Genomic DNA, 57,182 nt, shown 5'->3' on the forward strand with positions numbered 1-57,182 from the left:
GGGCGGGGTGCTGGCCGGCACCCCGATCGTGCTGGGCCCCGGCTACTTCTTCATGCTGGGCGAGCAGCCCGGTGCCTTCGTTGCCGAGGCGGCGCTGGGCTCGCTGCACGCGATGTTCGCGACCCTGGCGTTCTGTCTGGCGTATGTGCTGCTGGCGGGGCGACAGGGCGCGCTGGCGGCTGTCGCCCTGGCCGCCGTGCTATGGCTGCCGGTGGCGGCGCTGGCTGCCGTCTTGCCAGGCGGCACGGGTCTCGCGCTGGTACTGTTCATCGCTTGCCTGCCCCTGGCGATGCGGCTGATGCGCGCGCTGGGCTTGTCGCGGACGGCGGTGTCGGCGCCGCTAGTCTGGGCCGACCTGCTGATACGCGGCACCCTGGCCGGGGGCATCGTATGTCTGGCGACCGTGGTGCTGGCGGATATCGCCCCGGCGCTGTCCGGCGTCGCCCTGAGCTTTCCCATCGGCATGCTGACCATCGCCCTGACCCTGCACCAGCGCTACGGCGCCGAGGTCGCCCGGGCCACCCTGGCCGACACCCAGCTTGGCATGCTCAGCCTGGTGGCCTTCAGCGCCGTCCTTGCGGCAACCGCCGCCCATCTTTCCCCCGTGCTGTCCTTTGGCCTCGCCCTGGCTGCCTCGCTGGGCACCAGTAGCGCCCTGTGGGCGTGGCAGAGGCGTCTGCACAGCCCGCGTCACTCGTGAGACCGGAAGGGGGGCGCGCGCCCCGCCCGGGCTCTTGTCGGGCCTTGCTCCAGGCAAGGTGCGATGAACCAAAAAAAGCCCCGCCGTAGCGGGGAAATGCCTCACGAATATCGCTACTGCGCTACTGCGGCCCAGCCGCCGCTGTCGACCGAGGCGAAGATGGCGTCGATCACCCTGAGATTGGCGATGGAATCCTCCAGCCCATAGAGCCCGACCTCCTCACCGCGCAGGGCGCGGCAGAAACGACTGACCTCCTGTTCGTACTGGTCCATGGGCGGGAAGGTTTCCGTCCTGGGGTCGCTCTGATAGAGGTCGAAGACGTTGTCGTGAACCACCCGGGTCGGGCGCTCGACCGGAGCGATAAAGGGCTCTGGCAGATCGATGGCACCTTGGCTGCCGACGATGTGCAGGTGCTGGGCGGCACTGGTGGCGGTGGAGACCATCAGGCTGGCGTGGCGCCCCTCGCCGTAGTCGAGCAGCACGCTGGCGACGACGTCCACGCCATGTTCCGGGTCGCGGCTGGCGTGGGCCATCACCCGCCGGGGTTCGCAGCCAAAGGCGAAGCGAGTCGCCATGGCCGCGTAGCAGCCGACATCATAGAGCGCGCCACCGCCGAACTCCGGGCGCATGCGGTAGTTGCTGGGGTCGTCGAGACCGAAGGTGAGCATGGCCTGAACCATGCGGATGTCGCCATAGTCGCCGGCCTTGATGCGCTCCTTGACCGCCAGCCAGCGCGGCTGGTGGCGCACCATGAAGGCCTCGCAGAACAACAGTCCCGGCGGCACCCTGAGGCTCGCCGCCTGTTCGGCGGTAAGCGCCAGGGGCTTTTCGCACAGAACGTGCTTGCCCTTGTCCAGCGCCTTCTGGGCCAGCTCGATATGCAGATGGTTGGGCAGCGGGATGTAGACCGCCTCCACCTCCGGGTCGTCGATCACCGCTTCGTAGCTTGCGTAGGCGCGCGGAATATCCATCTCGTCGGCGAACGCCTGGGCAGATTCCTGGTTGCGTGAGCCCACCGCCAGAACCTCGGCGTGGGCGCTCGCCCGCATCGCCGGTATCAGCTTGATGCGCGCAATATTGGCGGTGGAGAGGATGCCCCAGCGTACCGGTGCGTCGATCATGGTCGGGTTCCTTGCGGTCAGGGTGTGAGTTGTGCGGATGAGCGCTGCTGGGGGGCGGGCACCGATACCCAGCGACGCTGCTGGCAGGAGACGTCGATGGCGGTGAGGATATTCTGGTTGTGGCGGCCGAAGGCGAAGTCGGGGAAGCAGCCGGCAGATGAGGCGATGCCCTGGACCAGGTCGTGGACCTCGATCACCTTGACGTCGAAGTAGCCGATGCCGCCACCGCCGTAGTCGAACGGAAAGAAGGCGCGGAACTGCGGCACCTGGGAGCCCGCCAGCAGGGTCTTGAAGCCGCGATCCTCACGCCGGTCGGCGTAGCGGAAGAGCTTGAGCTCGTTGAAGCGCTCGCCGTCCATCACCAGGGTGCCCTCGCTGCCGCTGACCTCCCAGCCGATGCCGAAGACCTTGCCGGCGGCCACCCGAGAGCTTTCGATCACGCCGCCGGCACCACTGGCGAAACGCACCAGCGCCTGGGTCTGGTCGTCGTTCTCGACCTCGCGACGCTCGGCGCCTGCGGTCGCCTTGCTGGCGTAGCCGGCACCCTCGCCGGCTCCATCCACCACGGGCCGGGTCGCAAACAGGATCTGGCTCTGGGCGCAGACCTCCTCGATATCGCCCATCAGGAACTGGGCGACGCTGATGGTGTGGGCGCCCAGATCGCCCAGCGACCCGGTGCCGGCCTGCTGGCGCGAACAGCGCCAGGACCAGGGCAGCTCGGGATCGTTGAAGAAGCCCTGGTCGAAGGTGCCGCGAAAGCGTATCGGTGTGCCGATGGCACCCTCGTCGATCAGCCGCCTGGCGAGCAGGGCCGCCGGCGTCTTGATGTTGTTGAAGGCGACCATGGTCTTGACCCCGCGGGCGCGGGCCGCCTCGGCCATCTTCGCCGCCTGGTCATCGTTCATGGCCAGGGGCTTTTCGCAGTAGACGTGCTTGCCATGGTCGATGGCGGCCATTGCCATGTCGAAGTGCAGGGCGTTGGGCGAGGTGATGTCCACCACCTCCACCTCCGGGTCGGCGACCAGCTCTCGCCAGTCGCCGTAGGCGCGCTCCACGTCCAGCCGTTCGGCGGCGGCCCTGGCGGCCTGATCGCCCTGGTCGGCGATGGCGACCAGGCGAGGACGCAGCGGCAGATCATGGTAGAGCGTACGGGCACGGCGATAGGCATCGGCGTGGGCCTGACCCATGAAGCCGCTACCGATCAGGCCAATGTTGAGCGCCTTGGGCATTCGCTTGTCTCCGCTGGTGGGCCACGTCGGTCACGTCGCCCGGGGATGGTGAGGCTGGTCGAGCCGGGCGATCACCGGCGTGGCCTAGTTGGCGTTGGGCAGCTCGTAGTCGGGCTTTTCGCTGGGCATGCAGGCGCGCAGCAGTTCCACCGAGCGCACCACGCCCTCCCGGCGCGACAGGTTGATATCCTCGTGCTCGATGCTCAGCACGCCGTCCTGGTAGCCCCCGGCCTGCAGCCAGTAGCAGAAGTCCTTCCACCACTCGAGTTTCTGGCCGTACCCTAGGGTCACGTAGGACCAGCCGCGATCACGGAAATCGCCCATTGGCTGATTGTCCAGACGGGAGGTCAGGCCCACCGCCGCCGGGTTGAGCGCGGTGTCCTTGGCGTGAACATGGTAGATGTGGCGGGCGTAGCGCTGGACCACCTCGATGGGATCGGCGCCCATCCACAGAAGGTGGCTGGGATCGAAGTTGAGGCCGACGATGTCGCCGATCTCGCCATGCAGGCGCAGGAAGCCCGGCAGGTTGTAGACCAGCTGGTTGCCATGCATCTCCAGGCATAGTTCACGAATGCCTTCGCCGCGGGCGTGGTCGGCCAGCTTGCGCCAGTAGGGCAGTGCGACCTCGTTCCACTGGTAGTCGAGCATCTGGGCGGTTTCCGGTGGCCAGGCGGCGGTCACCCAGTTGGGGAAACGGTCATCCGGGCCACCGCCAGGCAGGCCTGACATCAGATTGACCCGGGGCACCTCGAAGTGACGGGACAGCGCGATGGCCTGCTCGACCACCCTGTGCTGGCGCTCACCATCGGTGGGATGCAGCGAGTTGCCGTTGGCGTTGAAGGCGGAAATCGTGACGCCATGGTGGGCGAGCCTGGCCTTGAGGTCCTGGCGTGCGGCTTCGCTGTCGAGCAGTGCTGCGGCGTCGAGGTGGGGCGAGTCCGACCAGTTGCCGATGGAAAATTCCACGCACTCGATGCCCTGTTCGGCGCAGAAGGCGAGCAGGTCGTCCAGTGACATATTGGCCAGGCTGTCGGTGACGAGGCCGATTTTCATGTGATGCTCCTGTCAAGCGAACCCGCCCATGAAGGGCGGGCGAGGTGTGGATGATCAGTACCGACAAGGCCTGCTCGGTGAGTCGCCGGCCTTGCCATGGTGGCGGATGGCCATTGGGTGAGGTGGCCGCTTAGCGATAGCCCTGCTGAGTCAGCTCGATGACCTGTTCGGCGTTTTCCTGGGTGATGAAGTTTGGCCCGGTCTGGATATTGTTGGTGGGCTTGAGGCCGTAGCGGTTGTACAGCGCCAGCGAGATGATCGGCAGGTAGCCCTGAAGGTACTGCTGCTGATCCATGGCGAACAGCATCTCGCCATCGCGAACCGCTTCCAGCGTCTCGGCGGACAGGTCGAAGGTGGCGAAGGCGATCTGGCCCATGGCGCCCTGGCTACGGAATTCGTTGATCAGCGGGTCGGTGGCCAGCGATCCCAGGCTCAGCACGCCGTCGGTGTCCGGGCTCGAGTTGAGGTGGGCGAGCACGGCATTGGTGATGGCGGTGGGATCCTGGGTGGTGGATATCTGTTCGGCACTGCCGTCGAAGGCGTCGGTGAAGCCCTTGCAGCGGGCGTCAAGCTGCGACTGGCCGGGGGCGAAGTTGATACAGATGGGGCTCTCGACGCCGGCTTCCTTCATGCGCTCACCGGCCATCTTGCCCGCGCGGTACTCGCTCTGACCGACATAGTTGAGTGCGCCGATCTCACCGGCGATCTCTTCGCCGGTGTTGAGCACCACCACCGGAATGCCGGCGGCGATGGCCTCGCGCACCGGCTCGGCGAAGGCGCTGGCATCGGGCATGGTCAGCGCCAGGCCATCGGGTTGGGTGGCAATCGCCTGCTCGATCATCCTCAGCATCTGGGAGGTGTCGTACTGGGCCGGAGAGTTGTAGAGAAGCTCCACTCCCATCTCCTCGGCGGCATCCTCGAAACCGCGCTTGAGAACGTTGCCGAAGGGGTCCGCCGCGACGATATGGGTGATCGCCACGAACTTCAGCGGGTCGGCGTCCTGGGCAACGGCCGCCTGGCTCGCCGACAGCGCCATGGCGCCAGCGACCAGGGCGCCGGTGATGGCCCTGGAGAACGGAATGGGGCGCTTGACCCCGGCGTGTGTTGCGCTGGTCTTGTCGGTGATCTTGCTCATGGCTGTACTCCGATTGTTGTTGGTGTTGCGGGTGATCGTGCTCAGGGGTGTCACGTTGATGCAGCGATTCAGGCGCGTCGGTCCTGCGCCATCCGGTCGAGTGCCAGGTCCAGGCGGTCGGCGTCCCAGTCTTCGTCCAGGGCTTGAGTCAGCAACTCGCATTGGCTCTGGGGAGCCAACCCGCCCTGGGGCGGGGTGCGATCAAGATTGGCCGGGAACGGGTAGGCCTCGGCCAGGGCGGTCACACCTGCGCGGATCGCCGCTGTCCAGCCATCGCGCTGAAAGCGGGCCTTTAGCGCGGGAAAGCCGGCGCGCACCAGGCGTGTGTTGTCGACGCTCTCCATGGCACGGCCAAAGGCCGAGGAGATCTGCAGCAGGTTGGCCATGCGCCGCAGGTCCTGGCTGTCGTTGTCGCCCGCGGCGTGAAACAGCGCCGGGTTGAAGAACAGGCCGTCGCCCCTGGTCAGCGGTAGCTGAACGCGATGGCGGGCGAACACCTGCTGGAAGGCCGGGTCGCGGTAGGCCAGATAGCCTTCTGGGTAGCGCTGGGAGTGAGGCAACAACTGGGTTGGTCCGCTTTCCAGCGGCATGTCGTCGTGGGCCACGGCGCCCTGCAGCGTCAGGTGTTGTGAGGCGACCTGCAATGACAGGGGGTAGCCCAGCGCCTGTGCCTCGCTCAGAAAACCCAGGTGATAGTCGCGATGAGGCAACTGAGCGCGCCCGCCCGGTTTAACCACATTGACCTGGGAGGTGATCTGGTAGCCCGGGCCAAGCCAGGCCTCGGCTACAAGTGCCAGCACCGGGTTGGCGTAGTAGTCGACGAAACCGTCCGGGTCGGCCTCGCCATGTTTCTGGAAGGCATTCCACAGGCGATCATTGGCACCCGGCGCAGCAAAATGGTCGCCCTGCTGGCCGTGTCCCCGTTCAGCTTCGATCAGCGCAAGAAAGCTCTCGCTGGCGCGGTCCACCGTGGTCCGCTCCATCATTCCGGTGATCGCCAGCACCCCGGGACCGTCCAGCAGGCAGTGATGCCACTCGTCAAGCAGCGTGCGCCGCCGCTGCGGGTCGGCGAGACAGTCAAGGGCATGGCTTGCGCGGTAGAGTGGGATGCCGGAGACGATGCGCTCGGCCTGGGGCAGTTCTTCGGCATTGGTCGTCGATTGGACCAGGGCCTCGAAGGCGGCCACATCAAGCTGGGTTTGATCGATGAAATGCTCCATCGTCTGTCCTCCTCAGTCAGGCCAGCGCATGGCGGCGGGCGGCTGCGGCGCGCTGTCGTGACAGCCCAGCACGCTCTGGTCCATGTCGACGATGGTCCCGGTCATCATTCCCGAGGCGTCGCTGGCCAGGAAGGCCACCGCGCTGGCGACCTCCTCAGGTTCCAGCAGGCGCCCCATGGGCTGCGCACGGGCGGCGGCTTCCAGCCAGTTATCCTCGGCACCGTGGGTATCCGTCTGGATGCGGTGTTCGCCCGGGGTGTTCATCCAGCCGATGTTGAGGCCGTTGACGCGGATGCGATTGCGCAGCAGCGAGTAGGCGGCGTTGCGGGTCAGGGTGGCCAGCGCCCCCTTGCTGCCGCTGTAGGCGCAGATGAAGGGCTGGCCGCCGTGGCCGGACATGCTGAGGATATTGACCACGCGGCCTTCGATACCATCGCGGATCATTCGCCGCGCAGCTTCCTGCATCAGGAAGAAGGGCGCCTTGGTGTTGACCGCGAACAGTCTGTCGTAGGCGGCCTCGTCGGTGTCGAGCAGGGTGCCGCGCTCGGTGTTGCCGGCGCAGTTGATCAGCATGTCGATGCGCCCGAAGGCCTCGTCGGCTTGGGCCACCAGCCGGCGGCAGTCGTCGACCCGGGTCATGTCGGTGGGCACGAACAGCACCTTGGCGTCCTCACCCAGACCCTCAAGCTCGCGAGCCAGGGCTTCACCCTTGTCCCGCTGGCGCCCGCAGATGACCAGGCCGGACAGGCCACGACCCAGCAGGTGGCGAGCCACCGCCTCGCCCAGTCCCTGGGTGGAACCGGTGACGATGGCCACCTGACCTTTGAATGAACGATCTTGCATGGAAACTCTCCCTGTTCAGGCAGCCTGGCCGTTGCCGCTCGCGTTGCCATCGGCGCGCTGAAATTCGGCAAGCTCGGCGTCCAGGCTCTCGAGCTCGGCGCCACCGGCCATCATGTTGAGCACTTCCTCACGGCTGACCTCATCCTTGCGGAAGGTGCCGAAGCTGGAGCCGCGCTTGAGGATGGTGAAGGCGTCACCCACCGGATAGGCGTGGTGCACGTTGTGGGTGATGAAGATGACCGCCAGACCATCGGCGCGGGCCTTGGCGATGTAGCGCAGCACCACCGAGGCCTGCTTGACCCCGAGCGCCGAGGTGGGCTCGTCGAGGATCAGCACCTTGGCGCCGAAGTACACCGCCCGGGCGATGGCTACGCACTGGCGCTCGCCACCGGAAAGGGTGCCGACCGGCTGAGCCGGATCGCGCACATCGATACCGATCTTGGCCATCTCTTCCTTGGCGACGCGGTCAGCGAACGTCCAGTCGACGCGACGGGTCGGTCCCCAGCCCCTGGTAGGTTCGCGGCCCATGAAGAAGTTTCGGGTGATCGACATCAGCGGGATCATCGCCAGATCCTGGAAGACCGTGGCGATGCCGGCGTCGAGGGCATCCGAGGGCGAGCTGAAGTGGGCCTCCTTGCCGTCGACCAGGAACTCGCCGTGGGTCGGTACGTGGACCCCCGAGAGGGTCTTGATCAGGGTCGACTTGCCGGCGCCGTTGTCACCCAGCAGGCACATGACCTCGCCGGAGTGAACCTTCATGGAGATGCCGCTCAGGGCGATCACGCTGCCGAAGTGCTTGGCTACGTCGCGCATTTCGATCATCGGGACGGGAGCGTTCATTACTTGGCCTCCAGCGCCTTGCGACGCACGTAGTTGTTGAACAGCACCGCGATCAGCAGCATCGCGCCGAGGAATACCTGGAACCAGTCGGTGTTGACGCCGGTATAGAAGATACCCATCTGCACCATGCCGAAGATCAGCGCACCGAAGCTGGCGCCGATGGCGGAGCCATAGCCACCGGTGAGCAGGGCGCCGCCGATGACCACCGCGATGATCGCCTCGAGCTCCTTGAGGATGCCGCGGATGGAGTCGGCCGAGCCGGTGTCCATCACCTGCAGGGCGGCGAACACGCAGGCGGCGAAGGCGGTGAACATGAACAGCACGATCTTGACCAGATTGACCGGGACACCGACGTTGCGTGCCGCTTCCTTGTCGCCGCCGCAGGCGAAGATCCAGTTGCCGAAGCGGGTGAACAGCAACACCCAGGTGGCCAGCGCGGTCAGGCCGAGCCACCACACGATGGAGACCGGGATGCCGCTGACGGTGGGATTGCCGGCGAAGTTGGTACCGATCACGCCGATCTCGGATAGCCAGAGGAAGAAGCCCTCGCCGACCTCTCCGCTGAACAGCGCCGCGAACCAGTCGTTGCCGATGACGTCATGGACCCCGCCGATCTGGGTGCGATCCGCCATCAGACGGGGAATGCCGATAGCCACCCCGCGCAGGATGAACAGAAAGCCCAGGGTGACGATAAAGGATGGCAGTCCGGTCTTGACCACCAGCCAGCCGTTCAGGGCGCCGATCGCCAGGGCGCAGCCGAAGGCGAAGGACAGCGCCGCCCAGATGGGCCAGCCGTACTGCACCGCGGGGATGGCGATCAACATGCCGGCGAAGCCGATCATCGAACCGATCGACAGGTCGAACTCGCCACCGATCATCAACAGCGCCGCCGCCACGGCCAGGATGCCGAGCTGGGCAGAGACTTCGAGGAAGTTGATCACCCCGGCGCCGGAGAACATGCCGGTGCCCGAGGCCACCAGGGCGAAGAACACGATGACCAGCAGGGCGCCGGCGACGGAGCCGAACTCCGGTCGGTGCAGGGCTTTCTTCAGCGGACTGACGTGGGCAAGACGCTCGTCCTTATCTTGGCTGGTGGGAGAGGCGGTGGTGCTCATGGTGACTCCTTGTGAGGGTCGTCTTGTTGTAGGGGCGGAGACGTCCGCAGTGTTGATTGACGTGTTTCGAACTCGCGGACGGATGTTTCGATTCGTCGTGTTATGAAATGTAGATTCCAAGGGAGAAATTAACAATTCAAAAATTCTATACTTTGGTCTATGCGGAATGTTTGTTCCTTTTTGCGTAGGCTGGGCAACAGGCTTGGGGTCTCGCTGTCGATCGACGATGGATCGTGGTAATCCCGTTCGCCTGAAAGCCACCAAGGCATACCCCTTCGCGGCAATGCACATGGATACAAGGAGCAGACGATGAAACTGGCATTGATCGGAGCAGGAAGGATCGGCAGGGTGCACGCACTGTCCATCGCCGCCCATCCCGAGGTCACGTTGGCGGCGGTAGTGGATGCCTACCCCGAGGCCGCCGAGACCCTGGCGCGGGACTTCGGCTCCCGGGCTCGGGACATCGATGACGTGTTCGAGGACCCTGAGATCGACGCCGTGCTGATCGCTTCCAGCACCGCGACCCATATCGACTACCTGGAGCGCGCCGCATCGGCGGGCAAGGCAATGCTGTGCGAGAAGCCCATCGCCCTGGACCTGGCGGCTTCACGGGCGACCGCCGAGCGTGTGGCGCAAAGCCTCTGCGCCTTGGCCTTCAATCGTCGCCATGACCCGCAGTTCTCGGCGCTCAAGGATCAATTGGGGCAGGGCCGCATCGGCAAGCTGGAGACGCTGGCGATCACCAGTCGCGATCCCGAGCCGCCACCCCTCGAGTACGTCAAAGGGTCAGGTGGGCTGTTCCGCGACATGATGATCCACGACTTTGATATGGCCCGCTGGCTGCTCGATGAGCCCATCGTCAGCGTCCACGCCAGCGGCAGTTGTCTGGTGGACCCGGCCATCGGCGAGGCCGGCGACGTGGACAGCGCGGTGGTGGTGATGAAGACGGCCTCGGGGCGCTTGTGCACCATCAGCAATTCTCGGCGTGCGGTATACGGCTACGACCAGCGCATCGAGGCCTTCGGCAGTGACGGCATGTTGCAGGCCCAGAACGAGTGCGACACCCGACTCAAGTTCGTCGGCAAGCAGGGCCAACTGGAGGAAGCGCCGCGCTGGTTCTTCCTCGAGCGCTACGCCGAGGCCTATCGCCGCGAGCTTGACGACTTCTACCAGAGCTGGCGGGAAGGCCGCGCGCCCCGCGCCGGTATCACCGATGGCGTCGAGGCGTTGCGGTTGGCCGAGGCGGCGGATATCTCACGTCGCGAGGGGCGCACGGTCTACGTCGAGGAGGTGTAAAGAGATAGAGGGGAGGCGCGAATCCATGTTTGGGTGTTGGTTATGTTTCCCCGCGATAGCGTCGAATCTCCGGCCCGTACTGGGCGAGTGCCCAGTCGGGCAAGTCCTCGCTGAGCCGCGTCACTAGCCCGTGGCTCAGGCTCAACAGGTGGCGATGGGTCTTCCCGATACGTGAGTTGTCGAAGACCAGCGCGCGCTCGGCGAGCCTGACCGCCTCGCGAAGGTAGGTCAGCGTCCTTGGAAAGCGCGAGTAGAGCTTGTCGACGGGGACATCGTGTCCACCTAGCTGCCGGCGCGTCTCTACGCGCATGGCGGCGAGCTCAGGGGTGGCCACATGGATATGGTAGAGCGCCACCATGAACCCCTGGTGTTGCGCCTGGCGAATCAGTTCGAGTTTGGAAGGGTGCGAAAAGACCGTCTCGGTGGCGAAGGATCTGCCTTGGCGGATCATGGTTTCGCGCTGTGTGGCGGCAATAGTCGCGGCTTCGTAGGATCGCTGGGGATTGTCGATTTCGTCAGGCCAGCGGTGTCGCTGAATTTCGTCGGCGTTGATGAAGGGCACGTCCGCACGGGGCTTGATCTGGCGGTAGAAAAGGTGGCCTTGCCGGCGCCATTGATCCCGGCCAGCAGGTGCAGAATAGGGGGCGGGTGGCCCCTCATGAGTTATCGCGTGCCCCGCGACCACGATGGCTGGTCAATTGCTGTTGGTCATCCAGCCCATGGATGTCCGCTCCGGCACCTTCGATATCCTTGAGCAAGGTGTCGTCTGTACCATCGAGAGTCTCCAGGGCGTGCCACAACATCTGGGCGTGAGCATGCTGCTCGGGAAGCGATAGTTCATCCACCGCCAGCTTGCCCTGAAGCGCCAGGTTCACCCGCTGCAGGTCGAACAGGCCGGACTCTTCGACGAAGCGACCAAGCCGAGCCCAGTACTCTATCTGGCCGTTAAGGGAGCGGGAAAACAGATCCTTGCTCTCCTTGGCGGCCGCCAGTAGTTCGTCGTCATTGAGCTTTATCGTCTGTGCCATTCGAGTTCCTGCCGTTGCGCCGCGTCGCTAGTCCGCCCTTTATGGCTTGTGCGGCTGGGGCCGAGGACTGCTATTGCCTTCAATCTAGTATAGCGGGTTCCAGTATGGATCCTTGTTCATGCACGAGCACGTCAGCGCGGTTTATCGTGACGGGCCTGCGGGAGGAGGCTCTGGGTTGGCGCGATGAGAGTCACGCACCACCAGCCGGCCTGGGAGCAGCGTTGGGTCACCTGGGATACGTCGATCTAGCAGGTGTGTGATGGCGCTGTCCACCACCGCATCGAGGTTCGGCTGGTAGCTTGTCAGACGGTAGCGCGGTGAGGCGGCCAGCTCGATATCGTCGAAGCCGACGATCGCCAGCTGTCCGTCGAGGCCGGCCTGGTGCAGGGCATCGAGGGCGCCGATGGCAAGGATGTCGTTTTCGCAGAACAGCGCATCCAGGCGCTGTGCCGCCGGTGTCCTTTGCAGGTAGTCGTGCATCGCCTGATACCCCAGGGCGTGGCGATAATCCGTGGCAGCCAGCGTGGCTGCCAGGGTCAGGCCGTGATCCTCAAGCGTCTGGCGATAGCCGTCGAGACGGGGCAGTCGTGATCTGCCGCTGTCGGGGCCGGCCAGATAGCCCAGCCGACGATGACCTTCGCCGAGCAGCAGCCGGGCGATTTCGGCGCCAGCCGCATGCTCCTGAATTGCCACGATCTGCACCCCGTCCACCTCGGTGGTACGAAACAGCTGCACCAGTGGCACGTGCTGGCGCTCTGTGGCAAAGCGCACGATGTCCTCGCTCAGCACCGTGCCGAGAAACAACAGCCCGTCGACCTGGAAGCGCTCGGCGATATCGAGCAGCTCACCGGAGCGCACCGGTGGTGAAATATTCAAGAGTATCGACAGCTGGCCCCGCTGTTGCAGCGCCAGGGTGGCGGCATTCAGCATCGCCTGGGTATGCGGGTTGGCGAATTGATCGACGACGACGCCGATCAGTTGAGTGCGTCTTGTGGTCAGGCTTCGTGCCAGCAGGTTGGGGCGATAGCCCAGGGCTTCGGCGGCCTCCATCACGCGCTGTCGGGCATTCTCTGAGATCGAGGCGCCGGGAGTGAAGGCCCGCGACACCGTCCACTTGGAGACACCGGCCCGTTCGGCCACCTGGGCGGAGGTCACCTTGCGACCTTGGTCGCGATCGGAACGAATATTCATCGATGCTCCTTGACGGAATTTTTCATTCCATACTAGGCTCGTGCTGGCCTATTTGCAACCGGTTGCATCGGGTCGGATGACGGTGTTGACCCTCTTGAGGTGTTGGCATAGGTCGCCGTCGGAAGAGCCCTTTGTGCCCGCGCCGCCGCCGATGCGTCCACCCAAGCAACGGCGAAACCACACAGCCATATGACAAGGACAATGCCATGAAGCTCTCCATCTGTACCGATGTGATGGCGGACCTCAGCTTTACCGAGATGCTCGACAAGTGCGTGGCGCTCGGGGTGGAAGGTATCGAGATGACCGGTGGTGGCTGGTCGCCGGCGCCACATTTTCGTGCCGACGAACTGCTCGCCGATAGAAGCCTGCTGGCCTCACGCCTGAAGGAGATCGACGCCCGGGGACTGAAGATCGCCGCCTTGAACTGTTCCGGCAATCCGCTCGACCCGGGGGAACTCGGCGAGCGCCACCGAGGTGAGATCGAAAAGACCATCCGGCTCGCCGGTGAGATCGGGGTCGAGCGCATCGTCACCATGTCGGGCCTGCCGGCGGCGGCGCCGGGGGACAGCGTGCCCAATTGGCTGGTCTACACCAGGAGCTGGCCCGATGAGATGCCCGAGCGCGATCGGTACCAGTGGGAAGACTGCGCCTTTCCCTACTGGCACGGCCTGGTGAGGCTGGCCGATGAGGTCGGTGTCGAGCGATTCGCGCTGGAAAATTTTTCGGCGATGCTGGTGTGGAACCCCCAGACCCTGTTTCGCCTGCGTGACGAGGTCGGGCCCAAGGTCGGCATGAACCTGGACCCTTCGCACCTGTTCTGGATGGGGGCCTGCCCGATCGCCGCGGCCAGGGCACTGGGCGATGCCATCCACCACTGCCACGGCAAGGATACCCGCATCGAGCGGGGGCTGGCCGATGTCAACGGTCTGCTCGAGCTCGCCGAGGTCACCGACGTCGCCAATCGCGCCTGGAACTATGTGGCGGTGGGGGCGGGACATGATCTTCAGTGGTGGAAGGAGTTCTTCTCGGTGGTGCGGATGCAGGGCTACAACGACTGGGTCAGCCTCGAGATGGAGGACTTCACCATGTCCACCGAGGCCGGTATCCAGTCGTCGATCGATGCGCTTAAGCAGACCATCAGTCGTTAGCGATATGAATATGCTGGTCAAGGGTGCTGCCAAGATGGCCTGTCCGCGGCTGACATGCCTGCGGCTGGCGGAAAAGGGAAGCGATGCACCATAAAAAAGCCCCGCCGGTGGCGGGGCAAAGAGAGAGACGTTCCTTGGTCCGCCGATGACGCCAGCCCTTACCTGGGCTGCCGGAATCGGCGGAGTTTGTACGGTTACTGTCGCTGCACGATCCACTCGTGTTCAGGGTCGTTCTTGAACTTCCATTCGCGCTTGGGACCGGCCATCACGTTGAGGTAGTAAAGCTCGTAGCCGTGAGGTGCACCCACCGGATGGTAGCCCCGAGGCACCATCACGCAGCAGCCATTGTCTACCGCCATGGTCTCGTCCAGCGAGCGGTCATCGGTGTAGACCCGCTGAAAGGCGAAGCCCTGGCTCGGATTCAGCCGGTGGTAGTAGGTTTCCTCGAGGATCGACTCCTCGGGCAGATTGTCGACGTCGTGCTTGTGGGGCGGATAGCTCGACCAGTTGCCTGGCGGTGTGTAGACCTCGACCACCAGCAGGCCGTCGGCGGGTTCGGTCTCCGGCAGGATGTCGTGGATATGCCGAGTGTTGGTGCCGCCGCCGCGGGTGGAGCACTTGACCTGCTGTGGCGCGATCAGCCTGGCCTTGTGGTTGCCGTGGCCCGGTGCGCTGCACACCGCGATCTCGAGATCGGTCAGTGCCTCGACCTCGAAGTCCGCTCCATCGGGCAGGTAGACCGAGTAGGGTGGCACCTTGTCGAAGATGTCCATGCGCTCGCCGATGTCCTCCCAGCGTTCGCCGGCGCCGGCGACGGTGGCACGTCCGCTCAACAGCACCAGGCAGTGTTCGCGAGAGCCGGTCTCGCCGCTCAGACGCTGGCCCTTTTGCAGCCGGTGGACTCGAAAGCCGACGTGGTCCCAGCCAGCGGATTGCGGGGTGACTTCCAGCACCTTGCCGTCGGCGTCGGGGCTCTGGGGGCGTACAAGAAGCGATGTCATGGACAGGATCTCCTGTTGGTGGCCTGCCCGGTCGCGCAGGGCGCGGGGCGTGGGCGGGCCAGAGTGTCGAGGGGCGAGCTGGCGGCTAGCCCGAGGCGGGGGCCTCGGGAGACGAGCCCTTGTCGGCGGCGCTGTCCTGGCGCACGCCCAGGGCGATGGCCATGCTCTGGGCCAGGCACAGGGTGGCGGTGAGGCCGCGGAAGCTCTTCACTTCCGCTTCCTGTACCACCAGGGTCACGTCGGCGACGCGGGCCAGCGGGCTCAGGGTGGAATCGGTGATGGCAACCACCGGCACGCCTTTATCACGGGTCTGTTCGGCTACTTCGCGGGTTTCCGATGCGTAGGGCGAGAAGCTCACCGCCAGCAGGGCGTCGCGGGGACCGATGGCCCGTGCCTGTTCCTGATGCATACCGCCCAGGGCATTGATCAAGAAGCAGCGTTTGTCGACGTGGTTGAGTGCGTACTGCAGGTAGCTTGCCACCGGGAAGGTGCGGCGCATGCCCATCAGGTGCACCGCCTCGGCGCCTTCCAGAAGGTCCAGCGCGCTCTCCAGCTGGCGCGGGTCGGTACGCCCGGGGAGTTGCTCGAGCATTTCCCGGTTGGCGTCGGCAAATTCCCACAGCAGTTGAGAGCCGCTGGGGGTCTCGCCGGTGGCGGAGCGCACCGCGTGGATGCGCTCTGAGTAGTTGGGCAACTCATCCACCAGGCGTGAGCGAAACAGCTTCTGCATGTCCGAGAAGCCCTTGAACCCAAGGCTGTTGGCAAAGCGAATCAGCGTGGACGGCGTGACGCCCGCCTGCTCGGCCAGCCTCGCCACGGTGGAAAAGGCTACTTCCTGCGGGTGATCGAGCAGAAAACGCGCCGTCTGCTGCAGGCGACGGCTGAGGTCGGGGTACTGCTCGGTGATCTGCGCTTCCAGCGCGCTGAAATCCTGAGGTAGCTCTGCCATGGCGGTTCACTCGGTTGCAGGGTGTTGCCCAGCGTTGGCCGTCGTCTGGGATCACCCTAGTCGGTTGGGAATAAAAATTCCATTTATGCTTTAGTATAGAACGTTTGGATGGAACGTTTCATTCAGTGCCAAGGCTATCATTGTTCCCCTGTAGGAGGGGGGTCGCCTTGTACTTTGGTCGACAAGTTGCGGCCACGCCGTCGGTCTTCGTGGGCTCGAAGCCGAGCCCAGATGATTGATTAGCGGGAAAAAGCCACAATCAGCTGAATGCCAAGGCACCAGAGGAGGAAACATTCCCTCTATTTGATCTTGGGAATTTTTGTTCTAAAGTGCGACCTAACCGGTTGCAAACAGTTCTGATGTGACGTTTCCGGCACCTTCTTCTCGGCTCAGGGAGCGCCCCATGCCATCTCGATCACTGCACTTTGCCCTTAACCATATGGTCTGTCCTCGCTACTCCATCGAGCAGCTGATGCGCTTGGCCGTCGAGCTCGGCATCGACGCGGTGGAGCTGCGCAACGATGTCGGCGACAACAGCCTGGCGACCCTCGAGCAGGCCGTTGCCGCCGGAGAGCTGGCCCGGGAGCTGGGTCTGAGCGTGCTCAGCGTCAATGCGCTGTATCCGTTCAATGTGTGGGACAAGGAGCGTGCCGTTCAGGCCGAGCACCTTGCCGAACGGGCAGCGGCGGCGGGCGCCCGGGGTCTGGTGCTGTGTCCGCTGGTCGCCGCGTCCGAAGATGCACCAACAGCCACCGATGTGACCAAGGCGCTGGTGGAGCTGGGACCAATCCTGGCTCGTCATGGGCTCGTGGGGTTCGTCGAGCCACTGGGCTTTCCTGACTCGTCGTTGCGACTCAAGGCTGACGCTGTGATCGCCATCGACGAGGCCGTCGCCATCCTGGGGCCATCGGAGCCGGCGCGCTTTTCGCTGGTGCACGACACCTTTCACCATCGAGGGGCCGGTGAAGCGGCACTGTTCGCCGCGCGCACCGGCCTGGTTCACCTGTCCGGCGTCGAGGATCCGACGCTGACCTTCGACGCCATGCTCGACGGCGACCGGGTGCTGGTGGGTGAGGGCGATCGCCTCGACAACGTCGAACAGGTGCGTCGCCTGCTCGCCGATGGTTATCGCGGTTACCTGTCCTTCGAGCCCTTCGCCGAGTCGGTACACGCGCTTGAGGATCCGGCGGATGCCCTCGCGCGCAGCATTGACGTCATCCGCGATGGAGTGGCCTGAATCGCCGTCGTGACCGCTACATCCATCTAGGTTGACCACGCTGCGATCCTCCAGCGTCGAGCTGAACGCCACCCACCTGGTTCAGTGACAACGTCCTGAACCTGAGCGTGAACAATGATAAGGAGACTTCCATGAAAATCGCCCTCGACCCCTTCATGCATCGCCACGTGCCCCTGGAAAAGCTGCCGCGCCTGGCCAAGGACCTGGGATACGACTATCTCGAGCTGTCGCCCCGGGATGACTTCTTCGACTGGTTCGTCCACCCCCGGGTGTTCCCGTCCCGCCTGCGCTCCTTCAAGCAGGCGCTCAAGGACAGCGAGGTCGAGATCGCCTCGCTGCTGCCGATGTTCCGCTGGGCCAGTCCCCACGAGGACGAGCGCCAGGCGGCGGTGAAGTACTGGAAGAAGGCCATCGAGGTGGCGGTGGAAATGGGGGTGGACACCATGAACTCCGAGTTCGGTCGTGGCCCGCACCCCGAGCGTGGCAGTTGCTCAGCCTGCTGCCATGGCGGCGCCACCACCGAATCCAGCGAGGCCGCCTGGTGGCGCTCGATGGAGGAGCTGGTACCGATCTTCGAGCGCGAAGGCATCCAGCTCAACGTCGAGCCACACCCGGATGACTTTGTCGAGACGCTGCACCCGGCGGTGGACATGATTCGTACTATCGACTCGGACAACGTGAAGTTTCTCTACTGCGCACCCCATACCTTCCACTTTGGCGATGACATGGCGCAGATGATCCGTGACAGCGCCCCGGTGCTGGCCCACGTCCACGTGGCGGATACCTTCAATCACAGGGGATCGTCGGGGCTGCGCTACATCATCAATCCGCCGGGCTCCACCGCCCGCATCCACCAGCATCTGGATATCGGCCAGGGCGAGATCGACTGGGATCTGTTCTTCAAGACGCTGGCCGAGGTCGGCTTCGACGGCATCATGACCGCCTGTGTGTTCGCCTGGGAAGAGCGCGCCGAAGACTCCTCGCGCTTTATGCGCCAGGAGATCCAGCGCTACGTCGATACCTACTTCAACCCACGCTGAGGCTCGTCCTGGCCGCGCTACCTCCACGCCCTGTCCGGCGCCACCGGGTGGGGCGACTTGCCCCCCGGGAGCGTGACGGCAGGCTCCCGTGCTTCCCGGACACTGCTACGACCAAAGATGAACTGAATCGGTTGTTCCAGAGATTGAACGAGTGGAATATCAGTTCTATCATGGATTCAAATAGAACGAACAATCCAAAGTCGTCGGGACGCCCGTCACGGGCAGAGCACGGCTTATCGTGACCACACCAGGGTGACGCCATGACCACCAACAAGACGCTGGACCTAATCTGCCTGGGCCGAGCGGCCGTGGATTTCTACGGCGAACAGATCGGCAGCCGGCTTGAGGACATGTCGTCCTTCAACAAGTACCTCGGCGGCTCGTCGGCCAATATCGCCTACGGTACCGCTCGCATGGGGCTGAAGTCTGCCATGTTGACGCGGGTCGGCGACGAGCACATGGGGCGCTTCGTACGCGAGGAACTGGCCCGGGTGGGCGTGGACGTCAGTCAGGTCATCACCGACCAGGAACGACTCACCGGTCTGGTGATCCTGGGCATCAAGGATCAGGACACCTTTCCGCTGATCTTCTATCGCGACAATTGCGCCGACATGGCGATCAGTGCCGATGACATGGATCCCGAGTTCATCGCCTCCAGTCGGGCGCTGTTGATCACCGGTACCCATTTCTCCACCGACGGCACCTATCAGGCCAGCAAGACCGCCATCGAATACGCCAAGGCGGCCGGCACCAAGGTGATTCTCGATATCGACTATCGTCCGGTGCTGTGGGGCCTGACCTCGCTGGGCGACGGCGAGACCCGCTTTATCTCCGATGATGGTGTCAGCGCCCACCTGCAGACCATTCTGCCGGACCTGGACCTGGTGGTCGGCACCGAGGAAGAGGTCCACATCGCCGGTGGCAGCACCGACACCATCACCGCGCTCAAGCGTATTCGCGAGCTGAGCGATGCCACCATCGTGCTCAAGTTGGGCGCGCAGGGCTGCACCGTGCTCGACGGTGAGATTCCCGACAGCGAGTCCGAGTTCGAGGTATTCACCGGGGTGCGTGTCGAGGTGCTCAATGTGCTGGGTGCCGGTGACGCCTTCCTCAGCGGTTTTCTGCGCGGCTGGCTCAACGGTGAAAGTCATGAGCAAAGCTGTGCCTACGCCAACGCCTGCGGGGCCCTGGTGGTCTCCCGCCACGGCTGTGCCCCGGCGATTCCCAGCAGCGAGGAACTCGACGACTACCTGAGTCGCGCCGAGGATATCCCGCGTCCCGACCTGGACACGCGGCTCAACCACCTGCACCGGGTCACCACCCAGCGTAGCCCGACGCAGTGGTCGGATCTGTGCGTGCTGGCCTTCGACCATCGCAAGCAATTCTACGACATGGCCCGGGAGGTCGGCGCCGACCCCGGAAGGATCAAGACGTTGAAACGGCTGCTGGTGCAGGCGGCGGAGCAGGGCGCCGGACATATCGGTGACAGCCAGATGGGCGTGCTGATCGACGACACCTACGGTCAGGATGCACTCAATGACGTGACCGGGCGCGGCTGGTGGATTGGCCGCCCGGTGGAGTTGCCGAGCTCGCGTCCCATCGAGCTGGAAGGCGGGCGCAATATCGGTGCCCGACTGGCCGCCTGGCCACGCGAGCACATCGTCAAGTGCCTGGTGTTCTACCACCCGGAGGACCAGCTCGACCTGCGCCGCACCCAGGAGCGCCAAGTGGTGGAGCTGTATGACGCCTGCCTCAGGACCGGGCATGAGCTGCTGCTCGAGATCATTCCGCCCAAGGATCAGCAAAGCGATGACGATACCTTTCTCAACGCCATGCAGCGCTTTTACAACCTCGGCGTCTATCCCGACTGGTGGAAGCTGCCGCCGCAGACCCCCGCGGCCTGGGAGCGCATCAGCGTGCTGCTGGCGCGACGCGCCCCTCACTGTCGCGGCGTGGTGATGCTGGGGCTCGATGCGCCCCTCGAGACGCTCAAGAAGGGCTTCATGGACAGCGCCGGGTTCGACGTGTGCAAGGGCTTCGCGGTGGGGCGCTCGATCTTTGCCGAGCCCAGCCGTCGCTGGCTCGCCGGCGAGGCCGACGACCAGGCGCTGATCGACGATGTCGTCGCCAATTACCGCGAACTGGTGGACTGCTGGAAAGAACGCCAGAGCGTCTGAACGAGAATGAGCGAAATGGGGGTGAGCGTGGTAGCGCTCCCAGACCATGACCAAGATAACGATAATCCGGGTCCCCTCAGGACCCGGCAGCCATCTCCGAGAGCATTGCCATGTCCACGATTCGACTGACCATGTCCCAGGCGGTGATCCGCTACATGCAGGCCCAGAAGGTGAACGTCGCCGGCCAGATCAAGCCGCTGTTTCCCGGCGTCTGGGCGATCTTCGGCCACGGCAACGTGGCCGGCCTCGGCGAGGCGCTGTATCAGGCCCGTGAGACGCTGCCGACCTACCGCGCCCACAACGAGCAGGCCATGTGCCACGCCGCCATTGCCTTCACCAAGACGCTCAATCGGCGCCAGGTGATGGCCTGTACCGCCTCCGCCGGTCCTGGTTCGGTGAACATGGTAACCGCGGCGGCGGTGGCCCACGTCAATCGACTGCCGCTACTGCTGCTGCCGGGCGACACCTTCGCCACGCGCAAGCCCGATCCGGTGCTGCAGCAGGTCGAGAACTTCCACGACCACACCCTGACCTCCAACGACTGCTTCAAGCCGGTGAGTCGCTTCTTCGATCGCATCACCCGGCCGGAGCAACTGCTGACGTCGCTGCCCCAGGCGATGCGAGTGCTGACTGACCCGGTGGAGTGTGGTCCGGTGACCCTGGCGCTGCCCCAGGACATCCAGACCGAGGCCTACGACTATCCCGAGCATTTCTTTGCCGAGAAGGTACACCACCTGCGCCGTCAGGCCGCCGACCCGCGCGAGCTCGACGATGCCATCGCCTTGATCCGCTCGGCCGAGCGACCGCTGCTGGTGGCCGGTGGCGGCGTCCACTACGCCGAGGCGCTGGCTGAGCTCGACGCCTTCGTCAGCCGCTACCAGGTGCCAGTGACCGAGACCCAGGCGGGCAAGGGCGCGCTGCCCTGGGACCATGCCAGCAACGTCGGCACCCTGGGTGTGACCGGTTCAGCCGCCGCCAACAGCTTGGCCCAGGAAGCGGATCTGATCATCGCCGTGGGCACCCGGCTTGGCGATTTCGCCTCTGGCTCCCGGGCGCTGATCAACCCCGAGGCGAAGATACTGTGTCTCAACGTGGCCTCCTTCGATGCGGTCAAGCACTACGCCCAGCCGCTGGTGGGCGATGCCCGCCTGAGCCTTGTCAGCCTGAAGGACGGGCTCGAGCAGGGCACCGCCCCGTGGCGGCCGGCCTCGTCCTGGAGCGAGCGGGCGGCCGCGCTGCGCGATGACTGGAATGCCACCGTGGAACGGGTGACCCAGGATCGCGGCACCGGGCTGCCCTGTGACGCCGAGGTGGTGGGGGCGGTCAACCGCGCCGCCGGCGAACGCGACATCGTGGTGTGTGCCGCGGGGGGCCTGCCGGGCGAGCTGCAGAAACTGTGGCGTACTCGCTTCGATCGCGGCTACCACATGGAATACGGCTACTCCTGCATGGGCTACGAACTTGCCGGAGGCCTCGGCACCAAGATGGCGCTGCCCGATTCAGAGGTGTTCGTGATGGTCGGTGACGGCTCCTACCTGATGATGAACTCGGAGATCGCCACCTCGGTAATGCTGGGGCACAAGATCATCGCGGTGGTGCTCGACAATCGCGGCTATGGCTGCATCCATCGACTTCAGCAATTCTGCGGCGGCCCCGGCTTCAACAACCGGCTGGAGGACTGCCTGAGCGTCGAGGCCGGCGCGCCCAAGACCGACTTCGCCGCCCACGCCGCCGCCCTGGGCGCCAATAGCGAGAAGGTCGCCAATATCGCTGAGCTTGAGCAGGCCCTCGAGCGCGCCAAGGCGTCCGACATCAGCTATGTGATCGCCATCGACACCGATGGCCTCAACGACACCAAGGAAGGTGGTGCCTGGTGGGACGTGGCGGTGCCTGAAGTCTCGCCGCGTCAGGAAGTGGTGGACGCCCGCGAGCGCTATCAGTCCCACAAGGCGCGTCAGGCCAGAAATCTCTAGGCCCGAGTCCGCTCTGCCACAACAACCAAATATTCCAGGCGCGCCGGCGCCTGGAGCACCGAACGCCGGAGGACGCCATGAGCATAAGACTGGGCATCAACCCCCTGACCTGGACCAATGATGACCTGCCCTCGCTGGGCGGAGACACCCCGCTGGAGACCTGCCTCGCCGAGGGACGAGAGGCCGGTTTCGACGGCTTCGAGCTGGGCCACAAGTTCCCCCGCGACGCCGCCACCCTGGGGCCGATCCTCGAGCGTCACCAACTGTCGCTGGTGTCAGGCTGGTACAGCGCCGAGCTTTTGACCCGCAGCGCCGAGGAGGAGATCGCAGCGCTGACGCCCCATCTGGAACTGCTCAAGGCGCTCGGCGCCAGGGTCATGGTGTTCTGCGAGGTCTCGCGCTGCGTGCATGGACAGATGGGGGTACCGCTGAGCCATCGCCCCACCATGAGCGACGAGGAATGGACGCTGTTTACCGAGCGCCTTGACCAGGTGGCCGAACACTGCCAGCGCGAGGGCGTGCAGATCGCCTATCACCACCATCTGGGAACGCTGGTGGAATCCGAGGCCGACATCGACCGGCTGATGGCGAGCACCGGGCCGGCGCTGGGCCTGCTGCTGGACACCGGCCACCTGGTGGCCGCCGGTGGCGATCCCTTCGGCGTGCTCGAGCGTCACGCTGCACGCGTCAACCATGTGCACTGCAAGGATATCCGTGCCGAGGTGCTGGCCGATGTGCGCAACCGCAACCGGAGCTTCCTGGAAGGGGTACTGGACGGCATGTTCACCGTGCCCGGCGATGGCTTCATCGACTATGGCCGGTTGTTCCAGGGGCTGGGCGCGCACGACTACCAGGGCTGGGTGGTGGTGGAGGCCGAGCAGGATCCCGCCGTGGCCCATCCACTGACCTATGCCCGCAAGGGCTATGACCATCTTGCACGCTGCTGCGACGAGGCCGGGCTGGCCCTGGCCTCGTGACGGCGCCTCCCGTGCCGATGTCTTCAGTCATCTGTTCGATAACTCTTTGTATCAGGAGCACCGCATGACCATTCTGGGCAACTTTATCGCCGGCCAGCCCCAGGCCAGCCACAGTGGCCGCACTGCCGAGGTCTTCGACCCGGCCAGCGGCGAGGTGACACGTCAGGTAGCACTGTCCAGCGCCGACGAGACCCGTGACGCCATCCGCGTCGCCGACGAAGCCTTCCCCGGCTGGGCCAAAATGTCACCGCTCAAGCGTTCACGCATTCTGTTCAAGTTCAAGGCGCTGGTGGAAGAGCACGCCGACGAGATCGCGCGGCTGATTTCCTCCGAGCACGGCAAGGTGTTCTCCGACGCCAAGGGCGAGCTGACACGCGGGCTCGAGGTGGTGGAATTCGCCTGCGGCATACCGCACCTGCAGAAGGGCGAACATTCCCTCAACGTCGGCACCGGTGTCGACAGCTTCTCGCTGATGCAGCCGCTGGGCGTGTGCGCCGGCATCTCACCGTTCAACTTCCCGGCCATGGTACCGATGTGGATGTTCCCGGTGGCGCTGGCCTGTGGCAACACCTTCGTGATGAAGCCATCGGAGAAGGATCCGTCCACGCCGATGCGTCTGGCCGAGCTGCTCAAGCAAGCCGGCCTGCCGGACGGCGTGTTTAACGTGGTCAATGGCGACAAGGAGAGCGTGGACGTGCTGCTCACCGATGAGCGGGTGCAGGCGGTCAGCTTCGTCGGCTCGACGCCCATCGCCGAATACATCTACGCCACGGCGTCTGCCCACGGCAAGCGGGTTCAGGCGCTGGGCGGCGCCAAGAACCACATGGTGGTGATGCCCGATGCCGACCTCGACCAGGCGGTGGATGCGTTGATGGGCGCGGCCTACGGCAGCGCCGGCGAGCGCTGCATGGCGATCTCGGTGGCGGTGCCGGTGGGCGAGGAGACCGCCGAGCGGTTGCGCGCCAAGCTGGTCGAACGGCTGCAGACGCTGAGCGTCGGCCCCGGCATCAAGGAGGGACCCGACCACGACATGGGGCCGCTGGTCACCCGCGCTCACCTGGACAAGGTGGTCGGCTATATCCAGGCCGGCGTCGACGAGGGCGCCGAGCTGGTGGTGGACGGACGCGAGGCGACTATCGACAACGCCGGCAATGGCTTCTTCGTCGGGGGGTCGCTGTTCGACCACGTCACGCCGGGCATGCGCATCCACCGCGAGGAAATCTTTGGCCCGGTGCTGGCGATCGCCCGCGTCGACAGCTTCGAAGACGCCCTGGCCATGGTCAACGACCACGAATACGGCAATGGTACCGCCATCTTTACCCGTGACGGCGCCGCCGCTCGCCAGTACTGCGAGCGCATTCAGGTCGGCATGGTCGGCGTCAACGTGCCGATCCCGGTGCCCATGGCCTTTCACAGCTTTGGCGGCTGGAAGCGCTCGCTGTTCGGCCCGCTGCATATGCATGGCCCCGACGGCGTGCGCTTCTACACCCGCATGAAGACCATCACCCAGCGCTGGCCCAGCGAGGTACGTGATAGCGGCGGTCACTTCACCATGCCGACGCTGTAGCTGTAGCTGTGGTCCTGTGACTGCGTATGACGCCGTAGCGGTGCGTGTGTCGCCTTGGCGATGCATCAAGCGTCCCGCTTCGGCGTTGGTGCCCTGTCCCGTCGGCGATGCTGCGGCGTACCGGGGGCGGATGCTATCCGGTTGCGCCGTTTCACGCTTGCCAAGGCGCCGAATCCGGCGCCTTCTTTTTGGCTATCGCGGCAGGTGTTGAAGCGTGGGACTGGAGCGAGTGGTTAAGGCGGATAGATGATGTTTGTGTGCGCCAATTCAGTTAAAGGTGTCGTCATGGATTACGTTATTTACAATTTTGTCGGATCAGGCGTTCGAGTCGACTAAAGTATAGAACGTTTGGTTTGTTGTTTTTTCTTTCGGAATGTATGTTTCATTTGGTGCGGGCCATGGAAAAGCATGGACCGCCGAGGTTGGAGTCCTGACCGTTTGCAACCGGTCACAAGGGCCATCGATCCTCCAATAACAAGTGGACAACGTTATGAGCACAGAAGCGGCAGGGGCGCAGGCGACCGCGACAGCAGACGACAACGCCCAGAGCGAAGAGCTCGAATATCAACGCATTCCCCCCAGCCGGCAGTTGAGCGGCAAGTACTTTCTCGGGGCCTACTCCGGTGAGCACGTGGCCGGCACCGAATTCGTCATCGGCGCAGCGCTGGTCACCTTAGGTGTTTCCACCGGTGATCTGATCTGGGGCCTGATTCTCGGTAATTTCATGGCGGTGCTGTCCTGGGCCTGGATCTGCAGTCCGGTGGCTACCCGCACCCGCATGACGGTGTACTGGTTCCTGGCCCGGCTTGCCGGCAAGAAAATTTCCACCGTCTACAACATCCTCAATGGTGTCTTCTACGCCGTCATCGCCGGCGCCATGATCACGGTCTCGGCCTCGGCCTTCCGGGTGCTGACCGATATTCCGCCCCAGGTGGGACTCTATCCCACCAGTGCCAGCTTCGTGATCCTGGCGTTGCTGGTCGGCGCCTTTACCGTCTGGCTGACACTCAAGGGCTTCAAGCGCATCGCCAACTTTTCCACCGTATGCGCGCCCTGGATGGCGATCATGTTCCTGGTCAGCGGTATCCTGTCGATCCCCATCGTCACCCACCTGGGCGCCGAGCAAGGCATCGATGGCCTGGGCAATGTGCTCGGTGCACTGGTGTGGACCGGCGTTACTCCCGAAGGCGAGCCTGGCATCAACATGTGGGTCATCGCCGCCTGGGCCTGGGGCATCAACCTGCCGATGCACCTCGGCATGAGCGACATGAGCATCCTGCGCTTCGCGCGCAAGTCCTCCTACGGCTACTTTTCGGCCTCTGGCATGTACATCGGCCACTTCATGGCCTGGGTCTGTGCGGGCATCCTTGGCGCCACCTCGGCGATGCTGCTCAAGGAAGCCATGGTCGATCTTGATCCGGGCGCCATCGCCTTCCGTCTGCTCGGCGCCATGGGGCTGGTGGCGGTAGTGATCGCCGGCTGGACCACTTCGATCCCCAGCCTCTATCGCTCTGGGCTCGCATTCCAGGCGGTGTTCCATCGTCACAAGCCGTTCAACGTTGCCCTGGTGGTGGGGGCTGCCACCACGGTCGTCGCCTGCTTCCCGTTCGTCTTCGGTTCGCTGCTCAACGTCCTGTCCTACTTCGTGATGATGATGGCCCCCATCGGCGCGATCATCGCCGCCGAGCATTTCCTGCTGCCGCGCCTGTCGATCCGCCCGCTGTGGCGCGAACATCAGGGGCTCGAGGACAATCGTCCGGCCATGCTGACCTGGGCCATCGGGGTGATCCTCGGCGTCGTGCTCATTGCCCTGCCCCAGGTGCATCTGTTTGTCGTGTTTCTCCCGGTGTGGACCCTGAGCTTTCTGCTCTACCCGCTGCTGTGCCGCCGGATGGGCGCGAACACCGAGTCCGGTATCGACTATTACGAAGAGGCCTATGGCCCGGTGGATCCGCCGGAACTGCCCGGCGAGTCGCCCCAGGCGCAGCCCGCGGTCAATCGTCGTGATCCGCTGTACCTGATCTCGTTTGCCTGCCTGGTGATCATCATCCTGGCGGCACTGTGGTCATGGACCGGTGACAACGCCGCTGTCGTCGACTACGTGGAAACCTTCAAGTGGCTGGTGATTCCGCTGTCGCTGGTGTACTTCGTGTGCGCTTCGATCTGGATTCATCGTCGTCGCCCGGCGGCGGCGCTTGCCGCAGACGATCCCCATGTGTGATGACCCCAACCCTCAACAAGGCTAAGTGACATGGCCGACCGAGCGATCGGGCGGCCACGCCACCTGGCTCTGGCACCAGCGCCGCGACGCTGGTAGAGCCTCGACGCTGCCCACACGACGTTTTCGACCCATGCGAGGGCAGCAGGTGCGATTTCAACAAGTGGTCAATAACAGAAAGGAGCCAGACATGACGCTATCTATCGGCATCATCGGTACCGGAGCCATCGGCAAGGAACATATGCGCCGGCTGAACCATACCCTCAAGGGTGCGAGGGTGGTGGCCGCCAGTGATGTCGGCCTCGAGCAGGCGCAGGCCGCCATCGACGAGGTCGGCATCGAGGCCAGGGCCTATGCCAGCGGCCACGACGTCATCAACGCCGCCGAGGTCGACGCCGTGGTGGTGACCTCCTGGGGACCGACCCACGAGGAATTCGTACTGGCCGCCATCGAGGCGGGCAAGCCGGTATTCTGCGAAAAGCCACTGGCCACCACCGCCGAGGGCTGCCTGCGTATCGTCGAGGCCGAGATTGCCTCGGGTCGTGCGCTGGTCCAGGTAGGCTTCATGCGCCGTTTCGACTGGGCTTACCGCCAGCTGAAGGCGCTGCTCGACGAGGGTGGCATCGGCCAGCCGCTGATCGCCAAGTGCGCGCATCGCAATGCCCAGGCCAACTTCTCCGGCGATGCGGGCCTGATCGATTCCTGCGTCCACGAGTTCGACGTGATGCGCTGGCTGCTGGAGGACGACTACGTCAGCGCCCAGGTCATCCAGCCGCGGGTTTCCAGCCTGGTGGAGGGTGATCTGCAGGACCCCTCGCTGATCATCCTGCGCACCCGCAAGGGCATGGTCATCACCATCGAGAGCTTCCTCAACTGCCAGTACGGCTATGACATTCGCTGCGAACTGGTGGGGGAGAGCGGCGTTGCCGATCTGCCGCAACCGGCGAGCGTGCCGCTGCGTCACAGCGCACGGGATTCTCTGGGCGTGATCACCCACTGGAAGGACCGCTTTATCGACGCCTTCGATGTGGAGTTTCAGGAGTGGGTCGATGCCACCGCCAAGGGCGAGCGGCATGGCCCTACCGCCTGGGATGGCTATGTGGCGGCGGTGACCAGTGACGCCTGCGTCAAGGCGCGGCATTCGCAGCAGGTCGAGCCGATCGCGTTGGCCGAGCGTCCCGCCTTCTACCGCTGAAACTGGTGTCACGTTGCCTGCCCTGATAGCGCGGGCGTCTGACATCATTGGCCACGGGCGTCGCTATGCTCGGCGCCCGCGACTTTTTCTTGGGGCCACGAGTGTCTTGGCGCCGTGGCACGAATCACGCCAGTCGAATATGCTGTTGGCCGGCCATTCCCGCCAGATCCTGAAGCCTGGCGGGAGCATAAGCAAAACGAGGCACTGGCCACGCCCGCTGTCGACTGGAGACCCCCTCAATGCGTCATCTTCGAAGCCGTGGCCTCAAGGTCCTGACGGCTGTGCTCGCCGGTAGCATGGTGCTGACCGCCGCAAGCGCCCACGCCCAGACCCGCCTGACCTACAAGTCCGCCTCCGCCGGCACCGCCTACTACCAGATGGGGGTGGAGCTGTCCGAGGCGATCAAGGCCGGCACCGAGGGTGACATGACCCTGACCCTGGAAGAGAGCCAGGGCTCGGTGCAGAACGTCATGGAGGTGATGGCGCGTCCCGGCAACTACGTCTTCACCTCGCCGCCCGGCCTGGTGACCCGCGCCCGCGAGGGTACCGGCCCCTTCGAGAGTCGCAACCATCCGCGCCTTAAGGACATTCGTGCACTCTTCCCGATTCCCTCGCTGACCATGCACTTCGTGGTGGCGGGCGAGCAGGACACCCTCGGCATCGATGAACTGGCCGGCAAGCACCTGCTGATCGGCCAGGGCTCCTTCGGTGCCCGCGAGGCCGCACGCTATCTCGAGCTGTTCGAACTCGCCGATCAGGTCGAGGTCGACGACGCCGACGTGGGCAGCGCTCCCGACGCGCTCAAGAACGGCCAGATCGACGCTTTCGCCACCGCCAGTTCCTTCCCTGCACCCAACGTGATCGAGACCGCCGCGAGCCATGATGTCGGCCTGGTATCGTTCACCGAAGCGCAGGTTGAGGCCACCGGCGCCGCCCCCCAGACCATCCCCGCCGGCACCTACGCGGGCATCGACGAGGACGTGCTGACCACCTCGCTGCCGGTGGTGGCCTACACCACCAGCGCGATGGACGAGGACACCGCCTACACCCTGACCAAGACCTTCTGGGAGCGCCGCGAGGCCATGGCCGAGACCTCACCCTGGTGGCAGGCGATCTCGCCGCAGATGCTGACCAACCTCGAGGGGCCGCTGCATCCCGGCGCCCTGCGCTACTACGACGAGGTCGACGTGCAGGTGCCCGAGGCCCTGCGCTGAGACGATCCTGTCCAGATCTCGACCCGGCGGGCCCCTGTGGGCCCGCTCCGTTTCATCGATGATGTGCTGAATTCATGAACTCAAGCGACGCTTCTTCGTCGGCCGCACCGGCCGACGCGCGTGACCCTGTTCGTTCGCCGTGGCCGGGTGCCCCGTTATGGATCGCGCTCGGTGCCCTGTCGGTGGTGTTTCACCTGGGGTTGATCTTCCACGGCCTGACGCCGGCACTGATCAGTCGGCCACTGCACATGGCGCTGGTGTTGCCCTGGGTGCTGGTGTTTTCCGCCCGCACGCCGTGGCAGCGCATCAGCGGCCTGGGGCTGACCGCCCTCGGTATCGCCGCCTGCGGCTATATCGCCTTGAACGAGGACGCCCTGAGCGGCCAGTACGGCTTTATCGACACCCCCCTGCAGATGGCGGTGGGTCTACTGCTGATTGTGGTGGCGCTGGAGGCCGCCCGGCGTGCCATCGGCTGGCCGCTGCCGCTGGTGACCGCGATCGCGCTGGGCTATGCGGCCCTGGGCCAGTACGTGCCCGGCGAGTTTGGTCATCCTGGCCTGCCCATGGCCAGCCTGGTCGGTTCGCTGACCATCGCCGAGGGCGGGCTGTGGGGCAAGCTGACCGGGGTCAGTGTCTCGGTGGTGGCGATCTTCGTGATCTTCGGTGCGGTGCTCAACGCGGGCGAGGCGGGGCGTGGCTTCATGAACCTGGCCGGCGCCGCGGCGGGCCGCCTGACCGGTGGGGGTGCCAAGGTATCGGTGATCTCCAGTGCGCTGATGGGCTCGATCTCGGGCTCGGCGTCGGCCAACGTGGCCTCCACTGGAGCCATCACCATCCCGTCCATGGCGCGACTCGGCTATCCACGCTCGCTGGCGGCGGCGGTGGAAGCGGTGGCCTCGTCCGGGGGCCAGATCATGCCGCCGCTGATGGGCGCCGGGGCCTTCGTCATGGTCGAGCTGACCGGCACCCCCTACACCGAGATCATGGCCGCGGCGCTGCTGCCGGCCTTTCTCTACTTCGCCACGGTGTGGCTCGGCATCAACGCCTTCGCCACCCGTTTCGATCTCAAGCCGGTGGCCGCCGAGGACCGCCCGGCAGCGCGCGAGGTGATCACCACCGCACTGTTCTTCGCGGTGCCCTTTGCGATCCTGCTCGAGCGCATCTTCCACGCCGGCAATACCCCCCAGTACGCCGCCAGCGTGGCGATCTTCGCAGGCCTTGCGCTGTTGGCCATGAACGCCGAGCTGAAGGTGTCGGGGGCGGAGTTCCGCGCCCGCCTGGCCCAGGCAGCGCTGACCGCCGGGCGCCAGATCGCGGTCATCGGCGCGATCATCCTGTGCGCCTCCCTGGTCATCGGGGTGCTGTCGCTGACCGGGCTCGGGGTCAAGGTTACCTCGGCGATCCTGTCGCTGTCCGGTGGGCAGCTGTGGCCGGCGCTGCTGCTTACCGCTCTGGCCTGCCTGGTGCTGGGCATGGAGGTGCCGACTACCGCCGCCTACGTCATCTGCGTCTCGGTGGCGGGGCCGGCGCTGACCGAACTGGGCCTGCCGCTACTGACCGCCCACCTGTTCGTGTTCTGGTTCGCGCTGCTGTCCACTATTACCCCGCCGGTGTGCGGTGCGGTGTTCATCGCCGCCGGCATGGCCGACGAAAACTGGCTGAAGGTGGCGGGCAAGGCCATGGCGCTGGGGGTCGGGCTCTACGTCATTCCGCTGGCGATGGTCGCGCACCCGGCGCTGCTCGACCTTGGCTCCGGCGTCTTCGCTGCCCTGGCCACCACCCTGGGCGTGCTGATCGGCCTCGGCCTTGTTTCCTACGGGCTGATCGGGCGTTTCGCCTGGTGGCTAAGGGCTGCCCTGGTGGCGCTCGGGCTCGGTGTCATCTTCGTGCCCTGGCCAGTGTAAAGGCGTGGCGGCAAGTGTCGCGTCGTTCCGTGAGGTTTAGCCTCGATCCGCGCGACGACTCGTCTCCCTGAAGTGCTCCACCATGGCGTCGTTGGCGCCCAGCATCGGCCCCTGCTCCCTGTCCGGGAACAGGGGCCGATTGGCGTAAAGGATCCAGGTATCCAGGGCGGGGCCCAGTGGCTGGATCACCCGCAGCCGGTCGGGATGACGCTCGATGGCGTCCTCGGCGACGATGGCGGCGTCGGCCTGGCCGTCCAGCAGATGCTCGAGGGCGGCGACTATAGTGGGGGCGTCGTGTTCCGCGAAGGCCGAAAGGTCGGTGTAGTGGCGGGTGGCGGGCTGTCGCAGCACGCTTTTCGGCTGGGCCACGTCAGCGCGGGCTACCAGCGCCAGCGGGCGGCTGGGGGCGATGAAGGCGTCCACCGGAAAGGCGCGATGCATGAAGCGCCCGACGCAGTCGGCGTGGCTGGGGTGGGCGCTGACCTGCAGCACATAGTCGTAGCCTCCGGCGACCAGCTTTTCGAAGGCGCCGATGAAGTCATCCACCAGGCTGATCCGGGGCTCGATGTCGGTGAGGTCAGGTTCCTTGAGCCTGCGATCGTCGAGATAGCGGGCGAGCACCAGGGCGTGGTTGCTGTCCTCGGGGCCGAGGGTGGCGAAGTGCATGGCGGTCTTCCCCTGTGGTGTGGTGCGTGGATAGCGATGGATGGATGCGGAGCAAGGAGTCGTTCGGGGTGACGGGGCGCGTCGGGCTCTCCCTGTCGCAGGAACCTTGTAGGCGAAAGCTTGCTGTCGGGCAACTCTGGTCGCACTGTCAGGGCGCTTCGTCTCTGGCAGAATAGCCCTCCTACCGGGCAAGCGATCAAGGAATCCCAATGGCTCACCTGTTGCGCATCGTGATGATCCACGGCCACCTCGAGGGGGTGGTCGAGCTGGACGTCGACGGCCATACCAACATCTGCGGCACCAACGCCTCGGGCAAGACCACGCTGCAGCGTCTGGTCCCGGTGTTCTACGGTGAGCTGCCCAACAAGGTGGTGCCCAAGACCCGCAAGAAGTTCGACGCCTTCTACCTGCCCAACCGCAACAGCTACCTGATCTATGAGTACCGCCGCGAGGCGGGCAACGTCTGCCAGGCGGTGCTGACCCGCAAGAGCGACGGTGGCGTCGAGTATCGCTTTGTCGGTGCGCCCTACCAGCCCGGGCACTATCTGGTGGAGAGCGAGGCCGGGGTGGCGGCGCTGGACTACAGCGACTGGGCCAGCCAGCTGCGTCGTGAGGGAATTCCGGTGTCGCCCAAGCTGGGTGCCACCTCGGAGTTTCGTTCGGTGATCCATAACGACTTCACCCACCAGCAGGGCAACCGCAAGGAAAGCCTGCGTCTTCGCCAGATGGCTGCCCAGTTCAGCCTGGTCAAGCCGGAGCATCGCATCCGCCATATGGAGAAGCTGATCAGCGCGGTGCACGCCAAGGAGGGCAAGATGGATACCCTCAAGACCATGCTGGCGGCGATCTTCGAGGAGGACGGTGTCGAACTGCCGGTGACCCGCATCCGCAATACCAAGGCACGGGAGTGGATCGCCCAGATGCGCCAGTCCAAGCGACTGGAGCCGCTGGAGCGATCGCTTGGCAAGCTCGATGAGCTCGATCAGGAGATCGCCGAGCGCGAGACGACCCTGTGGCAGTTGAAGCCCCAGCTCGAGGCCGACCGCCACCGCGCCGAGCGCACCCTGGCCGACGCCGAGGCCGAGATCGGCAACCGCCAGCGTGAGTTCCAGGAGCGTGAAGCCGCCTACGAACAGGCCCGCGACGCCCTCAACGACCGCTTGAGCGAGATGACCAGCGAGCTGGAGCAGACCCAGCGCGAGCTTTCTGACCTGCAGGCGACCTTCGAGGCCTACGAGGAGGCCGACATGCCGGCGCTGGAGCGTGACGTCCAGGCGCTGCCCCAGTGGCGCGACCAGAGCCAGCAGCTGCGCGAGCACCTGGCGGTGATGCAGAACGCCTTCCAGGAAAGCCAGTCACGCCTTGAAGGACGCCTGCGTGAGCTGGGCGATGAGCTGGCCCGCCAGACCGAGGAGACCCAGGCGCGCATCGACGAGCTGGGCGAGACCCGCGAAGAGCTGCGTGACCAGCAGTGGCGTCAGGAAAGCGAGCTCGAACAGCGCTACCAGCAGCAGCGCCAGGAGCTCGACGAGAGCTACCGTGAGCGCCTGGAAAGCGGCGTCGAGCGGCTGGCCGAGCTTAAGGCCCAGTTGGCCGCCAGCGCTGCCAGCGCCGAGGAAATCCAGGAGGCGGAGCTGGCCCAGGCTCGCCTCGACCAGGCCCAGACCGACCGCGAGGCGGCGAGCGAGACGCTGGGGGCGCTGCGTGAGGAGCTCGACACCCTCAAGCGCGCCCGCGATCAGGCCGAAAAGGAACTCAATGATGCCCGCCATCAGCTCGCCAGGGCCGAAGCTCACACCTATGGCCTGCACCAGCAACGTGACCCGGCCCAGGGCACCCTGCGCCACTTCCTGCGCTTCCATCGTCCCGGCTGGGAGCAGCGTCTGGGCAAGGTGATCGCGCCGGAGCTGCTGGAGCGCCGCGACCTGTCGCCCCGTGTCGGCGAGCAGGACCACGACGAGCTGTTCGGGGTGAGCCTGGATCTGGCCGCGGTCGAGGTGCCCGAGTACGCCCAGGAGGAGGCCAGTCTGCTGGCCGCCATCGAGCAGGCCGAGGCCGCCGAGGTGCGTGCCGAGAGCGCGGTGCAGGCCGCCGAGCGCCAGATGAAGGCGGCCAATGAGCGGGTACAGTCCGCCGAGGAAGCGGTGCGCCGTGCGCGCATGGAGCTCAAGCGCGCCGAGTCCGAGGTCGACTACGCCCGCGACGCGCGTAGCCAGCTGCAGGAGCGTCACGCCCGCCAGCAGAAGGCGCGGCGTCAGGGCCTGGAGGAGGCGCTGGCCGCCCAGCGCGCCAGCCACGATGGGCTAAAGGAGGAGAAGCGCGCCGCCCTGGATACCCTGGCCAAGACCCACCAGGCGCAGATGCTGGAGGTGAAGGCCGACGGCCAGAGCCGCCTCGACGGCGTCGACGACCAGATCCGCCAGTTGAAGCAGTACCAGAGCGACCAGAAGAGCGAGCATCAGCGCCAGCGCCAGGAGCTCGAGGCCGCCTTCGACCGTGAACTGCAGGAGCAGGGCGTGGACCTGGCCTCGCTGAAGGACACCAAGGCGCGACTGGCCTCGCTGGACGAGCGTATCCGGCTGACCGCTTCGCGCCAGGAGCAGCTGGAAGACTATCGCCGCTTCATGCGCCTGGACTGGGGCCAGCGCAAGCCCGAGCTGGTCGACAAGGAAACCCGGCTGGTACGTGACAAGGAGGGTGCCGAGCGCGAACGCGAGCAGCGCAAGGCCGAATTCCAGTCCGACCGCGCCGGCCACCAGCAGGCGCTGGGCGAACTGAAGGCCCGACGCAGCGCCGAGGCCGAGGTGATCGATGCCTTGAAGCCACTGCTGGTGCAGGTCGAGCAACTGCCGCTGGACCCCTCGCCGGCGCCCCGGCACGATGCCCCCGGCGACGTCCACGAGCGCATCGAGCGCACCCGCCAGGCGCTGTCGGAGCGTGGGCGCGAGATGGACGCCCTGCGCAAGGGCTGCGAGCAGGTCGAAAGCGAGCTGATCAAGGGCGCCAGCACCGGCTTTGTCGATACCATGAGCGCCGAGCGCGCCAAGCTGCGCGAGGATGACGCCGCCGACGGTGCCGAGCCCAGCCCGCGCCGGCTGCTGCCGCTGCTGCGCGGGATGCTCAAGCTGCTCGAGGACCAGCAGCAGCAGCTGGTCCAGCAGGGGCGCAATCTCGGCGCCGATCTGGACAAGTTCTTTACCGTCTTTCGTGACCTCAACCGGCGCATCAGTGCCCAGAGTCGGCGGCTGTCCGAAGAGGTCGCCGACGACCTGCGCCTGGAGGGCATCACCAAGGCCGAAGTGCGCATTCAGTCGACCATCGACGAGCTGGGCTTCTGGGAGCCGCTCAAGCGCTTCGCCCAGGACTATCGCGACTGGCAGGAGACCGGCGGACTGCCGGGGGACGACTACCTCAACGCCCTGGCCGACGTGGTCGACCTGCTGCGCAGCGACCAGCAGTACAGCTTCGAGAGCCTGCTGCGGCTGGAATTGCACCTCAACGAGGGCGGCACTGACCTTGTGATCAAGAACGATCGCCAGCTGCTCGAATCCTCGAGCCACGGCATGGCCTACCTGATCCTGTGCAAGTTCCTGCTGGCCTTTACCCGACTGCTGCGCGGTCAGGCCGAGATCAGCGTGCACTGGCCCATCGACGAGATCGGCACCCTGGCCTACCACAACGTCGAGAAGCTGTTCGAGGCCTGCGACAGCAACCATATTCACATCGTCGGCGCCTTCCCCAATCCGGAGTCCGACGTGCTGCTGCTGTTCCACAACCGCTACCTGATCGACCGTGACGCCGCCCAGCCGGGCCGGCGCCGGCTCAAGCGCATCGAACCGCGGTTGAGCAAGCTGGCTCAGCGTCTCAAGCAGCGCAGCGCCGAGGAGGTCACCCAATGATCGAACATGGTCCCCTGCTCGAACGGCTGCTGGCCGGCGAGTTCATCTGTGCCATCAGCGACGAGAGCGCCTTTCGCAAGCTCCAGGACGAGGAGGTGCGTGAGCAGATCGACATCTACCTGCGCCCGCTCAACCGCCGCCTGGCCACCAACGAGGATCGCAGCGTCCACTTTCTGGCCTGGCGTCAGCTCAACGAAGACGCCCGCGAGCAGCTGTCGCGCCAGCTCGGCGAGACCGTCAACAGCCTGCTGCCGCTGCTTGAATGGCTGCAGCTGGTGCAGGAGGCGCTGGGCCAGGACTCCCTGGCGGCCCCCGGTGACGTGCTCAAGCCCGCCGAGTTCAGCGCCAAGTGCGAGGACAACCAGAGCCTGCGCGAGCGCCTGGAGCGGCTGGCCACCGATCCCTTCTTCGGCTCCCAGAGCGAGCAGCTCGACGCCCAGATGAAGCAGGTGTTCAAGCGTCTGAAGGAGCACGGCTACCTGCTGCAGCCCCACGCCGACCGCCAGGTCTTTCTGGTGACCGCCAAGATCGACTATCTGGTGGAGCTGGTGCGCTTTATCCGCGACGAGGAGAACCTGCCGGTGGATGACGAGGCACCGGCCCGCCAGGAGACGCTGCTATGAGCGAGGAACACTCGCTCGAGAGCCGGCTGGTCGCCACCGGCACCGAGCGGTTGTCGCTGCTGGGGCGCTACGCCGACGTGCTGATGCAGGGCTATACCCGCGACGAGGTGCCGCTGGAGACCCTCACCGAAGGCGCCCTGCGCAAGCTGTTGGCGGCGCGGATTCTGTGGCGGCCCGACGAGCACGGCGCGGTCAAGCTGACCCCCAAGGTGCGCGAGCTGATTGCCGAGATGCTGGCCGACGAGACCCGCCGCCACGTCAACGCCGACGTCGGCGAGACCCTGGAGCAGATTCGCAACCTGGTGCAGAGCTACCGCGAGGCGGTCAGCCTGGGCGAGCACTGGCAGCAGGGGCCGCTGATGCTGCGTCTGCGCCAGGAGGTGGACGACCTCAACGGCCGCTTCGCCGACGCCATCGACAGCCTGTGGCAGCGGCTCAACAGTGACTTCGGCTTCGTCAGCCGACTCAACGATAAGATCCGCGAGAACGACCGCGCCCAGAAGCAGATCGTGCGCCTGCTCGACGGCATGGCGCTGATCGACTTCGACGAGCTGATCGATCTGGTCGGCAGCGACGGCGCCCTGCGCAAGCTGCTGATCAGCCAGCTGCAGCAGCAGTTGAGCCAGCACTACACCAACCTGCGCGAGGTCCAGGGAAGACTGATCGAGCTGATGGCGCGCTTTCGCCAGCAGCAGAAGCAGAGCCGGCTGGTGGCCGGCATGGCCGCCTTCCTGCGTGAGCATCCGGGCTTTGTGCCGGGCAACTACACCCGGCGCAGCGAGGTGCCGGAGCTGTTCAACCACGCAAGCCCGCTGCACGCCGCCGCCGCCCCGGCGCTGGATCACCATCGCGACACCGAGGTGCTCACGGGGCTGCTGCACCAGTTGCCGGTGGCGGTCCACCGGCCGGAACAGGCCGAGGTGGCAGGCCCTGCCATGGTCGAGGCGCAGAGCATGGTGGAGGCCCGCCAGCAGGCGCTCAAGCAGGACGTCGAGCGCTTCTACCTGGACGTGGTCGACCAGCAGGCGCCCGCCGCTGGCGCCTCGTCGGGCACCAGCGCCCTGGCGTACCTGAGCGAGAGCGAGCTCGAGTGGGACCCGGAGATCTGGCTGTTTCAGGTCATCGCCGAGTACCAGGGCCTGCCCCGCGAGGAGCAGCGAGCCTTTCGGCTGATCCCCGACGAGAGCCCGGCCGGGCCCTTCAACGACGTCCAGCTGATCCACGACGTCAGCCTGGCGCTGGTGGTCTAGGCGTGGCGGAAGGGGCATTGAAGCCGACCGACTACGCGGTGCTTTCGCGTATCGCCCGGGAGCTGAAAGCTGCCCGAATGGTGGAGCGCAAGCGCTCGCTGAAGGCGATCGTAGCGATCGAGGCGTTCTGCGACGCGCAGGACATCAGACTCGATGACTATCGCCGGGGGGCTACGCTGCGCTTTGACCGGCGCCTGCTTGAAGCCATCGACTCCACGCTTCAGGAGCTGGGCCACCGGCCCATCGACGCCACCACCCGTGGGCGCACCACCCGAGAGCAGGCCGTGAACGGCTTGGACGAGGACAAGGCCAACCGCGCAGCACCCCGCCAGGCCAGGGTGCTGGTCAGCGCCCCGGCCTCGACAACGCCGGCCTGGCTGGCCACCACCCCGCGAGAGATTCGCGACCTGGACTGGCGCGACCTCACCCTGGCCGCCTTCGACGCCCTGGTGCAGGTAGAAAACCTGGACAGCTTCTATGAGCTGGATGGCACCCTGGGGGCGCTGGGCGAGGTCGTCGCCCCGCTGGTGGTCTATCGTGGCGACACCCTCTATCGCCAGGGGTTTGATGCACTGGCGGCGGCCTGGGGCGAGTGTTTCCACGACCAGCGGCCGCATCTGTATCTCGGGGACTTCGACGCCGCCGGTATCGCCATCGCCCTGGCGAGTGGCGCCAGCCACCTGCTGCTGCCGTCGCTTGCGACCCTCAATCACAAGGCCAGCGGGCTGCACCAGCCCGCCGAGCAGATGCCTCACCAGGTGGCGCTCAGGCGCCATCGCGAGCGACTGGCCGCCGCGCATCCCCTGCGCGACTACCTCGCGCTGATCCTCGATCAGCAGCGCGGCCTGCGCCAGCAGTGGTTTGCTGGCCCCCTCGAGGCCGTGGCGCTGCGCTGAGTCATTTCCCTAGAGCTGACGCCGCCAGCGATTCTCGATGGTGTCGAGTTCCGCCGGGCCGTACAGCGCCTGGGAGTGGCCGCCGTAGTGCGCCCATAGCTGGTCGCCGAAGTCGAAGTGCCACCACTCGCTGGGCAGGTTGGTGAAGCCCTGGGCGGCCATGGTGTGGTAGAGCAGGCGGCGATTGTCGCGGACCTCACGTTCGGTCGCGCTGGGGGCCTCCTTGGCTTCGTAGAAGGCCGTGTGGGAGGCCGGTATCGCCTCGTCGAACAGCGTACCCATGGGCAGCGGCAGGCCGTCTTCATCGCACAGGGTCACGTCGACCGCGCCACCGCTCAAGTGCGGACTGGGGCCGGTCGGGCTGGTGCTCGGCTCTGCGACGAACTCCCGGGTGCGCTCGAGCAGTTCATCTTCGGCGATATCGGGGTGATTGCCGCGAATCGCTTCCATCAAGGTCTCGAACAGGTACTGCTGGACCCGCCAGGGACGCCAGCCGTCGAGCACGATCAAACCGACGCCCTGGGGCAGCGAGCGGGCCGCGGCGAGCACCCGGCGGTAGACGCCTTCGCGCACGTAGCACTCGTTGATCGCCCCGGGAATGCCGAGGCGGGCGTAGGCCGGAAATACCTTCACCGGCACCGGTGCCAGGCTCATCGGCACCAGCGGCTCGTCGAGCCCCTGGATGGCAATCTGGCGTAGCTGCGACCAGGCTGGCTCCGACGCGAGGGGGATCGGTGTGTGGCGCGGATCGCGGCAGGCATCACGAGAAGAGCGATCTTGGGTCATGGTTGCCTCATCCCAGGGTGGTCGGGAGCCACAGGGTCAGTGACGGCACCAGGATCAGTGCCACCAGGACCAGCAGGGCGATGACCACGAAGGGCCAGATGGTGCGAAACAGCGCGGTGATCTCGAGCCGGCTGACGGCGGCGGCGACAAAGACGCAGGCACCCATGGGCGGCGTGATCAGCGCGATGGTGATATTGAGGGTGATGATGATGCCCAGATGGACCGGGTCGATACCCGCCATCATTGCCACCGGGGCAAAGATCGGCGTCAGCAGCATCAGTGCCGAGACTTCCTCCATGAACATGCCGGTGATGAAGGTGATCAGGCTCAGCAGCAGCAGGATGACCACCGGGTTGTCGACGTAGGGGGTCAGCAGTTCGACGAACTGGTTGGGTACCTGGGCGTAGGACAACAGCCAGCTCACCGTACTGGAAGCGGCCATGATCACGAAGATGGCGCCGGTCAGGCGGGTGGTGTCCACGCAGGCCCGCCACAGCCCGGCCAGGCTCAGGTTGCCGGCAAGCACGCCGTAGAGCGCCACATAGGCGACGGTCAGCGCACCCGATTCGGTCGGTGTGACCAGTCCCATGACGATGCCGGCGACGATCAGGAAGGGCGCCATCAGCGCGGGCAGCGCCCCTAGGGCGGCGATGCCCAGCTGGCGTGCCCCGGGCCAGCCGTCGCCCTTGGGCAGGCCCTTGCGCCTGGCGTAGACGGCGTTCATGCCCATAAAGGCGGCGCCCAGCAGCAGCCCGGGGATGACGCCTGCCAGAAACAGGTCACCCACCGAGGTATTGGTCAGCGAGGCGTACAGAATCATGAAGATGCTGGGAGGGATGATCGGCCCGATCAGCGAGCTGCCGGCGGTGAGGCCGGCGGCAAAGGCGGTGGAGTAGCCTTCCTTGCGCATGGCCGGTACCAGCAGCGAGCCCAGCGCCGAGGTGTCGGCGACCGCCGAGCCGTTGACGCCAGCGAAGAACACGCTGGAGACCACATTGACGTGGCCCATGCCGCCGCGCAGGTGGCCCACCAGCAGACGCGCCAGCGCCATCAGTCGGTCGGTCAGTTTCGAGGCGTTCATCAGGTTGCCGGCGAGGATGAACAGCGGGATGGCCATCAGCGAGAAGGCGTCGATGCCGCCGAAGAACTGCTGGGGCATCATGCGCGGGATCATCGACAGGTCGACGAAGGCAAAACCGACCACGGCGGTGGCCAGCAGCGAGATGAAAAGCGGCAGGCCAAGCAGCACATGGATGATAAACACTGCCAGCATGGCGAGGGTCATGAGTGCGGCTCCTCGGTGTCCAGGGTGGGCAGCGGGTGGGGCCCGTGGCACAGCGCCATCAGCGCCAGCAGGGCGAAGCCGATGGGTACGGACATCACCGGTACCGCGCGGCTGATGCCAAGCCCCTGGCTCTGGAAGATGGCCACCGACTGGGCGTACTGGAAGCTGAACCAGGCACCACCGATGGCCAGCACCAGGGTCAACAGCCACTGGTACCAGGACAGCAGCCTGCTGGCCAGGCGCGGAATCAGCCGCTCGATCAGGGCGACACGCATATGGCCGCCCTCGATCCAGACGCTGCCAAGCGCCAGCATTACCGCGCCGATGATCAGGTAGCGGGCCAGCTCATCGGTCCAGATCGGCGCGCCGCCGGCCAGGTAGCGCGCGAGCACGCCGTAGAGCATGGCGAGCAGGTCGATCACCAGCAGGGCGCTGGCGACCCATAGCGATAGTCGCCGCAGGGCCATCAGCGGCGGAGAGTGGGCAAGTGACCAGGACATGGGCAAAGGCTTCCACGGCAGGGGTGAAGATCGGCGAAGCGCCCTCGGGCAGCATCCAATCGAGGATTATCCGGAGATTGAGGCTTTCCAGCGACCGGGCTTTAGTGAAAAGTCCCAGTGTAGAGGGGCTCAAGGCAGCCGCGCTCTGGGCAGCGCCTGGTTGACGGGTATGGCCACCAGGCGCTTGCTTGGGCTGTCTGGCTCAGGCCCGTCAGGGCCCGAGCACGGTCTAGCGGTTATTCGCCGCTGAGCTCGACGCCAGCGTCATCCAGGGCCATGTCGATGTAGCGCTGCTCGATGTTCTGGTCCTTGAGCCACTCCAGATAGGCCGGCTGGCCCTGCTGGCGGAAGGCCTCGAGCTGCTCGGCGCTGGGACGGATGACCTCCATGCCCTGCTCCTCGAGGTAGGCGATGCGCTCGTCGACCTTGGCCTGGTTGTGCTCACGGGCCAGTTGGTTGGCCTCGGCCACCGCCTCGCGGAAGGCCGCCTGGGTCTCTTCATCCCAGCCGTTGATCATGCTGGCGTTGCCCACCAGGAACTGATCGGAGTACTGGATGTTGGCCAGCGTCAGGTAGTCCTGCACCTCGTACAGGCTGCCCAGGATGATGTACATCGGCGGGTTCATCTGGCCGTCGGCGACACCGGTCTTCAGCGCCATGTAGACCTCGGTCCAGGGGATCGGGGTGCCGGAGGCGCCAAAGGCTTCGTACAGGGCCACCTGACTCGGGTCCATGGCGCGGAAGCGCAGGCCCTCGAAGTCGGCCGGCTCGGCGATCGGAGTCTTGTCGTTGGTGAAGGCCAGGAAGCCGCCTTCCTCGACCACCGCCAGCAGCTCAAGCCCGGCGCGGCCCTCGAGATCGTCCTTCACCGCCTGCCAGTAGGCGCCTTCGTCGAAGAAGCTGCGGGCGTCATCGAAATCCTTGAACAGGAAGGGGATGGCGCTGACGAATACCTCGGGAACGATCGGCGACATGCCGGCGAAGGAGGCGATGTTAAGGCTCGGCGAGGCCATGGTCTGCTCCATGCGCTCCTGCTCTTCACCCAGCATGCTGTTGGGGTAGAGCTTGAGCTCGAGCTCACCGTCGGTCTTTTCTTCCACCAGTTCCTTGAGGTTGGTGGCGAAGACGTGGACGGCGTTCTTGTCCGGATCGGGGGCGCCGTTGTAGCTCAGGTTGACGGTGGTGGCGGCCAGTGCCGAAGCGGCCGACAGGCTCAGCGCCGCAGCGGTGGACAGGGCGGCGACCAGGGGAAGGGGGCGAAACAGGCTCATGGGACTCTCCGGTGTTGTCGTGTTGTTGTAAAACGGCATCGTTGCAAGTCGATATCGAGACTAGGCGTTGTCGCGTTGACTAATCAAACCCTATGGCGTTGATCTTCAGGCAACGCCTCAGTAGCGGCAAGCTGCCTTGACGCGAGGGGCGTCATCCTGAAAGAAGCGCATGCCTCGTCTGAGATGGGACAGGCACGCCTCGGCGGCCACCGAGAGCGGGCGATCCTGGCGGCTGACGATCTGGGCGCGGGCACCATTGAGCACCGGATGGGCCAGCGGCAACACCCGGATCAGCCCCTGCTCGATATCGTCGGCAACGGTCAGTTCCGGCATGAAGGTGACACCGATCCCGGAGCGCACGAAGTTCTTCAGCACCGCCACCGAATTGGTGTGCAGCCGTGAGGTCAGATGCAGGCGCTCCTGGTGGGCCACCTGGTCGACCATCTGGCGCATGCCGAAGGGGTTGTCCATCAGCGCCAGCGGCCAGTCGCTGATCTCGTAGAGGGTCAGCGGCGTCTGGCGCCGCGTCAGCGGGTGGTCGGCGGGTACGATCAGGTCCAGCGGGTGGCGGCGCTCGACATGGCAGTGCAGCGTCGGGTCCACCGGTGGGGCATACAGCAGCGCCAGGTCCACCTCGCGATCGCGGATCAGGGCCATGGCCTCGTTGACGCCGGCCATCACCACCACGATGTCGATGCCCGGGTGGGCGGTCATGAAGGTCTGCAGCGGGGCGTTGATCAGATCGGCGATGAAGCCTTCGCCCACCGCCAGACGAACCTCCCCGCTGTTCAGGCTCTGCAGGGCGTTGAGCCGCGACAGGGTGGCGCTCTCGGCGTCGCACTGGGCGCGATGGTGGTCGACCAGCAGGCGCCCGGCTTCGGTCAGCGAGACGCCGTCGGGGTGGCGGGTCAGCAGGGGCGTCGCCAGTTCTTCTTCCTGGCGCCGGATCAGTCGGCTGATGGCCGAGACGTCCACATTGAGGTGGACCGCGGCGGCGCGCAGCGAGCCACGGCGCTGCACTTCACACAGATAGGCCAGGGCACGGCCGTTGAGCATCGGAATTCCTTGGTCGTGGTGGGGCGGTGTCTGTCATTGTCCTGCAAGTGGCTTGGCGGCGCAGGCGGAGAGTGGCAGACTCATCAGGCCCAAAAGGCATAGATCAATAACCATAACGCAAAAAAGGAATCTCACGGATGCGATCGTTTTCCCGCCCCCTGCTGCTTGGCGCCCTGATCGGGCTTTCCGCCCTTGCTTCCACCACCGTTCAGGCGGATGAGCCACTCAAGCTGGGGGTGGATATCCCGTTCGAGCCCTTCGAGTATCGTCTTCCCGATGGCACCCTTGCCGGTTTCGAGGTGGAACTCGGGGAAGAGGTGTGCCGGCGCATCCAGCGTCAGTGCGAGTGGGTCGAGCAGAGCTGGGACGGCATCATCCCGGGGCTGATGGCGCGCAAGTACGACGCCATCATGTCATCGATGGCGATCACCGAGGAGCGCAGACAGCAGGTGCTGTTCTCCGAACCCTACTACTCCAATCCCAGCGTGTGGGTGACCCTTCGCGACCAGCAGATCGACCCCGACGATCGCGACAGCCTCGAAGGCCTGACGGTGGGCGTGCAGCGCGGCACCATCCGCGACCGCTTCATCACCGACACCTATGGCGACATCATGGAGGTTCGTCGCTACGCCACCGCCGAGGACCTGGCGCTGGACGTCAAGACCGGACGCCTGGACAGCGCCTTCATGTACTACCCGCTGGCGCTGGCCAATCTGCAGGTGGACGAGGCCGACAGCGAGGTGGTGGTCAGCTCCGAGTTGATCCGTGAGCCCAAGTCGTACTTCGGCCATGGTGTAGCGGTGGCCTTCCGTCCCCGCGACAAGGAGCTCGCCGAGCAGTTCAACCAGGCCCTGGCCGAGATCAAGGAAGACGGCACCTACGACGAGCTGATGCACAAGTACGTGGACTACGACATCAAGATCTGAGGATGTTGGGTCCTGGCTCTACTTGCGTCAGATTCAGGTGAAGGTGATTTGATGTCGGTAGCTGGACCACAGGAACACGAAAAGGGCGGCCATTGGCCGCCCTTTTTGTTGCGCTAGCTGGGCTTATGTCGTTGCCAGAGGCGTATCCGGGTCCGCGCGGTGCTCAGGCCCCGGTCTCGGCCTTGGCGCCGGGCTCGAGTATCTCCCGGGCCAGGTTGCGTCCGGCCTGGGTCAGGTGCAGACGCTCGCCCTCCTGGACGACCAGATGGCGCTGGCGCGAGCGCTCCACCACCCGCTCGGCACGGGCGGGGTCCCACATCAGGTGATCACGCAGCGCCATGGTGACGTTTTCTACCGCCTTCTCCGGGCCGTCCTCGTGGTGATAGAGGTGCACCATCAGGGTACGGCTCTCGTTCAGCTCACGCTGGCGGCGACGTTCGAGCCATAGAGCGAAGACGCCGTAGCGCGGGCCGAGGAGGAAGGCCAGGGCGAGGAAGACGCCGGTCATCACTGCCATCATGCCGCCGATGGAGACGTCCCAGGCCACCGCCAGGTAGTAGCCCGAGACGCTGGAGGCGGCGGCGATCAGCGAGGCGTAGACGAAGATCTTCCACAGCCGGTCGGTGAGCAGGTAGGCCGCCGAGGGCGGCACGATGACAAAGGCCACGAACAGCACCGCGCCCACAGCGTCGAAGGCGGCCACCGCGGTGCCGCTGGTCAACAGCAGCAGCGCATAGAACAGCGCGGTAGGAGCGAAGCCCAGCGCCTTGGCCAGGGCGCTGTCGAAGGTGGCGAGCTTCAGCTCCTTGTAGAAGGCCGCCACGAAGGCCAGGTTCAGCGCCGTCATGGCCCCCATGGAGACCAGCGCCCGGGGCACCTCGACACCGCCGATAGGCAGGGTGTCGAGCCACACGAAGCCGATCTCGCCGAGCAGCACGGTGTGGGCATCGATGTGCACGTCGCTGGCGTAGAGGTTGATCAGCAGGACCCCGAGGGAAAACAGCACCGGGAACACCAGACCGATGGCGGCGTCCTTCTTGACCTTCTGGGTCGACACCAGCAGCTCGGTAAGAAACACCGTGAAGATGCCGGTGAGCGCCGCACCGATGATCTGCAGCGGGCCGCTGGCCTGGTGGGTCAGCAACCACACCACCACGATGCCGAAGACGATGGAGTGTCCGATGGCGTCGGACAGCATGCTGGTGCCGCGCAGTACCAGAAAGGTCCCGACCAGGCTGGAGGCGATGCCGACGAGGGCGCCGACCAGCATGATCATCAGCGGAATATTGTTGAACAGCGATGCCATCATGCGCGGCCTCCCCGGCCCAGGTCATCGAGGATGCGTTCGGCCTCGCGACAGCCTTCCGGCGTCAGTACCCAGCGCTTGTGGTCACCGGGTTCGTGGGACGGCGGGGTCTGCTGGGTGATCAGGCCACGGGCGGTCAAGCGCTCCAGCGCGCGCCGGCTGTCGGTGCCCAGGTAGGCGTCCACCATGCGTTTCTCGGAGCGATACTGGCGATCGGCGTGGTGGCTGGCGAGCTGGTAGAGGGTGGTGAGCACCCTCTGGTGACGTAGCTGGCGCCGATCACGCTGAAGCTTGAGGATTTCCCACACAAAGCCCCGGTGAGGCGCAAACAGCAGCGATACCAGCACCACGCTGGACAGGCTCAGGATGATCAGCGGCCCGGTGGCGAGCCCCGGACCGAGGGCACTGATCAAGGCGCCGGTGACGCCACCGACGATACCGAACAGCGCCGACAGCATGACCATGGTCTCCAGTTTGTTGGCCCACTGACGCGCCGCCACCGCCGGGGCGATGACCATGGCTGCCATCAGCACCACGCCGACCATCTGCAGGCCGACCACCACGGCCAGGGCGATCATCACTGTCATCAAGGCCTCGAGCAGTGTGACCGGCAGGCCCTGGGTGGCAGCGAATTCGGCGTCGAAGGACACCAGCTTGAATTCCTTCCACAGCCCACCGACCAGCACCAGCGCCACGCCGCTGACGCCGGCCATGATCCACAGGTCGCTGCGCAGGGTGGCGGCGGCCTGGCCGAACAGGAAGGCGTCGAGCCCCCCCTGGGATGCGTTGCCGGTGCCCTGGATATAGGTCAACAGCACCACCCCTATGGCGAAGAACACGCTGAGCGAGATGCCCAGGGCAGCGTCGGTCTTGAGCCGGCTCATGCGGGTCAGCAGCAGCATCACCAGCGCCGCCAAGGAGCCTGTGAACAGCGCGCCGGCAAGGATGCTGCCCATCTCGCGGCCCCCGGCGATGATGAAGCCCAGGCAGACACCGGGTAGCGCCGCGTGGGACAGGGTATCGCCGAGCAGGCTCTGCTTGCGCAGCACCGCGAAACAGCCGAGCACGCCGCTGACCAGACCCAGCATCGCCGCGCCCATCACCACGTTTTGCAGGGTGTAGTCGCCGAGCAGGGCGTTCAGGCTCATCTCGGCACCTCTTCGCGACTTTCCTGCGGGCGCGCCTCGGGGCGCTGGCCGGCGAGCTCGCGCTCGGCGGGAATGGCGCCGGTGACATCGTCGAGCAGGGCGATCTGGCCGCCGTAGGCGCGGCGCAGGTTGTCGGCGGTATAGACGTCGTTGACCGGCCCCTGGGCGATCACTCGCACGTTGAGCATCAGCATCCAGTCGAAGTAGCTGCGCACCGTCTGCAGGTCGTGGTGGACCACGATCACCGTCTTGCCCTGGTCCCGCAGCCTGCGCAGGATGTCGACGATGGCGCGTTCGGTGGTGGCGTCGACACCGGCCATGGGCTCATCGAGGAAGTAGACGTCGGCCTTCTGAACCAGCGCCCGGGCCAGGAACACCCGCTGCTGCTGGCCGCCGGACAGCTGGCTGATCTGGCGATCGGCAAAGCCGTCCATGCCGACCATCTCCAGCGCCTGCATGGCCTCGTGTCGCTCGCGGCGGCCGGGCCGCCTGAGCCAGCCCAGCCGGCCGTAGAGGCCCATGCCGACCACGTCCTGTGCGGTGGTGGGAAAGTCCCAGTCCACCGTGGAGCGCTGGGGCACGTAGCCGACCCGCCGCCGCGCCTGGCGGTAGGGGCGCCCATGCAGGGTGACGTGGCCGGCGACGCTGGGCACCAGGCCGAGGATGCTCTTGATCAAGGTGCTCTTGCCGGCGCCGTTGGGGCCGACGATGGCGGCCATGACACCGGGCGGTACGTCGAAATCGATGTCCCACAGCACCGGCTTGCCATGGTAGCTGACCGTCAGGTCCTCCACGTGGAGGGCCAGGTCGGGTTCGTGGAGCTGCTCGCTCATGGTGTGGCTCCTGTCGACCTCGCGGTGGCGTTCAAGCGCTGCGGGGTGGTGGTGTTCACTGGTCGGCGTCCTGGCTGGCGGAGGCGATCTGCGCCGCGAGGGCCTCAGGCAAGGGAGCGGGCTGACCGCCCAGGGCGCTGACGATATGCTCGGTGTTGCTCTTGAGCATGCCGATGTAGGTGCCCTCCAGGGTGCCCTTGGCGCCCATGGCGTCGGAATAGAGCTGACCGCCGATCTCGACCCGGTGGTCCTGATCGGCGGCGGCGTCGATCACCGCCTGGACGGTGCGCGGATTGATGGTGCTCTCGACGAACATGGCGGGAACGCCACGCTCGACCACCAGCTCGGCCATGCGGCGAATATCGGCCACGCCGGTCTCGGTGGCGGTGGATAGCCCCTGGATGCCGGCCACCTCGATGCTGTAGGCGCGTCCGTAGTAGCCGAAGGCGTCGTGGGCGGTCACCAGGATGCGCTGCTCGGCCGGGATGCTGTCGATGCTGGCCTGAATCCAGTCATCGAGTTCGGCCAGTGACGCCTGGTAGGCCTCGGCGCGCTGCTGCATGGCCTCGGCACAGTGCGGACGCTGCTCTCCCAGCAGTTCAGCGATGACCGGAACGTTCCGGGCCCAGAGTCCTGCATCCATCCACAGGTGGGGGTCGACGCCATAGGCGTCCTGGGTGTGGATAAGTTGGTCGTCGCCGACGGCCTGTTCACTTACCGCGGCGGTGGGCTTGATCCGGGAAAATCGATCGAACACCTTGCCGAGCTGGCCCTCCAGTGAAAAGCCGCTGTAGAGGATCAGCTCGGCCTTATCGAGATCGTGCACGTCGCGGGCGCTGGCCTGGTACAGGTGGGGATCGATCCCCGGCCCCATCATGGTGTTGACCGCGACGCAGTCGCCGCCCACCTGCTCGACCAGATCGCCGAGCATGCCGACGGTGACGACCACATCCAGCGGCGCCTGCGTCTTCGCGGCGTCGGATTGGGCGTGAACCTGGGGGGTGGTCAGAGCGGCCAGCGAGGCCAGGGTCAGCAGGGCCGAAGCCGGGGCTGAACGACGCATGAACAGGGCTCCTCGGGGCAAGAACGACGCGCAAGCAGCACCGAAGTGCTATTTGGCTATCATTTATAGACGTGGCTAAGTTTTGGCGCCTAAGGCCCCTCGCGTCAAGCGTAGAGCGCTAATCGAGGTGATCGAGTCAGGCTATTCGCGCGTTGGAGCGCACCGACAGGCCCACTAGCCTGGAGGTGGCCAGGGGCTGGCTGAGGGCTGGCATAGTGTTGGCAGAGGGGGGGCACGGAGCCTGATGGGCTCCGGCGATGGCGTCAGCGTTTCAGAAAGCGTTCGAAGGCGGCCAGGGTCTCGGCGCTGACATGGTGCTCGATGCCTTCGGCGTCGACCCGCGCGGTTTCGGGATTGATGCCCAGCTTGATCAGGAAGGCTTCGACGATCTGGTGTCGTTCGCGGCTGGCATCGGCCAGGGCCTTGCCCTTGTCGGTCAGGAAGATGCCGCGGTAGGGGCGCTTGATGATCAGGCCCTCGTCATCGAGACGCTTTAGCATCTTGGCGACGGTGGGCTGGGCGACGCCCAGGCGGCGGGCGATATCGGTCTGGCGCGCTTCACCGCCGTCGGTGATCAGATCCGAGATCAGCTCGACGTAGTCTTCGATCAGTTCGGTGCGGCGGGCGTCTCGTGCCTTGCGAAACCCCTCGACGTGGCTTTCCGGGGAAATCAGCGATGCGCGTTCGTCGTGGTTGAGGGGGTCGTTCATGGGGGATGGAGTCGCCTCGGGTCAGGGTGTCCATCTTGCCAATTGGTGGCGGTAATGCAAGTTCAGCAAAGGTGATACCTCACGTAGAGGTGTTCCGCGGGAAGAGGCGTACCCGCGTCGAGACCTTCTCGCATATGCCCATGTCAGAGAAATCGTCAGCCCTGAAGCAGTGGCATCGCCGATCCACCTGCCGGCAGTCGGCGGCGCGACGACAGGGCCAGGAATTGATGGAGGGGAAGGGGCTTCGAGTACAGGTAACCCTGGAATGAACGACAGCCCAGCTCCAGCAGCCGCTTTTGCTGCTCCACGGTTTCGACACCCTCGGCGATGACACCGAGTTGCAGGGTCTGGGCGAGGGCGATGATGGTCTGGGCGATGGGAGCCGCAGTGGGGTCATCGGTCAGATCGCGGACGAAGGCCACATCGATCTTCAGGCTGTCCAGCGGGAGGCGCTTGAGGTAGGCCAGAGAGGAGTAGCCGGTACCGAAGTCATCGATGGCGAAGCGCACCCCGAGGGTGCGCAGGTGGGTCAGGGTATCGATGACCGGATAGGCCTCACCCAGCATCAAGGACTCGGTGAGCTCCAGGGTCAGCTGGCTTGCAGGCGCCCCGGTATCCGTCAGGGCCCTCTCCACGCCGGTGACGAAGTCGGCGCGCTGGAATTCCCGGGCGCTGACGTTGACCGACAGGGTCCAGGCGCTTCTGTGGGGGTCGTGTTGCCAGTCGGCCAGCAGCTCACAGGTCTTGCGCAGCACCCAGTTGCCCAGTTCGATGATCTGGCCGGTGTCCTCGGCCAGGCTGATGAAGGCACTCGGCGAGACCAGCCCCAGCTCCGGATGCTCCCAGCGCAGCAGTACCTCTGCGCCGGTAATCGTGCCCTGGTGATCGACCTGAGGCTGCAGGTACTGGCGCAATTGCTCGCCGACGACCGCGTCCTTGAGCTGTCGCTCGAGCCTGAGTCGAGCATTCAGGCGCTCGACCATGCTGGCTTCAAAGGCGCAAGGACGCTGGGCGGCCTCGCTCTTGCTCTCGAGCAGGGCCAGGCCAGCGCGCTTGAGCAGTTCGCTGACGCCGAGGTCACCGCCACGAAACAACAGGTAGCCGCCGCTGACGCGGCAGCTGTGGCGCTCGCCGGCCAGCGAATAGTCGCCGTTCAAGGATTCCAGTACGCTGCGTGCCTTTTCCCTGGCCTGCCCCATGGCATTCTCAGGGGAGACCGAGAGACCGTCGTAGAGCAGCGCAAATTCATTGCTGCTCAGCCGCGCCAGATCGTTGGCTTGCCTGGCCCAGGGCCTGAGACGGGCCGCCAGCGCCTTGAGCAGGCGATCCCCGGTGGCCTGACCGAGGGCATCATTGATGCCCTTGAAGTTGTCGATATCCACCAGCAGCAACATGATGTGCCGGCCACTGATGTCGCTGGCCAGTTGCAGGGCGTGGATGCGCTCCTGCAGCGAGCTGCGATTGGGCAAGGTGGTCAGACCGTCGTGATAGGCCTGGTAACGGATATGCTGCTGGGCGTCATGGTGGGCGGAGGTATCGCTGAGGGTGGCGACAAAATGCCCACTTCCTTCCTCGTCGGCGCGTACACGATTGATGCTCAGGCGCGCAGGGAAGCGGCGACCTTGGCGGTGTCGGACCTCGACATCGCCGATCCAGGCGCCATTTTCTCGCAGCGAGCGCAGTACCTGGCTGCGATGCTGATCGAGCCGCAGCAGGGTGTTGAGCTTGAGCATCGAGTGGCCCTGGAGGTCGGTGTGGGGCACTCCTGTCAGGGTCTCGAAGGCGTGGTTGCACATGATCATGCGGGCACGCTGATCCAGCAGTACGACGCCATCGTGCATCGATTCGATGACATCCACCAACTGGCGGCGTGAGACCTGCATGCGCATGGCGCTGTCCTGTAGTCGCCTGTCGACAAGCACCGTGACCAGGGTGGCCACCGCAAACAGAAATGACAGCACGGCGACGGCGGTGGCCAGTAGCGAGCCGTGATGGGCCATTGGTGCCGTCGCCTGCCAGCCTGGGTCCGGCAGAAAGTACACCGCCATCATGGCCGAATAGTGCATGCTGCAGATGGCCAGGGCGGCGAAAACTGCTGCCAGCAGGCTGCCCAGGCGAATGCCCTGCACGCGGGGCAAATGTCTGGACGCATGGAAGCTGTAGATGCTGGCGATACCAAAGGGCAGCGAGATCACCAGTGACAGCAGCAAGGGAATGGGAGCGAAGCGCATGCTGGCAGGCGCCTCCATGGCTGCCATGCCGGTGTAGTGCATGGTGGCGATACCCAGCCCCAGCAGGCATCCCGCGATGATCTTGCGCGTGGTGGACAGTCCCCTGCGAGCCATCGCCGCCACGGCGATCAGGCCGGCGACCACCGCCGGCAGCAAAGAAGCCAGGGTCAGCCACAGACCATGATGGGCGGGAAAGGGCAGACGATAGGCGAGCATGCCGGTGAAGTGCATGCTCCAGATGCCTAGCCCCATCATGGTGCCACCGGCCAGCCACCAGGCCCTGCGTCGATGTTGCCATCGCGCAGAGTGAACGCGTTCGCCGACGGCCATGGCCGAATACACCGATACCAGTGCCACCAGACACGACAGGACGACGAGCCAGGGCGTGTGTACTCCTTGTATGGCCTGGGCGACCTGCGGGTAGGTAATAAAGATGGGCGGCATGGGTCGGGGTGGGTCCCTTGTAGTAAGGCCTTAAGACAACCTCTTCATTGATTAGCATGACCTGGCGCGTAGAGCAAAGGCTCCTGCCGGGCTGAGTGGTCGCCACGCCAGCATGATGGATCCGCGTTTGAGTATAGAATTGTCGGTCAATGCTTGCGTGATACAGGGCGCTATATTGTTGTCCTGGCGGTGAAAAAAGTGTAAATGCCGGCGTCTGTCTCGGGAGAAAAATTTAACCGTAAGCAGGCGATGCCAGCCGCTGAGACGGCGCCGAAGCGTGCGGCTGTCTTTAGTCGAGTCGACCCTGGTTGCCGATTCGGGCAAAGATTTTGGTCAACATCTATATGTGCGGCCTCGGGTCGTCGACCTTGTTTTACTGCTGTCTGGCGTGTGCGGTGCAGACCTCACCGGGCAATGGGGTGCGCCAACGATGCCTATGCCGAGCCGTCGCTTGGCGCAGGCGCTACCCACCGACAATTTCCGGGCGAAAGCCGTCCACAAGGATACATTGCAAGACCGGCGAAACCTCGACGGCGGTGTCGTCCGGGAGAGGCCTCGAGCCAGCATCCCGAGGCCAATTCGCAGCCTGACCAGGTTGGCGGGGAGCTGCCTGACACTATCGCTTTTGCTATAGATGCATGCCAAAAGGCTATTTCCCTCGGGATGTCACCTTTGCAAGAGTATGCGGCCCTTTTGAATGAGTCGGCAGGACAACCGGGGTGGCGGGTGGTGAAAACGTATCTGGGCAAGATGAAAGGTGGGAACGCTGAGCGTGGGCAACTGTGCTGGAAGGATGCCTTGTGGTCGTGGGTTGGCGCCTTTGTCGGCATGGCCGGCGTCGGCTGGTTGAGCCACGAATGGCTATCGACTCAGGCACTGTTGATGATCGGCTCCTTCGGTGCGACTTCTGTGCTGTTGTATTCCACCCCTGACAGCCCTCTGGCGCAGCCCCGTAATGTTCTGGGCGGCAATGTCCTGTCAGCTCTGGTCGGCGTGCTCTGCTGGCTATGGCTGGGGGATGACTGGCTGGCTGCCGCGGTCGCGGTCTCCAGTTCGATTCTGGTGATGCAGTTGACCCACACCCTGCACCCCCCAGGCGGCGCAACGGCCTTGATCGCGGTCATTGGCTCACCGGAGCTGCACGCGTTGGGGTGGGGATACGCGCTGGTACCGGTGGCGGCGGGGTGCCTGCTGCTGTTGGTGATCGCTACCCTGATCAACAATCTGGCCCGGCATCGTCGATACCCACGCCATTGGTGGTGAGGTGACGATGCGTGACGGCGTGCTGCACGGCCGGGTGGCATGTCAGCGTCGCCAGCGCAGTGTGGCGTCAAACCCTGCTGACTCACGGTTGTTCAGGCTGACTTCGACGTCCTGCTGATGAGCCAGGGCAAGCACGATGGAAAGGCCCAGACCGCTACCGGTGGTGGTGGCGTCGCTGGCGCGATGGAAGCGCTCGGTGACTCGCTCCAGGTGCGTAGCGGGAATGCCGGGGCCGCTATCGAGGATGCTTAGACGCACACCCTGGGGCTCTTCGTGAAGGATGGCTTCGATGGTGCCACCGTCTGGTGTGTAGCGCAGCGCGTTGTCCAGCAGATTGCGGATCATGATGCCAAGCTCCGTGGCATTACCCTCGACCGTGGTCGGATCTACGTGCTCCAGACGGAGTTGCTGGCCACGAGCGTCGGCCAGCGGCCAGAGCTCGGCCGCGAGGTCCAGCAGGAGCGAGCGCAGGTCTACCCTTTCTGGTGCAGCACCGGTGTGGCGATCGACCCGTGCCAGGACCAGCAGCTGCTCCACCACGCGCTGGAGTCGCTCGACGCCCTGGCGAGCCTTGGGCAGGGCGTCGCCTTCGCCTGCCAGGGCGTTGTCCAGGTGGATCTTCAGGGCTGCCAGAGGAGTGCGCAGTTCATGGGCGGCATCCGCGGTGAAGCGCCTCTCCTTTTCCAGGGTCGCTTTGAGCCGCCCGATGAAGTCGTTGAGTGAGGCCCTTAGTCCGGCCAATTCCGTCGGCACGTCCAGTTCGATGCGACTCAGGTCGGCGGAGTCTCGATGCTCCACCTGCTGCGATAGTCGCTCGATGGGGCGCAGGCCGCGCCGGATATGGCGCAGCACCAGCAACAGGCACAGCGGCATCAGCAGTAGCATGGGCCAGAGGTGATTGAGCGTAATGCGCTCGATGATGTCGAGAAAGAAGTCCCGCTCGATACCGATCTGTAGCCACAGACCACGACTCGGGTCATGCAGGGCAAAGACTCGCCAGCGAGACTCTCCCAGCGATCGCCACTCGAAACCCTGCTCACCAGGTGGCGGCATCTGGGGCTGGCGATCGACGCCTTGCCATCCAGGGCCAATCACCACCGGCTGGCCGGTCTCGGTCCACAGTCCGAAGCCCATCTTGCGCTCTTCGTGGTGATAGGTCTGGCCGGGTGCCACCGGCAGGTCATCGGACGTGCCGCTGTCGGTGTACAGGTGGGCGCTGGCCTTGCGCTGGTCCATCCATCGGGCCAGACGTTGAAAGTCGTCTGTCTCGGGTGCCTCGGGGAGCATGCTCATCAGCCCCCTGCCGGTGAAGGCGAGCTGGGCATCGAGGATCTCCTCCAGCTCGTTTTGCGAGATCAGCCAGGCGGCCACCACCGACAATAGCGCCACCATGGCAAGGGAAAGGGCCAGGGTGCGGAAAAGATAGCGATGGATCGACATCACGGGGTGATGGCCAGGAAGTCGGTATTGAGGCGATAGCCGATGCCACGCACCGTGGTGATCATCTCCTTGTGCAGCTTCTTGCGAAGATGATGAACGTGAACTTCCAGCGCGTTGGACTCGAGTTCTTCGCCCCAGCCGTAGAGCAGGCTCTCCAGGCGGGGACGCGACAGTACCTGGCCGGGATGACGGGCGAGCTCGATCAGCAGGGCGAACTCGCGACGACTCAGGGCGATACCGCGTCCCTCCCAGTCGACACAATGGCGAGCCTCATCGATGCACAGCGTGCCGACGTCGATGGTGGAACTGGCGCGACCGGCCGCTCGTCGAATCACCACGCGCAGGCGCGCCAGCAGTTCCTGGAGGTCGAAGGGCTTCAGTACATAGTCGTCTGCCCCGGCGTCCAAGCCCTGGATACGTTCTTCCACGGCGTCACGGGCGGTCAGGATCAGAACCGGCAGGGCAGTTTGCTGGCGCAGGCGTCTCAGGATCTCCAGTCCATCGCAGTCGGGCAGGCCAAGGTCGAGGATCACCACCGAGAACGCCTCCAGGGTCAGCGCCTCGAGAGCCGGCTTGCCGCAGGTGAACCAATCGACTGCATAGCCCTCTCGTTCAAGTGCGACCTTGATACCGTCCCCCAACAGAGGGTCATCCTCCACCAGTAGTGCCCGCATGGCGTCTTCTCCGTCGATCTACCCAACTGTCTCGCAGGCAGTATGGGGCGCAAAACCTTAATCTACGCTTAAGGATCGACGGGAGCCTTGATCCGACGCTGTTCTCTGCCTAGGACTGCGAATCGTGCCTGGGCTTGCCGGTACGCTCGGTCGACGCCATCTTTTCCAGTTCGTCTTCGCTCATCGAGTCGTACATCGACCGGGCGGCACCGTCGAGTTCGCTCACCTTCTGTTCACCACGCTTGGCAGCGAGGGCCGCTCCTGCCGCCATCTGCTGGGCTTTCGACTTCGCTGGCATGGTTACCTCCTTGAAGAGAAAGAAGATTGTCGTACCGGCGCTCATGGCTTGCTGTCTGGCAGGCTCAAAGGATCTTTCGACGAGAAGCCTGACCTCACCGGTTCGACCCGAATCAGTCCCAGCATAATCACTTGCCATGAACGTCTTCAACGCCAGTAGCCGCGATACCGAAACGTATCCAGAGGCGAGTGGGCGAAATCTTATGAAAGGAAGAGCGACATTCGCCAGGGAGTGTGTCGGCCTGTGTTCTTTCGTGGAGGTGTCCTTTCGCTGGAGGTTTTTGCGTTTTTGCCTGGGCATAGCGGTGCTACCTTGGCCGCCGCTGAATATGACCATCGAGATTCGAAGTAATGTGAAGAAGTGAAGTCACACGGCGTTACAACTCTTTTCAATAAGAAGTACGAAACAGCGCCCTGCTCTGGCAGCGTCTGACGGCGACGTAAAGGATTACCTTGATGACTTTCGAATTGACGTTGTTCAGACGCTATTGCAACAGCTTTGACATAAAGCGCCCATCGAGTCTTGCCCACGACAGTTCATTGGTGACTCGGCCAGGCATGGCGTCTTCGTCTTTCGTTCAGCGATTCTGCCATGACAAGGGAGCAAGCCACCATGCGAGATACACAGGATCTTTTTCCGACACGCCTGGAGCGCAAGCTGGGCATGTTCGAGCGCATCGACCCGGTCGTTCATTGCGATGAACAGCAGCGAGCGAACGGCCCCCTCAGCGAAGAAGAGCTTGATGAGTTTGATAGAAAAGGCTTTCTCTCTTTCGAGAACTTCTTCGACAAGGAGGAGATGGATGCCTTTATCCAGGAATTGCGGGAGTACGAGGAAGACGAGGACCTCAAATTGTCCGAAGGGACGGTGCTGGAGCCCGGAAAACAGGAGATCCGGTCGATCTTCGGCATACATCAAGTCTCGGATCGTTTCAGCCGTCTGACACGGGACCCGAGGCTATTGGCCATGGTGCAGCAGATACTCGGTAGCGACGTCTACATCCATCAGTCGCGTATCAACTACAAGCCCGGCTTCAAGGGGAAAGGTTTTGACTGGCACTCGGACTTCGAGACCTGGCATAGCGAAGATGGTATGCCTCGGATGCGGTCACTGAGCTGCTCGATCATCCTGACGGATAACGGTGAATTCAACGGCCCATTGATGCTGATTCCCGGGTCCCACAAGCAATTCGTTCCTTGTGTCGGACGCACCCCGGAGGACAACTACAAGGAGTCATTGAAGA

The 57,182-nt window shown here is 65.0% G+C and carries 48 protein-coding genes (2 of these 48 cut by a window edge); 20 read left to right on the forward strand and 28 right to left on the reverse strand.

What is annotated here, in order from left to right:
- On the forward strand, positions 1-700 hold the 3' portion of the coding sequence (locus NFG57_RS00795; RefSeq protein WP_108131852.1) for a hypothetical protein. The gene continues 89 nt to the left of window position 1, outside the view; the window shows 700 of its 789 coding nt (coding positions 90-789); its start codon lies beyond the left edge, outside the window; its stop codon occupies positions 698-700.
- A 113-nt stretch (positions 701-813) separates the two neighbouring features.
- Here the strand turns inward: NFG57_RS00795 and NFG57_RS00800 are convergent, their stop codons facing one another.
- The 8 genes from NFG57_RS00800 to NFG57_RS00835 form a co-directional block, all read right to left on the reverse strand.
- Positions 814-1,821 (reverse strand): Gfo/Idh/MocA family oxidoreductase, encoded by a 1,008-nt coding sequence (locus tag NFG57_RS00800; RefSeq protein WP_348815147.1) that lies wholly within the window; start codon positions 1,819-1,821, stop codon positions 814-816.
- A gap of 17 nt (positions 1,822-1,838) precedes the next feature.
- Positions 1,839-3,050: a Gfo/Idh/MocA family oxidoreductase gene (locus tag NFG57_RS00805; protein WP_348815148.1), complete on the reverse strand. Its 1,212-nt coding sequence runs from the start codon at positions 3,048-3,050 to the stop codon at positions 1,839-1,841.
- Positions 3,051-3,134: 84 nt separating this feature from the next.
- Positions 3,135-4,103: a sugar phosphate isomerase/epimerase gene (locus NFG57_RS00810; RefSeq protein ID WP_045993143.1), complete on the reverse strand. Its 969-nt coding sequence runs from the start codon at positions 4,101-4,103 to the stop codon at positions 3,135-3,137.
- Between the two features lie 130 nt (positions 4,104-4,233).
- Positions 4,234-5,238, reverse strand: coding sequence for a sugar ABC transporter substrate-binding protein (locus NFG57_RS00815; protein ID WP_108449509.1), 1,005 nt, complete (start codon positions 5,236-5,238; stop codon positions 4,234-4,236).
- 68 nt (positions 5,239-5,306) lie between these two features.
- A complete protein-coding gene (locus tag NFG57_RS00820) occupies positions 5,307-6,458 on the reverse strand; it encodes a phytanoyl-CoA dioxygenase family protein (protein ID WP_348815149.1) in 1,152 nt (383 codons plus the stop codon).
- Between the two features lie 12 nt (positions 6,459-6,470).
- The gene (locus NFG57_RS00825) at positions 6,471-7,301 is read right to left on the reverse strand and encodes an SDR family oxidoreductase (protein ID WP_045993145.1); all 831 of its coding nucleotides are present in this window, start codon (positions 7,299-7,301) and stop codon (positions 6,471-6,473) included.
- A 15-nt stretch (positions 7,302-7,316) separates the two neighbouring features.
- Positions 7,317-8,141: an ATP-binding cassette domain-containing protein gene (locus NFG57_RS00830; protein WP_108131847.1), complete on the reverse strand. Its 825-nt coding sequence runs from the start codon at positions 8,139-8,141 to the stop codon at positions 7,317-7,319.
- Positions 8,141-9,256 (reverse strand): ABC transporter permease, encoded by a 1,116-nt coding sequence (locus NFG57_RS00835; RefSeq protein ID WP_045993147.1) that lies wholly within the window; start codon positions 9,254-9,256, stop codon positions 8,141-8,143. Before NFG57_RS00835 ends, NFG57_RS00830 begins: the two co-directional genes overlap by 1 nt.
- Positions 9,257-9,565: 309 nt before the next feature.
- Here NFG57_RS00835 and iolG point away from each other — a divergent pair, with 309 nt between their 5' ends.
- Complete coding sequence (iolG, locus tag NFG57_RS00840) at positions 9,566-10,552, forward strand: inositol 2-dehydrogenase (protein WP_045993148.1); 987 nt, start codon at positions 9,566-9,568, stop codon at positions 10,550-10,552.
- A 40-nt stretch (positions 10,553-10,592) separates the two neighbouring features.
- Here the strand turns inward: iolG and NFG57_RS00845 are convergent, their stop codons facing one another.
- From NFG57_RS00845 to NFG57_RS00855, 3 genes are all read right to left on the reverse strand, one after another.
- A complete protein-coding gene (locus tag NFG57_RS00845) occupies positions 10,593-11,114 on the reverse strand; it encodes a zeta toxin family protein (protein ID WP_348815150.1) in 522 nt (173 codons plus the stop codon).
- A 94-nt stretch (positions 11,115-11,208) separates the two neighbouring features.
- Positions 11,209-11,580 (reverse strand): hypothetical protein, encoded by a 372-nt coding sequence (locus NFG57_RS00850; protein ID WP_287163560.1) that lies wholly within the window; start codon positions 11,578-11,580, stop codon positions 11,209-11,211.
- Positions 11,581-11,721: 141 nt separating this feature from the next.
- Entirely contained in the window at positions 11,722-12,771 is a 1,050-nt protein-coding gene (locus NFG57_RS00855; protein WP_348815151.1) for a LacI family DNA-binding transcriptional regulator, read from the reverse strand.
- A gap of 206 nt (positions 12,772-12,977) precedes the next feature.
- On the opposite strand from NFG57_RS00855, the gene NFG57_RS00860 reads away from it, so the two are divergent.
- Positions 12,978-13,919, forward strand: a complete 942-nt coding sequence (locus NFG57_RS00860; RefSeq protein ID WP_348815152.1) for a sugar phosphate isomerase/epimerase — start codon at positions 12,978-12,980, stop codon at positions 13,917-13,919.
- Positions 13,920-14,113: 194 nt separating this feature from the next.
- Here the strand turns inward: NFG57_RS00860 and iolB are convergent, their stop codons facing one another.
- Complete coding sequence (gene iolB / locus NFG57_RS00865) at positions 14,114-14,920, reverse strand: 5-deoxy-glucuronate isomerase (protein ID WP_348815153.1); 807 nt, start codon at positions 14,918-14,920, stop codon at positions 14,114-14,116.
- A gap of 85 nt (positions 14,921-15,005) precedes the next feature.
- Positions 15,006-15,869: a MurR/RpiR family transcriptional regulator gene (locus NFG57_RS00870; protein WP_045993152.1), complete on the reverse strand. Its 864-nt coding sequence runs from the start codon at positions 15,867-15,869 to the stop codon at positions 15,006-15,008.
- 403 nt (positions 15,870-16,272) lie between these two features.
- On the opposite strand from NFG57_RS00870, the gene NFG57_RS00875 reads away from it, so the two are divergent.
- The 10 genes from NFG57_RS00875 (at position 16,273) to NFG57_RS00920 (ending at position 31,371) form a co-directional block, all read left to right on the forward strand.
- The gene (locus tag NFG57_RS00875) at positions 16,273-17,106 is read left to right on the forward strand and encodes a TIM barrel protein (RefSeq protein ID WP_348815154.1); all 834 of its coding nucleotides are present in this window, start codon (positions 16,273-16,275) and stop codon (positions 17,104-17,106) included.
- 131 nt (positions 17,107-17,237) lie between these two features.
- On the forward strand, positions 17,238-18,146 hold the full coding sequence (locus NFG57_RS00880; protein WP_124805068.1) for a sugar phosphate isomerase/epimerase: 909 nt from the start codon (positions 17,238-17,240) through the stop codon (positions 18,144-18,146).
- Positions 18,147-18,406: 260 nt separating this feature from the next.
- On the forward strand, positions 18,407-20,323 hold the full coding sequence (gene iolC, locus NFG57_RS00885) for a 5-dehydro-2-deoxygluconokinase (RefSeq protein ID WP_108449516.1): 1,917 nt from the start codon (positions 18,407-18,409) through the stop codon (positions 20,321-20,323).
- A 110-nt stretch (positions 20,324-20,433) separates the two neighbouring features.
- Positions 20,434-22,296, forward strand: coding sequence for a 3D-(3,5/4)-trihydroxycyclohexane-1,2-dione acylhydrolase (decyclizing) (iolD, locus tag NFG57_RS00890; RefSeq protein ID WP_348815155.1), 1,863 nt, complete (start codon positions 20,434-20,436; stop codon positions 22,294-22,296).
- A 77-nt stretch (positions 22,297-22,373) separates the two neighbouring features.
- Positions 22,374-23,273, forward strand: coding sequence for a myo-inosose-2 dehydratase (gene iolE, locus NFG57_RS00895; RefSeq protein WP_348815156.1), 900 nt, complete (start codon positions 22,374-22,376; stop codon positions 23,271-23,273).
- A gap of 64 nt (positions 23,274-23,337) precedes the next feature.
- Complete coding sequence (locus NFG57_RS00900; protein WP_045993158.1) at positions 23,338-24,840, forward strand: CoA-acylating methylmalonate-semialdehyde dehydrogenase; 1,503 nt, start codon at positions 23,338-23,340, stop codon at positions 24,838-24,840.
- Positions 24,841-25,330: 490 nt separating this feature from the next.
- Positions 25,331-27,061 carry a hypothetical protein gene (locus NFG57_RS00905; RefSeq protein WP_108131839.1) on the forward strand — a complete coding sequence of 577 codons (1,731 nt, stop codon included), beginning with the start codon at positions 25,331-25,333 and terminating at the stop codon, positions 27,059-27,061.
- Positions 27,062-27,248: 187 nt separating this feature from the next.
- Positions 27,249-28,253 carry a Gfo/Idh/MocA family oxidoreductase gene (locus NFG57_RS00910; protein WP_045993160.1) on the forward strand — a complete coding sequence of 335 codons (1,005 nt, stop codon included), beginning with the start codon at positions 27,249-27,251 and terminating at the stop codon, positions 28,251-28,253.
- 239 nt (positions 28,254-28,492) lie between these two features.
- A complete protein-coding gene (locus tag NFG57_RS00915) occupies positions 28,493-29,467 on the forward strand; it encodes a TAXI family TRAP transporter solute-binding subunit (RefSeq protein WP_348815157.1) in 975 nt (324 codons plus the stop codon).
- 74 nt (positions 29,468-29,541) lie between these two features.
- Positions 29,542-31,371 carry a TRAP transporter fused permease subunit gene (locus NFG57_RS00920; RefSeq protein ID WP_348815158.1) on the forward strand — a complete coding sequence of 610 codons (1,830 nt, stop codon included), beginning with the start codon at positions 29,542-29,544 and terminating at the stop codon, positions 31,369-31,371.
- Positions 31,372-31,407: 36 nt separating this feature from the next.
- Here NFG57_RS00920 and NFG57_RS00925 read toward each other — a convergent pair whose 3' ends face one another.
- Entirely contained in the window at positions 31,408-32,037 is a 630-nt protein-coding gene (locus tag NFG57_RS00925) for a hypothetical protein (RefSeq protein ID WP_348815159.1), read from the reverse strand.
- Between the two features lie 209 nt (positions 32,038-32,246).
- Between NFG57_RS00925 and NFG57_RS00930 the strand changes: the two genes are divergently transcribed.
- The 4 genes from NFG57_RS00930 to NFG57_RS00945 are packed head-to-tail and all read left to right on the forward strand — an operon-like array spanning position 32,247 to position 38,705.
- On the forward strand, positions 32,247-35,936 hold the full coding sequence (locus NFG57_RS00930; protein WP_348815160.1) for an ATP-binding protein: 3,690 nt from the start codon (positions 32,247-32,249) through the stop codon (positions 35,934-35,936).
- On the forward strand, positions 35,933-36,559 hold the full coding sequence (locus NFG57_RS00935; RefSeq protein ID WP_287163542.1) for a hypothetical protein: 627 nt from the start codon (positions 35,933-35,935) through the stop codon (positions 36,557-36,559). Before NFG57_RS00930 ends, NFG57_RS00935 begins: the two co-directional genes overlap by 4 nt.
- Complete coding sequence (locus NFG57_RS00940) at positions 36,556-37,809, forward strand: hypothetical protein (protein WP_348815161.1); 1,254 nt, start codon at positions 36,556-36,558, stop codon at positions 37,807-37,809. The genes NFG57_RS00935 and NFG57_RS00940 overlap by 4 nt, the downstream gene beginning before the upstream one ends.
- Positions 37,810-37,826: 17 nt before the next feature.
- On the forward strand, positions 37,827-38,705 hold the full coding sequence (locus NFG57_RS00945; protein WP_348815162.1) for a hypothetical protein: 879 nt from the start codon (positions 37,827-37,829) through the stop codon (positions 38,703-38,705).
- Positions 38,706-38,714: 9 nt separating this feature from the next.
- Here the strand turns inward: NFG57_RS00945 and NFG57_RS00950 are convergent, their stop codons facing one another.
- From NFG57_RS00950 to NFG57_RS00970, 5 genes are all read right to left on the reverse strand, one after another.
- Positions 38,715-39,491, reverse strand: a complete 777-nt coding sequence (locus tag NFG57_RS00950; RefSeq protein ID WP_348815163.1) for a M15 family metallopeptidase — start codon at positions 39,489-39,491, stop codon at positions 38,715-38,717.
- A gap of 7 nt (positions 39,492-39,498) precedes the next feature.
- On the reverse strand, positions 39,499-40,776 hold the full coding sequence (locus NFG57_RS00955; protein ID WP_348815164.1) for a TRAP transporter large permease: 1,278 nt from the start codon (positions 40,774-40,776) through the stop codon (positions 39,499-39,501).
- On the reverse strand, positions 40,773-41,276 hold the full coding sequence (locus NFG57_RS00960; protein ID WP_045993166.1) for a TRAP transporter small permease: 504 nt from the start codon (positions 41,274-41,276) through the stop codon (positions 40,773-40,775). Before NFG57_RS00960 ends, NFG57_RS00955 begins: the two co-directional genes overlap by 4 nt.
- Positions 41,277-41,512: 236 nt before the next feature.
- Positions 41,513-42,547: a TRAP transporter substrate-binding protein DctP gene (dctP, locus tag NFG57_RS00965; protein ID WP_348815165.1), complete on the reverse strand. Its 1,035-nt coding sequence runs from the start codon at positions 42,545-42,547 to the stop codon at positions 41,513-41,515.
- A gap of 117 nt (positions 42,548-42,664) precedes the next feature.
- Positions 42,665-43,603 (reverse strand): LysR family transcriptional regulator, encoded by a 939-nt coding sequence (locus tag NFG57_RS00970; RefSeq protein ID WP_045993168.1) that lies wholly within the window; start codon positions 43,601-43,603, stop codon positions 42,665-42,667.
- 137 nt (positions 43,604-43,740) lie between these two features.
- On the opposite strand from NFG57_RS00970, the gene NFG57_RS00975 reads away from it, so the two are divergent.
- Entirely contained in the window at positions 43,741-44,529 is a 789-nt protein-coding gene (locus tag NFG57_RS00975) for a transporter substrate-binding domain-containing protein (protein WP_045993169.1), read from the forward strand.
- A gap of 163 nt (positions 44,530-44,692) precedes the next feature.
- On the opposite strand, the gene NFG57_RS00980 is transcribed toward NFG57_RS00975, so the two are convergent.
- The 6 genes from NFG57_RS00980 to NFG57_RS01005 all read right to left on the reverse strand — a co-directional run bounded on the left by NFG57_RS00980 (position 44,693) and on the right by NFG57_RS01005 (position 52,264).
- Positions 44,693-45,838 (reverse strand): metal ABC transporter permease, encoded by a 1,146-nt coding sequence (locus NFG57_RS00980; protein ID WP_348815166.1) that lies wholly within the window; start codon positions 45,836-45,838, stop codon positions 44,693-44,695.
- Positions 45,835-46,983 (reverse strand): metal ABC transporter permease, encoded by a 1,149-nt coding sequence (locus NFG57_RS00985; RefSeq protein WP_045993171.1) that lies wholly within the window; start codon positions 46,981-46,983, stop codon positions 45,835-45,837. Before NFG57_RS00985 ends, NFG57_RS00980 begins: the two co-directional genes overlap by 4 nt.
- The gene (locus NFG57_RS00990; RefSeq protein WP_045993172.1) at positions 46,980-47,816 is read right to left on the reverse strand and encodes a metal ABC transporter ATP-binding protein; all 837 of its coding nucleotides are present in this window, start codon (positions 47,814-47,816) and stop codon (positions 46,980-46,982) included. Before NFG57_RS00990 ends, NFG57_RS00985 begins: the two co-directional genes overlap by 4 nt.
- Positions 47,817-47,871: 55 nt before the next feature.
- Entirely contained in the window at positions 47,872-48,879 is a 1,008-nt protein-coding gene (locus NFG57_RS00995; protein ID WP_348815167.1) for a zinc ABC transporter substrate-binding protein, read from the reverse strand.
- Positions 48,880-49,142: 263 nt separating this feature from the next.
- Entirely contained in the window at positions 49,143-49,589 is a 447-nt protein-coding gene (mntR, locus tag NFG57_RS01000) for a manganese-binding transcriptional regulator MntR (protein WP_045993173.1), read from the reverse strand.
- A 155-nt stretch (positions 49,590-49,744) separates the two neighbouring features.
- Positions 49,745-52,264: an EAL domain-containing protein gene (locus tag NFG57_RS01005; RefSeq protein WP_045993174.1), complete on the reverse strand. Its 2,520-nt coding sequence runs from the start codon at positions 52,262-52,264 to the stop codon at positions 49,745-49,747.
- Positions 52,265-53,062: 798 nt separating this feature from the next.
- On the opposite strand from NFG57_RS01005, the gene NFG57_RS01010 reads away from it, so the two are divergent.
- Positions 53,063-53,527: an HPP family protein gene (locus tag NFG57_RS01010; protein ID WP_308812437.1), complete on the forward strand. Its 465-nt coding sequence runs from the start codon at positions 53,063-53,065 to the stop codon at positions 53,525-53,527.
- Between the two features lie 42 nt (positions 53,528-53,569).
- On the opposite strand, the gene NFG57_RS01015 is transcribed toward NFG57_RS01010, so the two are convergent.
- The 3 genes from NFG57_RS01015 to NFG57_RS01025 all read right to left on the reverse strand — a co-directional run bounded on the left by NFG57_RS01015 (position 53,570) and on the right by NFG57_RS01025 (position 55,939).
- Positions 53,570-54,967 carry an ATP-binding protein gene (locus NFG57_RS01015; RefSeq protein WP_348816152.1) on the reverse strand — a complete coding sequence of 466 codons (1,398 nt, stop codon included), beginning with the start codon at positions 54,965-54,967 and terminating at the stop codon, positions 53,570-53,572.
- Entirely contained in the window at positions 54,967-55,641 is a 675-nt protein-coding gene (locus tag NFG57_RS01020) for a response regulator transcription factor (protein WP_213227374.1), read from the reverse strand. The genes NFG57_RS01015 and NFG57_RS01020 overlap by 1 nt, the downstream gene beginning before the upstream one ends.
- Before the next feature lie 109 nt (positions 55,642-55,750).
- A complete protein-coding gene (locus tag NFG57_RS01025) occupies positions 55,751-55,939 on the reverse strand; it encodes a DUF3008 family protein (RefSeq protein WP_108131823.1) in 189 nt (62 codons plus the stop codon).
- A gap of 612 nt (positions 55,940-56,551) precedes the next feature.
- On the opposite strand from NFG57_RS01025, the gene thpD reads away from it, so the two are divergent.
- On the forward strand, positions 56,552-57,182 hold the 5' portion of the coding sequence (gene thpD / locus NFG57_RS01030; RefSeq protein WP_213227508.1) for an ectoine hydroxylase. Its footprint extends 296 nt past the window's final position; the window shows 631 of its 927 coding nt (coding positions 1-631); it begins with the start codon at positions 56,552-56,554; its stop codon lies beyond the right edge, outside the window.

It is taken from the genome of Halomonas sp. H10-59 (assembly GCF_040070555.1).
GTDB classification, from domain to species: domain Bacteria; phylum Pseudomonadota; class Gammaproteobacteria; order Pseudomonadales; family Halomonadaceae; genus Halomonas; species Halomonas litopenaei.

Excerpts from the sequence above, each read along its gene's own strand:
- NFG57_RS00800 (WP_348815147.1), bottom strand. The coding sequence starts at position 1,821 with ATGATCGACGCACCGGTACGCTGGGGCATCCTCTCCACCGCCAATATT.
- NFG57_RS00805 (WP_348815148.1), bottom strand. The coding sequence starts at position 3,050 with ATGCCCAAGGCGCTCAACATTGGCCTGATCGGTAGCGGCTTCATGGGT.
- NFG57_RS00810 (WP_045993143.1), bottom strand. The coding sequence starts at position 4,103 with ATGAAAATCGGCCTCGTCACCGACAGCCTGGCCAATATGTCACTGGAC.
- NFG57_RS00815 (WP_108449509.1), bottom strand. The coding sequence starts at position 5,238 with ATGAGCAAGATCACCGACAAGACCAGCGCAACACACGCCGGGGTCAAG.
- NFG57_RS00820 (WP_348815149.1), bottom strand. The coding sequence starts at position 6,458 with ATGGAGCATTTCATCGATCAAACCCAGCTTGATGTGGCCGCCTTCGAG.
- NFG57_RS00825 (WP_045993145.1), bottom strand. The coding sequence starts at position 7,301 with ATGCAAGATCGTTCATTCAAAGGTCAGGTGGCCATCGTCACCGGTTCC.
- NFG57_RS00830 (WP_108131847.1), bottom strand. The coding sequence starts at position 8,141 with ATGAACGCTCCCGTCCCGATGATCGAAATGCGCGACGTAGCCAAGCAC.
- NFG57_RS00835 (WP_045993147.1), bottom strand. The coding sequence starts at position 9,256 with ATGAGCACCACCGCCTCTCCCACCAGCCAAGATAAGGACGAGCGTCTT.
- iolG (WP_045993148.1), top strand. The coding sequence starts at position 9,566 with ATGAAACTGGCATTGATCGGAGCAGGAAGGATCGGCAGGGTGCACGCA.
- NFG57_RS00850 (WP_287163560.1), bottom strand. The coding sequence starts at position 11,580 with ATGGCACAGACGATAAAGCTCAATGACGACGAACTACTGGCGGCCGCC.
- NFG57_RS00855 (WP_348815151.1), bottom strand. The coding sequence starts at position 12,771 with ATGAATATTCGTTCCGATCGCGACCAAGGTCGCAAGGTGACCTCCGCC.
- NFG57_RS00860 (WP_348815152.1), top strand. The coding sequence starts at position 12,978 with ATGAAGCTCTCCATCTGTACCGATGTGATGGCGGACCTCAGCTTTACC.
- iolB (WP_348815153.1), bottom strand. The coding sequence starts at position 14,920 with ATGACATCGCTTCTTGTACGCCCCCAGAGCCCCGACGCCGACGGCAAG.
- NFG57_RS00870 (WP_045993152.1), bottom strand. The coding sequence starts at position 15,869 with ATGGCAGAGCTACCTCAGGATTTCAGCGCGCTGGAAGCGCAGATCACC.
- NFG57_RS00875 (WP_348815154.1), top strand. The coding sequence starts at position 16,273 with ATGCCATCTCGATCACTGCACTTTGCCCTTAACCATATGGTCTGTCCT.
- NFG57_RS00880 (WP_124805068.1), top strand. The coding sequence starts at position 17,238 with ATGAAAATCGCCCTCGACCCCTTCATGCATCGCCACGTGCCCCTGGAA.
- iolC (WP_108449516.1), top strand. The coding sequence starts at position 18,407 with ATGACCACCAACAAGACGCTGGACCTAATCTGCCTGGGCCGAGCGGCC.
- iolD (WP_348815155.1), top strand. The coding sequence starts at position 20,434 with ATGTCCACGATTCGACTGACCATGTCCCAGGCGGTGATCCGCTACATG.
- iolE (WP_348815156.1), top strand. The coding sequence starts at position 22,374 with ATGAGCATAAGACTGGGCATCAACCCCCTGACCTGGACCAATGATGAC.
- NFG57_RS00900 (WP_045993158.1), top strand. The coding sequence starts at position 23,338 with ATGACCATTCTGGGCAACTTTATCGCCGGCCAGCCCCAGGCCAGCCAC.
- NFG57_RS00905 (WP_108131839.1), top strand. The coding sequence starts at position 25,331 with ATGAGCACAGAAGCGGCAGGGGCGCAGGCGACCGCGACAGCAGACGAC.
- NFG57_RS00910 (WP_045993160.1), top strand. The coding sequence starts at position 27,249 with ATGACGCTATCTATCGGCATCATCGGTACCGGAGCCATCGGCAAGGAA.
- NFG57_RS00915 (WP_348815157.1), top strand. The coding sequence starts at position 28,493 with ATGCGTCATCTTCGAAGCCGTGGCCTCAAGGTCCTGACGGCTGTGCTC.
- NFG57_RS00920 (WP_348815158.1), top strand. The coding sequence starts at position 29,542 with ATGAACTCAAGCGACGCTTCTTCGTCGGCCGCACCGGCCGACGCGCGT.
- NFG57_RS00925 (WP_348815159.1), bottom strand. The coding sequence starts at position 32,037 with ATGCACTTCGCCACCCTCGGCCCCGAGGACAGCAACCACGCCCTGGTG.
- NFG57_RS00930 (WP_348815160.1), top strand. The coding sequence starts at position 32,247 with ATGGCTCACCTGTTGCGCATCGTGATGATCCACGGCCACCTCGAGGGG.
- NFG57_RS00935 (WP_287163542.1), top strand. The coding sequence starts at position 35,933 with ATGATCGAACATGGTCCCCTGCTCGAACGGCTGCTGGCCGGCGAGTTC.
- NFG57_RS00940 (WP_348815161.1), top strand. The coding sequence starts at position 36,556 with ATGAGCGAGGAACACTCGCTCGAGAGCCGGCTGGTCGCCACCGGCACC.
- NFG57_RS00950 (WP_348815163.1), bottom strand. The coding sequence starts at position 39,491 with ATGACCCAAGATCGCTCTTCTCGTGATGCCTGCCGCGATCCGCGCCAC.
- NFG57_RS00955 (WP_348815164.1), bottom strand. The coding sequence starts at position 40,776 with ATGACCCTCGCCATGCTGGCAGTGTTTATCATCCATGTGCTGCTTGGC.
- NFG57_RS00960 (WP_045993166.1), bottom strand. The coding sequence starts at position 41,276 with ATGTCCTGGTCACTTGCCCACTCTCCGCCGCTGATGGCCCTGCGGCGA.
- dctP (WP_348815165.1), bottom strand. The coding sequence starts at position 42,547 with ATGAGCCTGTTTCGCCCCCTTCCCCTGGTCGCCGCCCTGTCCACCGCT.
- NFG57_RS00970 (WP_045993168.1), bottom strand. The coding sequence starts at position 43,603 with ATGCTCAACGGCCGTGCCCTGGCCTATCTGTGTGAAGTGCAGCGCCGT.
- NFG57_RS00975 (WP_045993169.1), top strand. The coding sequence starts at position 43,741 with ATGCGATCGTTTTCCCGCCCCCTGCTGCTTGGCGCCCTGATCGGGCTT.
- NFG57_RS00980 (WP_348815166.1), bottom strand. The coding sequence starts at position 45,838 with ATGATGGCATCGCTGTTCAACAATATTCCGCTGATGATCATGCTGGTC.
- NFG57_RS00985 (WP_045993171.1), bottom strand. The coding sequence starts at position 46,983 with ATGAGCCTGAACGCCCTGCTCGGCGACTACACCCTGCAAAACGTGGTG.
- NFG57_RS00990 (WP_045993172.1), bottom strand. The coding sequence starts at position 47,816 with ATGAGCGAGCAGCTCCACGAACCCGACCTGGCCCTCCACGTGGAGGAC.
- NFG57_RS00995 (WP_348815167.1), bottom strand. The coding sequence starts at position 48,879 with ATGCGTCGTTCAGCCCCGGCTTCGGCCCTGCTGACCCTGGCCTCGCTG.
- mntR (WP_045993173.1), bottom strand. The coding sequence starts at position 49,589 with ATGAACGACCCCCTCAACCACGACGAACGCGCATCGCTGATTTCCCCG.
- NFG57_RS01005 (WP_045993174.1), bottom strand. The coding sequence starts at position 52,264 with ATGCCGCCCATCTTTATTACCTACCCGCAGGTCGCCCAGGCCATACAA.
- NFG57_RS01015 (WP_348816152.1), bottom strand. The coding sequence starts at position 54,967 with ATGTCGATCCATCGCTATCTTTTCCGCACCCTGGCCCTTTCCCTTGCC.
- NFG57_RS01020 (WP_213227374.1), bottom strand. The coding sequence starts at position 55,641 with ATGCGGGCACTACTGGTGGAGGATGACCCTCTGTTGGGGGACGGTATC.
- NFG57_RS01025 (WP_108131823.1), bottom strand. The coding sequence starts at position 55,939 with ATGCCAGCGAAGTCGAAAGCCCAGCAGATGGCGGCAGGAGCGGCCCTC.